The organism is Streptococcus sp. IsoGale022 (genome assembly GCF_031142805.1).
Lineage (GTDB): Bacteria > Bacillota > Bacilli > Lactobacillales > Streptococcaceae > Streptococcus > Streptococcus sanguinis_A.
The window spans coordinates 1-57,671 of record NZ_JAKZJI010000012.1 but is presented as its reverse complement, the minus strand read 5'-3'; the positions used below and the strand labels follow the sequence as shown (position 1 = coordinate 57,671).

54 protein-coding genes, 5 tRNA genes, 1 pseudogene and 1 riboswitch (1 of these 61 running past the window's edge) are annotated in these 57,671 nt (G+C 39.2%); of the genes and pseudogenes, 26 read left to right on the top strand and 34 right to left on the bottom strand.

Features of this window, described 5'->3' with window-relative positions:
* From RG608_RS07510 to mnmA, 16 genes are all read right to left on the bottom strand, one after another.
* On the bottom strand, positions 1–180 hold the 5' end (the start) of the coding sequence (locus RG608_RS07510; RefSeq protein WP_308946791.1) for a 3-oxoacyl-[acyl-carrier-protein] synthase III C-terminal domain-containing protein. 765 nt of this gene lie to the left of the window's left edge; only the first 180 of its 945 coding nucleotides appear in the window; the start codon lies at positions 178–180; its stop codon lies off the left edge, out of view.
* Positions 181–280: 100 nt separating this feature from the next.
* Positions 281–1,540: a F390 synthetase-related protein gene (locus RG608_RS07505; RefSeq protein WP_268687135.1), complete on the bottom strand. Its 1,260-nt coding sequence runs from the start codon at positions 1,538–1,540 to the stop codon at positions 281–283.
* Positions 1,509–2,336 (bottom strand): MBL fold metallo-hydrolase, encoded by an 828-nt coding sequence (locus tag RG608_RS07500; RefSeq protein ID WP_268687134.1) that lies wholly within the window; start codon positions 2,334–2,336, stop codon positions 1,509–1,511. The genes RG608_RS07505 and RG608_RS07500 overlap by 32 nt, the downstream gene beginning before the upstream one ends.
* Entirely contained in the window at positions 2,311–3,342 is a 1,032-nt protein-coding gene (locus RG608_RS07495; RefSeq protein ID WP_268687133.1) for an NAD(P)-dependent oxidoreductase, read from the bottom strand. The genes RG608_RS07500 and RG608_RS07495 overlap by 26 nt, the downstream gene beginning before the upstream one ends.
* Before the next feature lie 200 nt (positions 3,343–3,542).
* The gene (gene rpsD, locus RG608_RS07490; protein ID WP_002899562.1) at positions 3,543–4,154 is read right to left on the bottom strand and encodes a 30S ribosomal protein S4; all 612 of its coding nucleotides are present in this window, start codon (positions 4,152–4,154) and stop codon (positions 3,543–3,545) included.
* A gap of 262 nt (positions 4,155–4,416) precedes the next feature.
* On the bottom strand, positions 4,417–5,139 hold the full coding sequence (locus tag RG608_RS07485) for an ABC transporter ATP-binding protein (protein ID WP_268687132.1): 723 nt from the start codon (positions 5,137–5,139) through the stop codon (positions 4,417–4,419).
* A complete protein-coding gene (locus RG608_RS07480) occupies positions 5,139–6,137 on the bottom strand; it encodes an ABC transporter substrate-binding protein (protein ID WP_268687131.1) in 999 nt (332 codons plus the stop codon). Before RG608_RS07480 ends, RG608_RS07485 begins: the two co-directional genes overlap by 1 nt.
* Before the next feature lie 44 nt (positions 6,138–6,181).
* On the bottom strand, positions 6,182–6,961 hold the full coding sequence (locus RG608_RS07475; RefSeq protein ID WP_268687174.1) for an ABC transporter permease: 780 nt from the start codon (positions 6,959–6,961) through the stop codon (positions 6,182–6,184).
* 91 nt (positions 6,962–7,052) lie between these two features.
* Positions 7,053–7,154: riboswitch (TPP riboswitch) on the bottom strand.
* Positions 7,155–7,238: 84 nt separating this feature from the next.
* Positions 7,239–7,862, bottom strand: coding sequence for an HAD family phosphatase (locus RG608_RS07470; RefSeq protein ID WP_268687130.1), 624 nt, complete (start codon positions 7,860–7,862; stop codon positions 7,239–7,241).
* Positions 7,863–7,958: 96 nt separating this feature from the next.
* Positions 7,959–8,234: a Veg family protein gene (locus RG608_RS07465; protein ID WP_308946790.1), complete on the bottom strand. Its 276-nt coding sequence runs from the start codon at positions 8,232–8,234 to the stop codon at positions 7,959–7,961.
* A gap of 2 nt (positions 8,235–8,236) precedes the next feature.
* Entirely contained in the window at positions 8,237–9,592 is a 1,356-nt protein-coding gene (dnaB, locus tag RG608_RS07460) for a replicative DNA helicase (RefSeq protein ID WP_268687129.1), read from the bottom strand.
* Positions 9,593–9,618: 26 nt separating this feature from the next.
* Positions 9,619–10,071 carry a 50S ribosomal protein L9 gene (gene rplI, locus RG608_RS07455; RefSeq protein WP_002894242.1) on the bottom strand — a complete coding sequence of 151 codons (453 nt, stop codon included), beginning with the start codon at positions 10,069–10,071 and terminating at the stop codon, positions 9,619–9,621.
* Positions 10,068–12,089 (bottom strand): DHH family phosphoesterase, encoded by a 2,022-nt coding sequence (locus tag RG608_RS07450; protein WP_308946789.1) that lies wholly within the window; start codon positions 12,087–12,089, stop codon positions 10,068–10,070. Before RG608_RS07450 ends, rplI begins: the two co-directional genes overlap by 4 nt.
* 157 nt (positions 12,090–12,246) lie before the next feature.
* Complete coding sequence (gene mnmG, locus RG608_RS07445; protein ID WP_268687127.1) at positions 12,247–14,154, bottom strand: tRNA uridine-5-carboxymethylaminomethyl(34) synthesis enzyme MnmG; 1,908 nt, start codon at positions 14,152–14,154, stop codon at positions 12,247–12,249.
* 144 nt (positions 14,155–14,298) lie between these two features.
* Positions 14,299–14,913: a MarC family protein gene (locus RG608_RS07440; RefSeq protein WP_002894248.1), complete on the bottom strand. Its 615-nt coding sequence runs from the start codon at positions 14,911–14,913 to the stop codon at positions 14,299–14,301.
* Between the two features lie 19 nt (positions 14,914–14,932).
* Positions 14,933–16,054, bottom strand: a complete 1,122-nt coding sequence (gene mnmA, locus RG608_RS07435) for a tRNA 2-thiouridine(34) synthase MnmA (RefSeq protein WP_002894250.1) — start codon at positions 16,052–16,054, stop codon at positions 14,933–14,935.
* A gap of 297 nt (positions 16,055–16,351) precedes the next feature.
* Between mnmA and sdaAB the strand changes: the two genes are divergently transcribed.
* The 3 genes from sdaAB to RG608_RS07420 are packed head-to-tail and all read left to right on the top strand — an operon-like array spanning position 16,352 to position 18,603.
* Positions 16,352–17,023 carry an L-serine ammonia-lyase, iron-sulfur-dependent subunit beta gene (gene sdaAB / locus RG608_RS07430; protein ID WP_268687126.1) on the top strand — a complete coding sequence of 224 codons (672 nt, stop codon included), beginning with the start codon at positions 16,352–16,354 and terminating at the stop codon, positions 17,021–17,023.
* A gap of 8 nt (positions 17,024–17,031) precedes the next feature.
* Positions 17,032–17,904, top strand: coding sequence for an L-serine ammonia-lyase, iron-sulfur-dependent, subunit alpha (gene sdaAA, locus RG608_RS07425; RefSeq protein WP_308946788.1), 873 nt, complete (start codon positions 17,032–17,034; stop codon positions 17,902–17,904).
* A gap of 51 nt (positions 17,905–17,955) precedes the next feature.
* The gene (locus tag RG608_RS07420; RefSeq protein WP_268687124.1) at positions 17,956–18,603 is read left to right on the top strand and encodes an HAD family hydrolase; all 648 of its coding nucleotides are present in this window, start codon (positions 17,956–17,958) and stop codon (positions 18,601–18,603) included.
* A gap of 135 nt (positions 18,604–18,738) precedes the next feature.
* On the opposite strand, the gene RG608_RS07415 is transcribed toward RG608_RS07420, so the two are convergent.
* The 8 genes from RG608_RS07415 to yfmF form a co-directional block, all read right to left on the bottom strand.
* Positions 18,739–19,329: a LysM peptidoglycan-binding domain-containing protein gene (locus RG608_RS07415; RefSeq protein ID WP_002894257.1), complete on the bottom strand. Its 591-nt coding sequence runs from the start codon at positions 19,327–19,329 to the stop codon at positions 18,739–18,741.
* Between the two features lie 210 nt (positions 19,330–19,539).
* Positions 19,540–20,334, bottom strand: a complete 795-nt coding sequence (locus tag RG608_RS07410) for an energy-coupling factor transporter transmembrane protein EcfT (protein ID WP_308946787.1) — start codon at positions 20,332–20,334, stop codon at positions 19,540–19,542.
* Positions 20,327–21,166 carry an energy-coupling factor ABC transporter ATP-binding protein gene (locus RG608_RS07405; protein ID WP_268687123.1) on the bottom strand — a complete coding sequence of 280 codons (840 nt, stop codon included), beginning with the start codon at positions 21,164–21,166 and terminating at the stop codon, positions 20,327–20,329. Before RG608_RS07405 ends, RG608_RS07410 begins: the two co-directional genes overlap by 8 nt.
* Entirely contained in the window at positions 21,142–21,978 is an 837-nt protein-coding gene (locus RG608_RS07400; RefSeq protein WP_268687122.1) for an energy-coupling factor ABC transporter ATP-binding protein, read from the bottom strand. Before RG608_RS07400 ends, RG608_RS07405 begins: the two co-directional genes overlap by 25 nt.
* Before the next feature lies 1 nt (position 21,979).
* A complete protein-coding gene (gene pgsA, locus RG608_RS07395; RefSeq protein ID WP_002899412.1) occupies positions 21,980–22,519 on the bottom strand; it encodes a CDP-diacylglycerol--glycerol-3-phosphate 3-phosphatidyltransferase in 540 nt (179 codons plus the stop codon).
* 16 nt (positions 22,520–22,535) lie between these two features.
* The gene (gene rodZ / locus RG608_RS07390; protein WP_268687121.1) at positions 22,536–23,390 is read right to left on the bottom strand and encodes a cytoskeleton protein RodZ; all 855 of its coding nucleotides are present in this window, start codon (positions 23,388–23,390) and stop codon (positions 22,536–22,538) included.
* A 33-nt stretch (positions 23,391–23,423) separates the two neighbouring features.
* Complete coding sequence (gene yfmH, locus RG608_RS07385; protein WP_308946786.1) at positions 23,424–24,719, bottom strand: EF-P 5-aminopentanol modification-associated protein YfmH; 1,296 nt, start codon at positions 24,717–24,719, stop codon at positions 23,424–23,426.
* The gene (gene yfmF, locus RG608_RS07380; protein WP_308946785.1) at positions 24,719–25,966 is read right to left on the bottom strand and encodes an EF-P 5-aminopentanol modification-associated protein YfmF; all 1,248 of its coding nucleotides are present in this window, start codon (positions 25,964–25,966) and stop codon (positions 24,719–24,721) included. Before yfmF ends, yfmH begins: the two co-directional genes overlap by 1 nt.
* Before the next feature lie 187 nt (positions 25,967–26,153).
* Here yfmF and yaaA point away from each other — a divergent pair.
* Positions 26,154–26,552 (top strand): annotated as a pseudogene (gene yaaA / locus RG608_RS07375) (S4 domain-containing protein YaaA).
* A gap of 2 nt (positions 26,553–26,554) precedes the next feature.
* Positions 26,555–27,649 carry a DNA replication/repair protein RecF gene (gene recF / locus RG608_RS07370; RefSeq protein WP_268687117.1) on the top strand — a complete coding sequence of 365 codons (1,095 nt, stop codon included), beginning with the start codon at positions 26,555–26,557 and terminating at the stop codon, positions 27,647–27,649.
* Between the two features lie 180 nt (positions 27,650–27,829).
* Here the strand turns inward: recF and guaB are convergent, their stop codons facing one another.
* Both guaB and trpS read right to left on the bottom strand, forming a co-directional pair.
* Entirely contained in the window at positions 27,830–29,311 is a 1,482-nt protein-coding gene (gene guaB, locus RG608_RS07365; protein ID WP_049553055.1) for an IMP dehydrogenase, read from the bottom strand.
* Positions 29,312–29,515: 204 nt separating this feature from the next.
* On the bottom strand, positions 29,516–30,541 hold the full coding sequence (trpS, locus tag RG608_RS07360) for a tryptophan--tRNA ligase (RefSeq protein ID WP_002928591.1): 1,026 nt from the start codon (positions 30,539–30,541) through the stop codon (positions 29,516–29,518).
* Positions 30,542–30,831: 290 nt separating this feature from the next.
* On the opposite strand from trpS, the gene RG608_RS07355 reads away from it, so the two are divergent.
* Together RG608_RS07355 and RG608_RS07350 are read left to right on the top strand one after the other, a co-directional pair.
* A complete protein-coding gene (locus tag RG608_RS07355) occupies positions 30,832–32,454 on the top strand; it encodes an ATP-binding cassette domain-containing protein (protein WP_268687116.1) in 1,623 nt (540 codons plus the stop codon).
* A gap of 75 nt (positions 32,455–32,529) precedes the next feature.
* Positions 32,530–35,115, top strand: coding sequence for a YfhO family protein (locus RG608_RS07350; RefSeq protein WP_268687115.1), 2,586 nt, complete (start codon positions 32,530–32,532; stop codon positions 35,113–35,115).
* A gap of 112 nt (positions 35,116–35,227) precedes the next feature.
* Here RG608_RS07350 and RG608_RS07345 read toward each other — a convergent pair.
* The 7 genes from RG608_RS07345 to rlmH all read right to left on the bottom strand — a co-directional run bounded on the left by RG608_RS07345 (position 35,228) and on the right by rlmH (position 38,441).
* A tRNA-Asn gene (locus RG608_RS07345) sits at positions 35,228–35,301 on the bottom strand.
* Positions 35,302–35,306: 5 nt separating this feature from the next.
* A tRNA-Glu gene (locus RG608_RS07340) sits at positions 35,307–35,378 on the bottom strand.
* 45 nt (positions 35,379–35,423) lie between these two features.
* Positions 35,424–36,188, bottom strand: a complete 765-nt coding sequence (gene comE, locus RG608_RS07335; RefSeq protein WP_308946784.1) for a competence system response regulator transcription factor ComE — start codon at positions 36,186–36,188, stop codon at positions 35,424–35,426.
* A gap of 5 nt (positions 36,189–36,193) precedes the next feature.
* A complete protein-coding gene (gene comD / locus RG608_RS07330; RefSeq protein WP_268687113.1) occupies positions 36,194–37,528 on the bottom strand; it encodes a competence system sensor histidine kinase ComD in 1,335 nt (444 codons plus the stop codon).
* A 28-nt stretch (positions 37,529–37,556) separates the two neighbouring features.
* A complete protein-coding gene (locus RG608_RS07325) occupies positions 37,557–37,664 on the bottom strand; it encodes a competence protein (protein WP_126436088.1) in 108 nt (35 codons plus the stop codon).
* 181 nt (positions 37,665–37,845) lie between these two features.
* Positions 37,846–37,919: transfer RNA gene (locus RG608_RS07320), tRNA-Arg, on the bottom strand.
* A 42-nt stretch (positions 37,920–37,961) separates the two neighbouring features.
* On the bottom strand, positions 37,962–38,441 hold the full coding sequence (gene rlmH / locus RG608_RS07315) for a 23S rRNA (pseudouridine(1915)-N(3))-methyltransferase RlmH (protein WP_268687112.1): 480 nt from the start codon (positions 38,439–38,441) through the stop codon (positions 37,962–37,964).
* A gap of 203 nt (positions 38,442–38,644) precedes the next feature.
* Between rlmH and RG608_RS07310 the strand changes: the two genes are divergently transcribed.
* The 5 genes from RG608_RS07310 (at position 38,645) to RG608_RS07290 (ending at position 43,821) form a co-directional block, all read left to right on the top strand.
* On the top strand, positions 38,645–39,817 hold the full coding sequence (locus RG608_RS07310) for a S1C family serine protease (protein ID WP_268687111.1): 1,173 nt from the start codon (positions 38,645–38,647) through the stop codon (positions 39,815–39,817).
* A gap of 63 nt (positions 39,818–39,880) precedes the next feature.
* On the top strand, positions 39,881–40,642 hold the full coding sequence (locus RG608_RS07305; protein WP_268687110.1) for a ParB/RepB/Spo0J family partition protein: 762 nt from the start codon (positions 39,881–39,883) through the stop codon (positions 40,640–40,642).
* Between the two features lie 213 nt (positions 40,643–40,855).
* The gene (dnaA, locus tag RG608_RS07300) at positions 40,856–42,208 is read left to right on the top strand and encodes a chromosomal replication initiator protein DnaA (RefSeq protein WP_268687109.1); all 1,353 of its coding nucleotides are present in this window, start codon (positions 40,856–40,858) and stop codon (positions 42,206–42,208) included.
* 154 nt (positions 42,209–42,362) lie between these two features.
* Positions 42,363–43,499: a DNA polymerase III subunit beta gene (dnaN, locus tag RG608_RS07295; protein WP_002908362.1), complete on the top strand. Its 1,137-nt coding sequence runs from the start codon at positions 42,363–42,365 to the stop codon at positions 43,497–43,499.
* A 127-nt stretch (positions 43,500–43,626) separates the two neighbouring features.
* On the top strand, positions 43,627–43,821 hold the full coding sequence (locus RG608_RS07290) for a DUF951 domain-containing protein (protein ID WP_002894296.1): 195 nt from the start codon (positions 43,627–43,629) through the stop codon (positions 43,819–43,821).
* A 127-nt stretch (positions 43,822–43,948) separates the two neighbouring features.
* On the opposite strand, the gene RG608_RS07285 is transcribed toward RG608_RS07290, so the two are convergent.
* Positions 43,949–44,440: a DUF1307 domain-containing protein gene (locus RG608_RS07285; protein ID WP_268687108.1), complete on the bottom strand. Its 492-nt coding sequence runs from the start codon at positions 44,438–44,440 to the stop codon at positions 43,949–43,951.
* 165 nt (positions 44,441–44,605) lie between these two features.
* Here RG608_RS07285 and ychF point away from each other — a divergent pair, with 165 nt between their 5' ends.
* The 14 genes from ychF (at position 44,606) to tnpA (ending at position 57,434) form a co-directional block, all read left to right on the top strand.
* Entirely contained in the window at positions 44,606–45,721 is a 1,116-nt protein-coding gene (gene ychF, locus RG608_RS07280; RefSeq protein WP_268687107.1) for a redox-regulated ATPase YchF, read from the top strand.
* Between the two features lie 72 nt (positions 45,722–45,793).
* Entirely contained in the window at positions 45,794–46,363 is a 570-nt protein-coding gene (gene pth, locus RG608_RS07275; RefSeq protein ID WP_268687106.1) for an aminoacyl-tRNA hydrolase, read from the top strand.
* The gene (gene mfd, locus RG608_RS07270) at positions 46,356–49,859 is read left to right on the top strand and encodes a transcription-repair coupling factor (RefSeq protein WP_268687105.1); all 3,504 of its coding nucleotides are present in this window, start codon (positions 46,356–46,358) and stop codon (positions 49,857–49,859) included. Before pth ends, mfd begins: the two co-directional genes overlap by 8 nt.
* Positions 49,860–49,949: 90 nt before the next feature.
* Positions 49,950–50,216: an RNA-binding S4 domain-containing protein gene (locus tag RG608_RS07265; RefSeq protein WP_002894302.1), complete on the top strand. Its 267-nt coding sequence runs from the start codon at positions 49,950–49,952 to the stop codon at positions 50,214–50,216.
* Positions 50,209–50,577, top strand: a complete 369-nt coding sequence (locus RG608_RS07260) for a septum formation initiator family protein (RefSeq protein WP_004190475.1) — start codon at positions 50,209–50,211, stop codon at positions 50,575–50,577. The genes RG608_RS07265 and RG608_RS07260 overlap by 8 nt, the downstream gene beginning before the upstream one ends.
* A gap of 2 nt (positions 50,578–50,579) precedes the next feature.
* The gene (locus tag RG608_RS07255; RefSeq protein ID WP_004190478.1) at positions 50,580–50,708 is read left to right on the top strand and encodes an SP_0009 family protein; all 129 of its coding nucleotides are present in this window, start codon (positions 50,580–50,582) and stop codon (positions 50,706–50,708) included.
* Complete coding sequence (locus RG608_RS07250; protein ID WP_268687104.1) at positions 50,701–51,984, top strand: serine hydrolase; 1,284 nt, start codon at positions 50,701–50,703, stop codon at positions 51,982–51,984. The genes RG608_RS07255 and RG608_RS07250 overlap by 8 nt, the downstream gene beginning before the upstream one ends.
* The gene (gene tilS / locus RG608_RS07245) at positions 51,981–53,258 is read left to right on the top strand and encodes a tRNA lysidine(34) synthetase TilS (protein ID WP_268687103.1); all 1,278 of its coding nucleotides are present in this window, start codon (positions 51,981–51,983) and stop codon (positions 53,256–53,258) included. Before RG608_RS07250 ends, tilS begins: the two co-directional genes overlap by 4 nt.
* Before the next feature lie 4 nt (positions 53,259–53,262).
* The gene (gene hpt, locus RG608_RS07240; RefSeq protein WP_032908267.1) at positions 53,263–53,805 is read left to right on the top strand and encodes a hypoxanthine phosphoribosyltransferase; all 543 of its coding nucleotides are present in this window, start codon (positions 53,263–53,265) and stop codon (positions 53,803–53,805) included.
* 17 nt (positions 53,806–53,822) lie between these two features.
* Complete coding sequence (gene ftsH / locus RG608_RS07235) at positions 53,823–55,802, top strand: ATP-dependent zinc metalloprotease FtsH (RefSeq protein WP_268687102.1); 1,980 nt, start codon at positions 53,823–53,825, stop codon at positions 55,800–55,802.
* Between the two features lie 105 nt (positions 55,803–55,907).
* Positions 55,908–55,979 (top strand) — tRNA-Glu (locus tag RG608_RS07230).
* A gap of 5 nt (positions 55,980–55,984) precedes the next feature.
* Positions 55,985–56,058, top strand: a tRNA-Asn gene (locus tag RG608_RS07225).
* A gap of 214 nt (positions 56,059–56,272) precedes the next feature.
* Entirely contained in the window at positions 56,273–56,758 is a 486-nt protein-coding gene (locus RG608_RS07220) for a sigma-70 family RNA polymerase sigma factor (RefSeq protein WP_002928633.1), read from the top strand.
* Positions 56,759–56,960: 202 nt separating this feature from the next.
* Positions 56,961–57,434, top strand: a complete 474-nt coding sequence (gene tnpA / locus RG608_RS07215) for an IS200/IS605 family transposase (protein ID WP_268687101.1) — start codon at positions 56,961–56,963, stop codon at positions 57,432–57,434.
* Positions 57,435–57,671 lie beyond the last annotated feature (237 nt).

The window sequence follows — 57,671 nt, the reverse complement described above, 5'->3', positions numbered from 1 at the left end:
GTCTTTGATTGTTAAGCCCGCTTGCTCTAGGGCTTTTTCAATCGCTTTAACAGCCATAGAAAGCTGGGTTTCTTCATTTTCCATCACCCGATAACGGGTCTGATCCTTAAAAGTCACAGTATTTCTAGGTAGATGCGTACCATAACCAACAATCTTTATATGATTCTTTACTGTAGTCATATTAAACTCCTTCTTGTCAGACTTGGGGCTGCTCGCCAGCTGGGTAAACTGCCAAAGCGCTTGAGCCACCAATTCATATGTTTTCCAAATTGGGGCATTCTTAAGCCCGATAGATACGTTTCAACTTACGGCTTCTGTCCCGCTGATAATCTTCAAAAGAAATAGCCGGCATAAGAAATCTTTTATCAGTCGCTAAGTTTTGAAACTGCTGGACAATCTCGTCTTCTCGCTGCTGACTACGATGTTCGATAGCAATGGTCAGCGAATGGTCCTGTTTCTGAGCGACTTGGTATTCTCCAATCCCATCAACTAAGAGCATACAACGGCGAATAAAGTCTGGAAAGACCTCCACCGACTGACCTGTAGCATTTTCAAAAATGAAAATATCATCCGAGCGCCCCTCAATCCTATCAATCCGTGTAAAGACCGAACCGCAGGGGCAAGGTTCAGGATTTTCCACCAAGATATCATTCAGCTCATATTGAAAAATTGGCTGAGAAGTCCGCTCGAAATCCGTAATTATTGGATAAAAGCGCCTATCATCCAAGTAGCGCTTATCTACATGGACAATGTCTTCGTTTAGATGAAGATTCCCGTAGGAACAACTATAGGCTAGGAAGCCCTCGGTCGCTTGGTAGACCTGATCCACCTTTTTCAAACCAAATCCTGCTTGAATCCTCTGCCGATCTGGCTCTTCTAAAATCTCTGCCACCGATACGACTTTGCTAGGGGCAATTTTCAAATTTCCTGCCTGGACTTGTTTAGCCAGCTCCAAGAGCATTGACGCTGGAGCCACCAAAATCGTCGGCTGGTAAGCATTCAAGCGCTCTACATGCTCTTCGGATCTCTGAAAAGTATCAAAATACTCCAAAGAAATCAAGCCTGAATTGACAGTCTGATAGAGCTGGTTGTCTGCCCGAAGAAAGAAGGCGATTTTGTGCCCAAAGAGTTTGCCTGTAGGCAGCATCTTGGCCAAGATGGCCGCCGCCCACATACTGCGCTCCTTTTCAGTTGTGACAAATAAGCCTCGGTGACCAGATGTCCCTGAAGACAGGCCGACAGCAATTTCTCCTATCATGGGACTGAAATCACGTGTCCGCTCGCTCTCAAGTGCCAAGGCTAGCAACTCATCACGATCCAACCCTTGAGTATTGAGATCATTGAAACGCTTCATCATAAAAGCCTTATTCATCTTAAAATCTGCTGGAATACCTGATTTGAAATAAGGCGATTCCTGCTGCAGAAATTCCCGATAGGCTGCTAAAGCCTTGACTTGATAGTGTTCCAGGGCCTGTCGATCTTTAAATTGATGCCCCCAGCGCATGACGCTAAAGGTTTTTAGAAATGTTCCTAGTTTCATACAAAATCTGCTCCGCTCTCTCAGCCGGATCATGACTGACTAGCACCTGATAGCCGACAGCAATCAACTGCCGAAGCAAGGCAACACCAGCCATGTATTCTTCCTTGCTATCCTGGATCAGTGACGGCAAGAAACGCATCTGCTCGGTATAAGGCAACAGATCCACGCCCCAGCACAAATCAGCTCCGATAAACAGATGATAATCTGGCAAAAAGAGACAAGCTTGACCAGCGGCATGGCCATCAACTGAAGCCAGATATAGACTGCCATCCCCAAATAAATCAACCGTCTTGCGATAGAGGAATTCTGCTTGGACCTGCTGAGGCTCCACCACTTTCAGCCGCTTCTCAAAATCCTGTGGAAGAAACTCCTTGAAAACCAAATCCTTAAGCTTACCACGCTGATAAGTTTTGAAAACGGTCTTGGTCAGAATGAAGCGAGCCTTGGGAAAGAAAGCGGCTCCGCCGATGTGATCTGGATGCAAGTGCGACAAGATGACATAAGAAATATCTTCTGGCACAATTCCTTTTTGCTCAAGCAGCCGATCTACACGCTCCTCTTCTGACATATCAACAGGCGTTCCCAGACCATAAAGCCAGTATTTGAAATTGGGCTTCAGAATAGCTGGAGAATAGCCCGTGTCATAGAGAATATAGCCTTTCTCACGATGCTTCAAGAGGAAAACGCCAGCTGGAAAAATTATTTTTTTCTTGGCAACTCCCTTAAACATATGCTGCAAGTGACTGCTGCAGCGCCCAGGCTGAAGATACTCAATTTTCTCGATAATGTTGGACATATTTTGCAATCCCTTCACTGATTGTCAACTTGGGTTGATAGCCCAAATCCCTTACTGCTGCTGATATATCCAGCGTTTGGCTGTAACGCATTAAGTAATAGGTGTAAAGAGTCAGAGGTGGCTCTTTTTCAATGTTAAAAAAGCGATAAAAGCTTTCAAAGCCCTGTGCCAGAAGACCTAGAAAAACAGCAGGCAACTTAACATAACGTTTACGAACCTGTAAACCATCCAAAGCTTCATCCAGCATATCCTTGAAACTACGGGATTCTCCGTTGGTAATGTTGTAAACTTTTCCTTGCGCTTCTGGAATTTCCAAAGCCAGACGAACAGCCAAGGCCACATTTTCCACACAGGTCATGTCCATCATTTGCTGGCCATTTCTGATAAGTGGAATCGCCAGTTTTTGACTTAAGCGCAGAATCCTAGGAAAGATACTGGTATCTCCAATACCAAAAAGCCCTCTAGGGCGCAAGATAACCGATGGAACTTGAGGATAGCTTCGAACAATCCGCTCAGCCATGAGCTTGCTTTTTATATAGAAATTCAGCTCATTTTCCTGAGGAGCAGCCTCTTCTTTGATAGCCAATTGGTCACGCGCCGCAGCATAAACACTCGGAGAGGAAATATAGACCAGTCTTTGCACTCCAAAATGTCGGCAGGCTTCCATAACCAACTTGGTTCCTACTACATTGGTCTGATAAAACTGCTCCCATGGTCCCCAAATCGTTGAGAGGGCACCAGCATGCACCACTGCATCCACTCCTTCGCAGGCTGCAAAAATCTCTTCTTCTCTGGTAAAATCTCCAGCAAAAAACTCTACTAAAGTACCTTCTAACTGCCGACCAGCCTTCAGATTACGGCCAAAAGCCCGCACCTGATAGCCTTGTTCAGCCAGCTCATATACAACATACTTTCCTAGAAAGCCAGTCGCTCCTGTCACTAGAACCTTCATCGCTACTCCTTTCATATAATTTTCTGTTACTGTCTTGTCCCCATTATACACCATTTCAGCAAATCTTCCGTAAAAAAGCTGGAAAAAATCTTTACAGACTGTCTCACCTGATTGGATAGGAGCAGAAAGAAATCAGATAATATCCCAAAACAGCTGTCTCAATCCATTGACATTTTTTAGTTGGAAATAGCTCTAATTAATTCATTGAGAGTATAAAAAAGAAGCCGGGAAACCGACTTCTGAACAAATACAAATTAAAGCATTTTGTTGTAGAATTCAACGATAAGTGCTTCGTTGATTTCTGGGTTGATTTCATCGCGCTCTGGAAGGCGAGTCAATGAACCTTCTAATTTTTCAGCATCGAATGATACGAATGCTGGGCGTCCAAGAGTTGCTTCAACAGCTTCAAGGATTGCTGGAACTTTCAATGATTTCTCACGAACTGAGATCACTTGACCTGGAGTTACGCGGTATGATGGGATATCAACGCGTTTGCCGTCAACAAGGATGTGACCGTGGTTTACGAATTGACGAGCTTGACGACGAGTAGTCGCAAGACCAAGACGGTAAACAACGTTATCCAAGCGACGCTCCAAGAGAAGCATGAAGTTGAAACCAAGGATTCCTTCTTTGATTTTTGAAGCTTGAACAAACAAGTTACGGAATTGCTTTTCACCTACACCGTAAGTGAAACGAAGTTTTTGCTTTTCAGCCAATTGCAAACCGTATTCTGACAATTTGCTGCGGTTGTTTGGTCCATGCTGGCCAGGTACATAGTTACGGCGAGCCAATTCTTTACCTGTACCAGTAAGAGAAAGACCCAAACGACGAGCTTGTTTCCAAGATGGTCCTGTATAACGTGACATAAAAATGTCCTCCTGTAAAATATTTTTGAGGAAATAGTCACTTAGAAAGCCCTGATTCGTGCAGAACATTTTCGCCCAAACAGCTAAGGCTACTTTTATAGCTGATGTTCTGTTGACGAGCTCCATGCTTTCCTGCTGCTATTTCACACAAGGGCTATTGTACCATGAATAAAGTCAAAAGTAAAGGGACTTATGCAAAAAATCAAGCCAAAAGGCTTGATTAAAGTTGTTTCTTGAAAGCAAAGGAATTCAGGCAGTTGCTTCACACTCCCAAAATCTTCAAAATCTCCTGCTTGTATCGCAACTTCTGCAGTTCCTTATCCTTGCTGTCTGACCAGCTTAGCGATAAACTTGCCACGATTTGCCCAGGGCGATTTTTCAGAATATAGATGCGGTCACTGAGAGCCAGAGCTTCCTCGATGCTATGAGTAATGAGGAGAGTCGTCAGACCAAGCCTACGGTGAATATCCAGATACCAAGCGTGTAGCTCCATCTTGGTCAGCTCATCCAAAGCACTAAAGGCCTCGTCTAGAAGAAATAGCTTGTGACCGAACATATAGGTCCGCAGCAGAGCCACGCGCTGCCGCATCCCCCCGCTCAGCTCATGTGGATACTTGCCAGCCACATCAAAGAGCCCGAACTCCTTCAAAATTTGAGTTGCCTGCTCCATCGCTTCCTTTTTGGATACCTTTCGGATTAAGAGGGGCAAGATGACATTGCCCAGCACCGTCTTGTGCTCCAGCAGCAAGTCTTTCTGCAGCATATAACTCACCCGTCCCTTAGGATTTTCCTGTTCGTCTAGGACAATTCTGCCCGACTGAACCTCCAAAATCCCAGCAATCAGATTAAAGAGGGTCGTTTTCCCAACTCCACTAGGTCCCAAAATCGCTACGACCTGACCTGCTTCTACCTGTAGGCTGATATCTTTCAAAATCTGCTGCTCATCATAAGCATAACTTACATTTTCAAGTTTAATTTCTGTCATTATTTTATATAATCGTTGCTGAATCCCTTGTCACTCAAGTCATTGTCCACGATACCCTTATCCTTGGCCCATTTGTAAAAGGCATTCCAGCGGCTAGCCTCAAACTGACCCCACTTGTCCTTATCTGATGCATATTGCTCAGACAGATATTTTTGAGAAGCCAAAACAAAGTCACGTTTGTTTTTCAATTCTGGCGCATTCTTGATTAAAATATCCGCTGCTTCTTCAGGGTGCTCCATGGCATATTGATAGCCCTTCTTGATGGCCTGCAAGACCTTTTTCGCCTCGTCCGGATTCTTCTTCAGATAGTCATTATTAGCAATGATGACTGGAGAATAATAGTCGAACTCCTTGACATAGTCCTTCATATAAAAGAAATTTGTATCAATGCCCTGTGTTTGAGCCATGATGCCGTCCCAGCCATGATAAATCCACGCTGCATCAAACAAGCCATTTTCAATCGGCGTGATGGAGTTGGAATCGTTGTTGGGAACTTTTTCTACCTCATCAAACTGCCCACCCTGGCTTTCAACCAAGGTTTTGAGCATGCCCAGCTCCACCGGGTCATTCCAGGTACCATATTTCTTGCCAGCCAGGTCTTTAGGACTTGTAATCCCTGCAGACTTCTTGGAAATGATGCCCGAAGTATTATGCTCAACGATGGCCGCAACAGCAGTGATTTCCGCGCCCTTATCCAATTTTTTAGCCATAGAGTCTTGGAAATAAATACCAAAAGGTGCCTTGCCGTTGATAATCAAATCCGAACTGCTATCTTCAGGTGGCAACTTGATATCTACATCCACGCCTGCTTCCTTAAAGTAGCCCTTTTCCTGAGCCACATAAAGGCCGGTATGATTGGTGTTGGGTGACCAGTCTAAGATAAAATCAATCTTTTTATCCTTCTTAGCTGACTCCGAGTCTGACTGGCCGCAGGCCGCTAGGCCAATAATTGATACGGCAGCCAAGCCTGCCAGCAACACTTTATAACTTTTTTTCATTATTATCCTCTTTTCTTTCTTTGGAAAATAGCAGAGCTGAGCTCTTATTTCCACTTAATGACATATTTTTCACTGACAGCCACCAGCTTCATTCCCAGAAGGCTGATGACCGAAACCAATATGATAATAGCAAACATGGTGTCATACTGGAAGAGTTTTTTCGACTGAATCATATAAACACCCAAGCCTTCAAAACCGCCCAGCCATTCGGAAACCACGGTCGTGATAAAGGCATAGGAAACACTGACCCTCAGACCTGCATAGAAATAAGGTAAACTAGCTGGAATCTTAAAATGCCAGAGAATCTGCCAGCGATTGGCCTGCATGAGCTTAAAGAGAGTCAAGGTGTCTCTGTCACAATGCCGAAAACCGTCCAGAATACTGACGATAATCGGAAAAGTTGTCGTCAGAATAATGAGCACAATCTTGGGCAAAATCCCATAACCCAGCCAGAGAACCAGAATTGGCGCCAAAGCAATGGTCGGAATAGTCTGCACCACGACCATCATGGGATAAATCAGATCATTAAGCCAGCTCATGCTATCCATAAGCACAGCTAAGATGCAGGCTAAGATCAGGCCCAGCAGTAAACCCAGCAAGGCTACTTTTAAGGTCGCCCAGCTATGACTTGCTAGAAAGCCAGCATCTCTGATAAAGGCCTGACCGATTTCCAGAGGTGTTGGCAGAATAAACTTGGGCAAGAGCTTGAGCCAGCCCATGACCTGCCAGATAACAAGTACACCCAGCATCCCTAAGAGACCGATTTGCTGTCGCATCAGCCTTTGTAGTGCTTTCATTAGAATGCTTTTCCTCCTTTCCTGCATTTTAGCGCCGCAATTCTTCAAGATATCACCATTCGATAATGATGATAAAAGAAAAGGCCTTTTCCATATACGGAAAAGGCGCACAAATACCACATTTTTTCGGTATGTTTCCTACGCTGGCATTACCCAGATCAGGTGCGGTCGAAGCTTACACTTCCTCTCAGACTGTACACAGACTCCCATATATAGAACTATGATAGCGCAATCATCAGCAAATGTCAAGGTTGGAGCTTGGGCTCACTCCTTTTCAACTATAAGTGAAGCAAACTATCATTAATCAGTCAAACTTCCCTTTCGCAGCCAGCAAATCCTCCATAGCCCTGATATTCTCTGTCTCACTTGTGGATAAAATGGTTTCAAAGCCCAGTTCAGCTGCCGTATCTAAGTTAGCCTGAATATCATCAATGAAGACGGATTCCACTGGATTCAGATTATATTTTTTCAAGAGCTTTTGGTAAATCTCTGCTTCCGGCTTGACGACACCGACCTCTGAGGAAAGGGTATAGCCTAATAGCAGTGGATAGATGGGTAACAAACCAGCTTTTTCAATATGGTAAAAAATCTCGCAAGTGGTTGATAAGATATAGATTCGATAGCCTTGCTTAGCCCATAGTTCAATCTTTTCCTGTAAATCACTGTAAACATGCACAACCTCATACCAATGGTAGAAGACATTCTTAACGGCAGAATGATAAGAATCGTCCAACCCAGCTTGCACTTCATTACAAGCTTCTTTCAAACTCAGCTCTCCCTTGTCCGTCTGATGCCAGACACCTGACTCAAAAATAGCCTGTCTAAGCACTTGCTGCCGTCCTTCCTCAGGTTCAAAATAGGATAAGATTTTCTCAGAATTCCATTCAATCAAGACATTGCCCAAATCAAAAACCAAATTTTTAATCATGATGACCACCTGTTTTCTTTGCTTATCATCCTCTATATAAGTCGATTTGACTGAGGAATTGCTTCAAATATAAGTAAAAAGACCCGCTGGGCCTTTCTATTCATCAAAATAACGGATGAGGTTCTTTTCTGTCAAAATGTCAGAATAAGTATAAGACTCAACATAAGTATTGGAGATTTCCCCTGGCTGACCGCCTTCATCGGAATATTCCACGATAAACAAAGACGGATAAACTTCAATCAGACGGCCTTGCTTGCTTTTTTGGCGCTTACGACCGTTTTCCAGCGTCATCTCAACGATTTGTCCTTCATGCGCCTTGATATCTTCTTTGATTTTTTTCATTTTTGCCACATCTGTAAATGCATCACTCATCTTTATTCTTCCTCTCTTTTGGAAATACTTGAGAATTTATTATACTCTTTCTGGAAAATTAACTCTACTGTACCACGCGCTCCACTCCGGTTTTTCTCGATAATGACTTCAACCTTGTTGTTGGGAATGCCTTCTTCCTCCTCACCGGCTCGATCATAATAATCATCTCGGTAAAGGAAGGCAACGATATCCGCATCCTGCTCAATGGAACCTGATTCCCGAATATCAGACAGCACTGGTCGCTTATCCTGCCGCTGCTCCACGCCACGCGAGAGCTGACTCAGCGCAATGACCGGAACCTTGAGCTCCTTCGCCAAGATTTTCAACTGACGGGAAATTTCCGAAACTTCTTGCTGGCGATTTTCACGGCCCGTTCCCGTAATCAGCTGCAGATAGTCAATCAAGACCAGCCCTAGATTACCCGTTTCCTGGGCTAGTTTTCGAGCCCGCGAGCGAATCTCTGTAATCCGAATCCCTGGTGTATCATCGATATAAATACTGGCATTGGCCAGATTAGCTGTCGCAATGGTATATTTCTGCCACTCTTCATCTGTCAGTTGCCCCGTACGAATGGAGTGAGAATTAATCACCCCTTCTGAAGCCAACATCCGGTCCACCAAGCTCTCCGCCCCCATTTCCAGAGAGAAAATGGCTACAGTCTTATCCAGCTTGGTTCCGATATTCTGAGCGATATTAAGGGCAAAGGCCGTCTTTCCGACCGCTGGCCGAGCCGCCAAAATGATTAATTCTTCCTCATGCAGACCAGTCGTCATCTTATCCAGCTCACGATAGCCAGTCGCAATTCCGGTGATATCTGATGTCTGCAGAGACCGAGCCTCCAGATTGCCAAAGTTAAGATTCAACACATCACGGATATTCTTAAAACCGCTACGGTTAGCTGTTTCACTGACATCAATCAGAGCTTTTTCAGCTCCAGCGATAATTTCCTCTGAAAGCCGGTCGCCATCGTAGGCTTGATTGATAGACTCTGTCAGACGCGAAATCAGCCGCCGCAGAATGGCTTTTTCTGCGACGATTTTAGCATAGTATTCAGCATTGGCAGATGTTGGCACAGAATTGACCACTTCCACCAAGTAGCTGAGACCGCCGATATTCTGCAGGTCACCCTGACTGTCCAAAATATTACGAACCGTCGTTGCATCAATGGCATCCCCGCGGTCAGCTAAGTCAATCATAGCCTTGAAAATCAAGCGATTGGCATACTTAAAGAAGTCAGCAGGCTCAATATACTCACGAACAAAGACCAGTTTGCTCTCATCAATGAAAATGGCTCCTAAGACGGACTGCTCCGCTAAAATATCCTGAGGCTGAGCTCGGAGTTCATCAATCTCTGCCATCGGTAAATCCTTCCTTCAAATCACTATTATCCTTCTTTAACCCGCAAACGAATCACCCCAGTTATATCCTGATAAATTTTCACTGGAACATCTATCAGACCAATGGAGCGAATCGGTGAGTCCACCTTAATGTGGCGCTTGTCAATTTTAATGCCAAACTGCTTCTGCAGCTCTTCTGCTATTTTCTTGCTGGTAATAGAGCCAAAGGTGCGGCCGTCTGGACCAACTTTTTCAGTAAATTCAACAAGAGTAGCTTCTTCTGCTAACTTAGCTTTAATAGCCTGAGCTTCTGCCACTAGTTCAGCGTGTGCTTTTTCTTCAGACTTTTGCTTACCGCGCAGCTCACCGATAGCCTGCGCTGTTGCTTCCTTGGCTAAATTTTTCTTAATCAGAAAATTTTGAGCATAGCCAGTCGGCATTTCCTTGATTTCGCCTTTTTTGCCCTTGCCTTTTACATCTGCTAAAAAAATTACTTTCATCCTTTTTTCTCCTCGTCTATTATTACTTCCTCTTTAATGACTTGGTCCATAATTTCTTGATTCAGCGACTGAAGGACCTCAGAAACTGTTTTACCTTCAATTTGAGCTGCTGCCAGATTGAAATGACCGCCACCGCCCAGCTTTTCCATAATTCGCTGAACGTTGATCTTGCTGCGACTGCGAGCTGAAATAGACACATAGCCTTTGGTATTCTTGCTCACGACAAAAGTAGCTTCAATTCCTGACATGGAGAGCATGGTATCAGCTGCCTTACTGATGACAACCGTATCATAAGTGTTCTCCTCTGGGCCAGCTGCTACAATGACATTAGGCAAAATCTTCTTGCCATTTAAAATCAGCTCATTAATCGCACGATATTCCTCAAAATTCGTAGCAGAAATGTCCTGAATCACAACACTGTCACTGCCCCGAGTCCGTAGATAGCTGGCTACATCAAAGGTCCGACTGGTGACTCGAGATGAAAATCCTTTAGTGTCAAGCATGATACCCGCCATGAGAAGGCTGGCTTGCATCTTACTGAGACGGTTCTTTTTAGAATTCTGGAACTGAATCAGCTCCGTCACCAACTCACTGGCACTGCTAGCCCCACTTTCGATATAGGCAATCACAGCATTTTCCGGAAAGTCTTCATCACGTCGATGGTGGTCCACTACGATAATCTGACTGAATTGATCAAAGAAATCCTTAGACAGAGTCAGAGATATCTTGGAGTGGTCAACCATAATCAAGAGCGACCGATTGGTCACCATATTTACTGCTTCAGAAATCGGCACCAGATAATCAGCCCCTTCCTGCTGGAGCTTTGTAATGGAGCGCTCAATGTCAGAAGCCATCTGGGACGGATCATAGACCACATAAGCTTTCTCAATGATATTACTAGCAAAGAGTTGCATACCAAGAGAAGAACCCAAGGCATCCATATCCAGATTTTTATGTCCGACTATAAAGACCTGATCCACACTCTTAATCTTATCAGAGATCGCAGTCATCATAGCCCGAGTTCGGGTGCGCGTGCGCTTAACAGCTGACGCCGTTCCTCCACCAAAGAAGATTGGGTTCATATTGTCATTATTTTCTTTGACAACAGCTTGATCCCCACCGCGAACTTCAGCTAAGTTGAGGTTAAGCAGGGCTACCCGACCGATTTCATCATGATTGCCATCACCATAAGAAAAGCCCATACCGAGTGTCAGTGACAGCTCTCGATTTTTAGCTTCCGTCCGGAATTGATCAATAATAGAAAATTTATTTTCCATCAGCTGTTCCAGCACTGTGTAATCCGTAAAAAGATAGAACCGATCCATGCCAACCCGACGGTAAAACATGTGAAACTGCTCAGAAAATTCTGCTACGAAGTTGGCCACAAAGCTATTGATATGACTGATATCTGTGTCAGAAACGACATCTTCCAAATCATCATAGTTATCCACCGAGATAATCCCGATTACGGGGCGCGTTGTTACCAGACCAACGGTCGCTTCGTATTCATTGGATGCATCAAAAAAATAAAACACACTAGATGCACGGTCCAAGTAAACCGAATATTTCTTGTCTCCAACCGTAGCATAATGACCAGAGTCTGAATAAGCAGCCTTCATGATATTCTTGAGCATATCAGCATCAAAATCACCATCTTCAGTTGTAAAAATCAGTTCTGCATAGGGATTAAACCACTCTACATCACCGTTATCTTCACTGATTTTAATGACACCAACTGGCATCTTATCCAGCAAGGAAGCGAGGCTTCCTTCTGCTTGATGATTGACATAATGAATCTGCTCAATCTCATCTAGCTCTGATACTCTCTGTTGCTGGATAAAAAGCACAATCAAAAGAGCCAGCACAAGCATGAGAGCAGCTAGCATGGCCAAACTATCACCAAAAAGCCTCAGACAGATGGCTAAGATTATAAAGGAAATTAGACCCGCCATCGCCAAGTGAATTGGGGCAAAACGAAATTTTTTCATCATAGACCTCTTATTCCGCCATTTTACCATAAATCCTAGAAAAAAGCGAATTTCTCCCAATAAGTAAAGCATTTAAGAAGGGTAAAGGAAGCGAAAAACAGCCTTTCAAAGTTTACAACGTTGTAAACCTCTTGTAAATTTACACAAAAAGGCTGCTTCCCAAAGGAAACTAAGCCTTTTACAAGAGTTACTTCGCTTGATTTTTAGAAATGCTTCTAGACTTGCCTTCTAAGTAAACCATCAAAATGGAAATATCTGCTGGATTGACACCAGAAATACGACTAGCCTGACCAATCGTTTCTGGATTGATTTTCTTAAACTTCTGTCGTGCTTCAGTTGCAATCGAGTCAATATCATCCCAGTCAATATTTGCTGGAATCCGCTTCTCTTCCATGCGCTTCATCTTTTCAACCTGATCAAGAGCTTTGGAAATATAGCCTTCGTACTTAATCTCTGTCTCAAGCAACTCGATAATCTTTTCATCAAGCTCTTCTGCAGCTGGACCAATGAACTGAACCACATCTTGATAAGACACTTCCGGTCGCCTTATAAATTCTTTGGCAGTTACTGCATCTGTCAGAGGCTTAAAACCAAGTGCTTCTACCTTGGCATTGGTTTCCTTGACAGGCTTTAGCTTGATGGATTCCAAACGCTTTATTTCATTGTCAAATTGATTCTTTTTAATCTCGAAACGAGCCCAGCGCTCATCATCTACCAGACCAATTTCTCGTCCCAGCTCTGTCAAACGCATATCTGCATTGTCATGGCGGAGAATCAAACGGTACTCAGCTCGGCTAGTCAAGAGTCGGTAAGGTTCTACAGTTCCCTTGGTCACCAAATCATCAATCATGACTCCAATGTAACCATCACTGCGCTTCAGAATCAGCTCCGGCTTACCTTGGATTTTCAAGGCCGCATTTATCCCAGCAATAATCCCTTGACCTGCAGCTTCTTCATAACCAGAAGTCCCATTGGTCTGACCTGCTGTAAACAGCCCTGAAATTTTCTTGGTTTCCAAGGTTGCCCGCAACTGGTGGGGCATAATCATATCGTACTCAATGGCATATCCTGTCCGCATCATCTCAGCATTTTCTAGACCCTTGATAGAGTGAACCAAGTCCTTCTGCACATCTTCTGGCAAACTAGTTGACAACCCCTGCACATAAACTTCTTCTGTATCACGACCCTCAGGTTCTAAGAAAAGCTGGTGGCGTTCTTTGTCCGCAAAACGGACGATCTTATCCTCAATAGACGGGCAATAGCGTGGCCCCACTCCCTTGACTACTCCTGAAAACATAGGAGCCCGATGCAAGTTATTTTGGATAATCTCATGACTTTCCGCATTGGTATAAGTCAACCAGCAAGGAACTTGATCTTTCACATAGTCCTCATCACGAGACGTGTAAGAGAAATGATTGGCTTTTTCATCACCTGGCTGAATTTCAGTCACATCATAATTGATAGATGACGCCTTAACACGTGGAGGAGTTCCAGTTTTAAAACGACCAATTTCAAATCCTAGGTCACGCAGATTATCTGCTAAAGGAATGGCTGCTAAGCTATGGTTTGGACCAGATGAATACTTGAGATCACCAATAATAATTTCTCCCCGCAAGGCTGTTCCAGTCGTAACAATAACAGCTTTAGCTGCATACTCCTGATGGGTCGCTGTTTTAACCCCAATGACCTTACCATCTTCTACCAAGATTTCATTAATCATGGTTTGCCGCAGAGTCAGATTTTCTTGATTTTCAACAGTCTTCCGCATTTCTTTGGAGTAAACTTCCTTATCCGCCTGGGCCCGAAGAGCCCGAACAGCGGGTCCTTTACCAGTATTGAGCATCTTCATTTGGATATAGCTCTTGTCAATATTCTTGGCCATCTCCCCACCCAAAGCATCTACTTCACGAACGACAATCCCTTTAGCAGACCCTCCGATAGAAGGATTGCAGGGCATAAAAGCCAGCATCTCAATATTGATGGTTGCTAAAAGAACCTTGCAACCCATTCGACTAGCAGCCAGCGATGCCTCAACCCCAGCATGCCCTGCTCCAATCACGATAATATCATAACTTTCAGTAAAATTGTGTGACATTTCTTTTTCCTTCGTTTTTTTTCACCAAAAAAGGCCAAGTCTCCAGAAGTGCAGGACAAAAAAGCCTGCAACATCCATGAGCTTTGACCATCATGACTATTGTTAAAGCTATTTTATCAAATCAAATCGTTTTGTCAATGCAAATCACTGTTTGAGCAAGGTCTGCACACTGACGATAATCATCTGTATTCCTATCGAGAATAGTAAAAGTCCCATCATTTTCGTTATAATTTTCATCAAATTTTCTCCCAAGAAGCCTGCAATTTGTTTTGCACTTCTTAACAGGAGATAAGTGATGACACATAGTAGAGCAAAAGCAACTACGGTTATCAGTTGATTCTGCAAACCTCCATTAGCCAGACTTAAAGCAGTTGTAATTGTACCTGGTCCCGCAAAAAGTGGCATTGCAAGAGGAGAAATAGCAATAGACATTGGATCTGAATTTACTGCTTGCTGCTCCATTCCTTTATAGCTGGGTGAATGATTACCATTAATCATATGATAACCGATAACGGCCACTAATATTCCACCAGCAATTCTGAAAGAAACAATTGTAATTCCAAATACTTTAAAAATGAAATCTCCTGAAAAGATAAAAACAGTTACAATAACAAAGGCAATCAAAAGACTCCTAAAAGCAATTTTTCGTGAAATTTTTTGACTATCATCTGCTACTAAAGCCATGTAAGCAGGAAGATTTGAAATTGGGTTCATTATAGCGAAAAATGCCATAAATGCATAAAAAAATTGAGAACTCATTGTTTTTATTTAACTCCAGTTAGACATACTGACAAACCTTGCCATCACGGTAGGCATTGTCAATTAAACCGCCACCTAAACACTCTTCGCCATCGTAAAAGACAACTGCCTGTCCTGGTGTAATGGCGCGCTGTGGCTCCGCAAAGATGACCTCTGCCTTGTCTCCTTTGACATGTACTGTCACCTTAGAATCAGGCTGACGGTAGCGGAACTTAGCTGTACATTCCATAGTAAATTCTTCTGGCATTTCTTTTGTGAAATGAACCTGACTAGCGTCAAGACTGGTTGACATTAAGTTGTCATGGTAAAAGCCTTGACCCACATAAAGGATATTTTGGCTGAGGTCTTTTCCAACCACAAACCAAGGCTCATTATCTCCACCGTGCTGACCACCAATTCCAAGACCACCCCGCTGGCCAATAGTATAATACATCAACCCAGCATGCTGGCCCATATCTCGGCCTTCCAAGGTCATCATGCGACCAGGCTGGGCTGGTAAATATTGACTCAGAAATTCTTTAAAATTCTTCTCACCAATGAAGCAAATACCAGTCGAGTCTTTTTTCTTAGCTGTAGCTAAACCAGCTCTTTCAGCAATTGCTCGAACTTCTGGCTTTTCTAAATGCCCCAGAGGAAACATAGTCTTTTGCAGTTGTTCCTGTGACAGTTGGCTTAGGAAGTAAGTCTGATCCTTATTGTTGTCCTTGCCACGCAACATGTGAACCAAGCCATCTTGGTCTCTCTTTATCTGAGCATAGTGACCCGTTGCAACGTAATCTGCACCCAGTGTCAAGGCATAGTCAAGGAAGGCTTTAAACTTGATTTCCTTGTTACACATGACATCTGGATTTGGAGTCCTACCAGCTCGGTATTCCGCCAAGAAGTATTCAAAAACGCGATTCCAGTACTCTTTCTCAAAGTTGACAGAGTAGTAAGGAATGCCAATCTGATCTGCAACAGCAGCTACATCCTTGTAGTCTTCTGTGGCTGTACAGACACCAAATTCGTCTGTGTCGTCCCAGTTTTTCATGAAGATGCCAATCACATCGTAACCTTGCTCTTTCAAGAGCAAAGCAGTTACTGATGAATCGACACCTCCGCTCATACCAACAACGACACGAATCTTAGAGTTATCACTCATTGTGTTCTCCCATCTTTTCGTTATTTCACGATTGAAGGTCGTGCTGTGCTTTCAACGATTGAAGGTCGCTTGAGCAAGGCCTATTATAGCACGAAAGGACTCGGAAAACAAATCAGAAATTTAACTAAATTTATTAACTGTAAATTATGTTTACAACTTTGTAAACTTATTGATTTGCTCGTTTACTTTCCTATCAAACAAATTTTATAATATCCACTTTTAATTCATTTAAAAAATCAGCAGAAAGCCCTTAACTTTGTTATAATGAAAATAATAAATAAGCTGCAAGGAGAAATCATGACTTCACTAAGATTTCAATCTGTTTTTGATATTATCGGACCTGTGATGATAGGTCCATCAAGCAGCCATACGGCAGGTGCCGTCCGTATTGGAAAAATTGTCTCCTCCATTTTTAACGATGAGCCAACAGAGGTAGAGTTCCAGCTCTTTAACTCTTTTGCTAAAACTTACCGAGGTCACGGAACTGACTTGGCTCTTGTCGCAGGGATTCTGGGAATGGAGACAGATGACCCTGAGATTCCTAACAGCCTTGAAATTGCTCATAAACGTGGTATCAAGATTGTCTGGACGATTCAAAAGGATAGCAATGCTCCCCACCCCAATACGACAAAGATTACAGTCAAAAATGACCGTAAAACAATCAGTGTGACTGGAGTCTCTATCGGTGGCGGCAACATTCAAGTAACAGAGTTGAATGGCTTTTCAGTATCTCTGAGCATGAATACTCCGACCATCATTATTGTCCACCAGGATGTTCCAGGTATGATTGCCCATGTCACCGAAGCTCTGTCACGCTACAATATAAATATAGCTCAGATGAATGTTACACGTGAGAAGGCTGGAGAAAAAGCGATTATGATTATTGAAGTTGACAGCCGCAGCTGTGAAGAAGCTGTCGAAGAAATTCGAAACATTCCTCATCTGCATAATGTAAATTTCTTTAAGTAGGAGAAAATATGTTTTATTCCATCAAAGAATTGGTAGAGCAAGCTGACTTGGATTACCAAGGAAATGTTGCTGAATTGATGATTGCTACCGAGTATGAATTAACTGGTCGTGAAAGAGATGAAGTCCTGCGACTGATGGGTCGCAATCTGGAAGTCATGAAAGCCTCTGTCCTTCTTGGACTTGACGAGAGCAAGTCTCGGAGTGGCTTGACTGGCGGAGACGCAGCTAAACTTGATCACTATATTCAGTCAGGAAAGGCTTTGTCAGACCACACTGTGCTGACTGCTGCAAAAAATGCTATTGCTGTCAATGAGCATAATGCTAAAATGGGTTTAGTTTGTGCAACACCTACTGCCGGCAGCGCTGGCTGTCTGCCAGCTGTTCTTACATCTGCCATTGAAAAATTAGGACTCTCAGAAGAAGAACAGCTAAACTTTCTATTAGCTGCAGGCGCTTTTGGCCTAGTTATTGCCAATAACGCCTCAATTTCGGGTGCTGAAGGTGGCTGTCAAGCTGAGGTTGGCTCCGCTTCTGCTATGAGTGCAGCTGCTTTAGTTCTGGCTGCTGGAGGTTCACCTTTTCAAGCCAGTCAAGCTATTTGTTTTGTCATTAAAAACATGCTGGGCTTGATTTGTGATCCAGTAGCTGGTCTGGTGGAGGTGCCTTGTGTCAAGCGAAATGCTATGGGAGCCAGTTACGCCTTTATTGCAGCTGATATGGCTCTTGCGGGAATCGAATCTAAAATTCCTGTTGACGAAGTCATTGACGCCATGTATCAAGTCGGGTCAAGTCTGCCTACTGCTTTCAGAGAAACAGCTGAAGGTGGTCTAGCTAAAACACCTACAGGCCGCAGACTTTCAAAAGAAATCTTTGGAGAATAACCTTGACAAATTTGTCAAGTAGATTTACTAGATAGTAAACAAGGAGACAAGATGAGTCATTTGAAATATATCTTCTTTGATTTGGATGGAACCCTAGTTGACAGTTCAAAGGGCATCCAAGAATCCTTTGAATACAGCTTCAAACAACTTGGAAAAGAGTGCCCTGAAGAAAGTATCATCAAAAGTTTTATGGGGCCGCCTCTGGAAGTAAGCTTCGCCTCTGTTCTTGAAGAAAACCAAGTTCCAGAAGCAATTAACTATTACCGCAGCTTCTATAAGGAAAAAGGCATCTGGGGCGTCCGCCTCTATGAGGGGATACCAGAATTGCTAACACAGTTAAAAGAAGCTGGTTATCAGATTTATGTAACAACGAGTAAGAATCAACCCACAGCACAAGATTTATTAGCAAATCTAGCTATCTCTGAGCAATTTGATGATATTTTTGGCTCACTGCCAGATTCATTTCACAAAGCAGATGTTCTGCTCCGAGCTCTGCGAACACTAGATGCAAATCCAGAAGAAACCATAATTATAGGCGATACAAAGTTTGATATAATTGGCGGTAAAGAAGTAGGAATCTCAACTCTAGGAGTCCTTTGGGGCTTTGGCAGCCAAAAAGAGTTACTAGAAAATGGAGCAGATTTCCTGGCTCATTCTCCCAAACACATTTTAAAAATATTAAACGAACACTTTTCATAACTTTACATAGCTGTCAATCTAGATAAGATTGTTATCTTTAAATCTTTATCTACACTACCATTTTCTGCTTATAAATTGTCAATTTTATGTAAACTAAAAAAACCACAGGGATTCTGTGGTTTTTTTAGTTTTATCTTAGTAACCCCAAGCTGAAAGTCCTTGAGCACTATAGGCGCTATATGCTGATTGGATTTGATCATCAACAGTAGCTGTTGAACCCCAACCTGGCATTGTTTGGAAAAGACCACTAGCACCTGAAGGGTTGTAAGCATCTACTTGACCATTTGATTCACGGGCAATGATAGCTTCCCAAGTTGATGCAGGAACACCAGTCATTTCTGCCATACGTGATGCTGCATAAGAACCAGTTGCACCAGCGGTATTACCATTGCTAAGTACAAGGCCTCCTGAAGTTGCTGCTGAATTAGCTGTTGCTGCAGGTGCTGCATAATTATTTACGGGAGTTGCAGTTGCTGCTACGCTTGTTTCAGACGTTTTGGCACTATTTCCAAGTTCCAAGATTTGACCAACACGGATGTGATTTGGATCTGCAATCTTGTTTAACTCTACTAATTTCTCAAGAGTTGTATTTTTTTCGTTAGCAATAGCTGATAAAGTATCACCGGCTTCAACTGTATAGGTCTCAGCATTTGCAATACCTGAAACCAAGAAAGCCGCTGCAGCGACTGCACCTGTTAAAGTCCATTTTGCTGTTTTTTTGTTCATTAAAATGTAATTCTCCTTTCGGTGATAATACTATCTTACACATAAAATATTACCAAAAAGTTACATTACCAAGTCAAACGTTACAAGAACATTTAGTTTAGACGTTAAAAACAGACTTTTAGAGCTTTTTTGCCAAATATTTTCTTTGACCAAGCAAAAAATAGACAAGTTTAACTTATACTATTCTCTAAAAACACTTTAAACAATAGGTCAGTTTTTCAATATATAAAGCAGAACACCTAATATAAGTAAGCTAATAATAGCCAAGCTGTCATTTCTTTTCCATACCAAGCGGCGAAAACGTGTCCGGCCTTCACCTCCATTATAACCGCGCGCTTCCATGGCAATTGCTAGAGCATCTGCCCTTTTAAAACTAGAAGCAAACAAAGGGATTAGAATGGGAATAATAGATTTAACCTTTTGAACAAGCTTTCCCTCGCCAAAGTCAACACCACGCGCCCTCTGGGCGTTCATAATCCGAGTAGTATCATCCATCAACGTTGGAACGAAGCGCAGGCTCATAGAGAGCATCAGACCAATCTCATGTGCTGGCACTTTGAAAACCTTCAGTGGTTTCAACAAAGACTCAACCGCATCGGACAAGCTTAAGGGCGTCGTTGTCAGAGTCAGAAGAGTAGAAAAGAAAATAATCAGAATAAAGCGGCTAAAAATAATTCCAGCCTGTGACAGTCCTAGTTCTGTAATTCTGATAAAAGCGAATCGAAAGATTGTGGCCCCTCCAGAGGTTAAAAACAGCTGGAACAAGGTGGTAAAAGCTATGATAAAAACCATGGACTGGATACCCTTTAAAAAGAACTTCAAAGGAACCTTGGACAGCAAGACCAAACTAAAAACGAAAACAAACAACAGCAGATTGGTCACAAGATTATTAGCCCAGAAAATTAATAGAATAAAAAGAAACATCGCCAGCAACTTGCTCCGCGGATCCAAACGATGGATGATTGAATTTCCGGGAATATAGCGACCTAAAATCAACTTATCCATGCAAGATCTCCTTGAATTCTTCAATTGTAATAGGATAGTGCGAGAAATTCATCCCTTTCTCCGCCAATTCGTGAGCAAATTTTGTAATCTTGGGAACACCCAATTGAATACTCTCCATAAAATCAAGATCCTGAAAGACCTGAGCAGGCTGACCGCTCTTGACGACTCTGCCCTTATCTAAAACATAGACTGTATCAGCAAAGTTGGCTACATCATCCATTAGGTGAGTTACCAAAACAATGGTCATACCGGCTTGATGCAGCTCTTCAAAGAGCCTCATCAGTTCTTTTCGACCGGACGGATCAAGTCCTGCTGTCGGCTCATCCAAAACCAAAATATCAGGTTCCATGGCTAATATACCAGCGATGGCCACCCTGCGCATCTGGCCACCAGAAAGTTCGAAAGGACTGCGATTGAACAAATCCTCAGAAATTCCGACCAAGTGCAGCTTTTCACGCGCCAACGCTTCCGCTTCTTCCTTAGAAACACCAAAATTCTGAGGGCCAAAAGCCACATCTTTCAAAACTGTTTCATCAAAAACTTGACTTTCCGGAAATTGAAAGACCAGACCGACCTTCTTGCGCACCTGTTTAAAGTCTTTATTGACGGAATCAGCCGTGATGACTGTACTGCCTACTTCAACACTACCCTGATTGGGAACCAGCAAGCCATTTAAAAGCTGGAGAATTGTTGACTTACCGCTACCAGTATGACCGATAAGAGCGGTGTAGCTGCCGGATTTTATCTCCAAATCCACTCCAAAAAGCGCTGGTCCCTCAAAAGGGGTGCCAGCTTGATAAGTATAACTTACATTTTTGAGAGTAATGCCCATAGTTGATCCTGCAATTCTTTTTCTGTTAAGTAAGAGTCTGCCAGAGAAAAGCCTGACTGACGTAAAGTCGCTTTTACCTGATTGACAAATGGCTGATCCAATCCTAGCTCTTCTAAATCTTCTCGAGAAAAGAGTTCTCTCGGAGTAGCGGTAGACTCAACCTGCCCTTCTTTCATGACCAAAACACGGTCGCTTAAGGCTATTTCATCCAGGTCATGAGTGATGGAAATGACGGTCAGCTGATTGCTATCTTTAATTTTTTTCACGATCTGGATAAGATCCAAACGTCCCTCTGGATCTAGCATGCTAGTTGCTTCATCCAAAATAATAATATCCGGTCTCAGAGCTACCACACCTGCAACAGCTACCCGCTGTTTTTGCCCTCCGGAAAGACGAGCTGGTTCACGCTCCTTAAAATCCTGCATGCCGACAAGCTCTAATGCCTGCTGGACTCGCTCTACCATCAGATCATAGTCCAGCCCTTGATTTTCCAAACCAAAGGCTACATCGTCTTCTACAGTTGCACCGACAAACTGATTATCTGGATTTTGGAATACCATGCCAATCTGTCGACGCTTTTCCCAGACGTTTTCAGCTATTAGCTTATCGCCTGAGATAATAATATCTCCGCTTTCCGCTTCTAAAAGACCGTCAATTAAACGAACTGTGGTTGATTTTCCGCTGCCATTATGACCGACAATAGACAGCCATTCCCCTTTTTTTACTTGAAAGGAGACATCATTTAAAGTGTAATTCTCAGACTCACTATCGTATTTGTACTTAAGATTTTTTACTTCGATGATATTTTCCATATTATTTAAAGGTATCTTTAAAGAGATAGGCACTTCCCTTGAAGTAGTCATATCCAGAATAAATCGTAAAGATTAAAGCGATATACAGAAGGATTTGTCCTAAGAGAGTCCAATGAATCAGAAGAAAAATTATAGCAAACATCTGCGTGAAGGTCTTGATTTTACCTGGCATGGCAGCTGCTAATACTGTCCCTCCTGTTTCCACTAAAAGCAAGCGCAGACCTGTTACTGCCAATTCCCGGCAAATAATAATAGCTACAACCCAAGCAGGAGCCATTTTCATCTCAATCAACATGATAAAAGCAGACATCACTAAAAGCTTATCAGCCATGGGATCAGCAAATTTACCAAAATTTGTTACTACTTCCCACTTTCGAGCCAAATAGCCATCTAGATAATCAGTTATACTGGCAAAAGCAAATATAAAAGCTGCCAAGATATGCATGGTGTAAGAATGACCGAATGTTAAAATCACAACAAATACAGGGATTAACGCAATTCTAACAAGAGTTAAGGCATTTGGAATATTTTCTTTTTTCATGGGATTCCCTTCGTTTTTATCCTTTCGTAATGTTCAAACTAATGGTTCCACTATCACTAGTCAAAGCCGAAGTATCTAGTTTTTGTCCCTCTATCGTCACAGTTGCTCCTTTAACAGGTGCTAACGTAATAAGATACTTATTGCCTGGCTCAAGAGAAACCGTCTGGCTTGATTTTTCAGGAGATAAGGTGATGCCTTCGGCTAGTTCTGAATCGCTTATGCTTACCAAATTGGTTGTTTGCTCCACAGAAACGGTCACTTTAACAGGCTGACTTGCTCCGCTATACTCAGCAATCAAATTCTCTCCGCTTCCACTAACTGTCAATTTGCTAGCTGAGGAAGAAACTGACTTAGAATCAGCCGAAGAAAAGGAACTCTTCTGACTGTTAGTGCTTGTAGAAGATACCAGACTATAATTGCTGTCAGATGCTTTGAAACTTACCGAATTAGTATGAGCATAGCTCCAGATATAATAAGCTACGAAAGCAGCAATAGCTGAAGCCAACAAGAGAAAATAGAATAAGGGCAGAAAAGAGCTTTTATTTTTATTTTTTCTGCTCCTGAATTCCTCATCTGCTGCCAGTGCCACTTCATCAAAGACAATCATCTCACCAGCTTCGTAAGCCTCCAGAATAATAGACTCATCCAAATCTACAGCCCAAGCATATTTCCGCAAGAAGCTACGGGCATAGAAAGGACTAGGAAGCAAATCATAGTCATTTCGTTCCAGCGCTTCCAGCAAATCCTGCTGGATATCTGTCTTTTTTGACAATTCCTCTAAGCTCAGCCCTTGATTGGTCCGGGCAAGCTTCAACACTTCTCCTATCGTTTTTTTTCTCATACGTACTTTTCCCTTATTTCTATTCTTCACTATTTTAACAAAATTTTAAAAACGATTCTGGAATTATTTTGGAAAAATAGTAAAATCTGTCATATCACACTGATCGATAAAACGATGACCTAGTTTTATCACATCATTCAGGTTGATGTCCTGTAAAATTTTCGGCAAATCAAACAGATTCTCACCCGTCAAATGCGGTTCATACTGGGTTGCAATATACTCAAGCGAGTTTAAACCATGCAGAAAATCACCAAACATCTCACTTTTAATCGTATCCAAATGCTCTTCTGTCACATCCGGATCCTTGTCAAAATTCTTGATGGCTGAGCGAAATTGATGAGAAAGTCCCACCGGTTCCTGAGTATCCATCGTCAGCATGACAAAGTGAAAATCTTTTTCTACTTCCACTTCCAACGTTAAAGAATTATCCATTTTCCCACTCTCATAGAGGGACTGAAAACGCTTGGAAGTCCAGCCAAACATCATGGCAAATAAGAGTTTCAAAGTGATTTTATAGCGATACAACTCCGATTCATCAACAAAGTCTGTCCCTCGAATCCCAACTGCCAGTTTTGGACTAGCCACCTCCATTCGGTAGGTGTCTGTTGACACCACTGGGTGAAGGCTAACAGGAATTTTTTCAATAGATTCCAAACTCCCAGCAAAAACTAGTTTTTTCTGCTGTTCAGCAATCTCTGCAGCTATCTGTTCCAAATCAAAATTACCAATCACAAACAAAGTCATATTAGAAGGATGATAAAAGTTACTGAAATTTTCCTTCAATTTTTCAACAGTAATTTCAGAGATAGACTCTTTCGTTCCTGCAATATCTTCTGCCAGAGGTGTTTGAGGATAGAGATTGGCCAAGGCTCCAAAAAAGAGACGATAATCTGGATTATCCTGATACATCTCAATTTCTTGGCCGATAATATCCTGTTCCCGCAAAATAGATTCTTTTGTGAAATCAACCCGATGGACCAGTTCTTGCAAAAGATGTAGGTTTTCTGAAATATTATCCGTTGCTGAAAATAAATAGCTAGTCCGAGTAAAGCTTGTAAAGGCATTGCTCTCAGCCCCTAGCTTCGTAAATTCCAGCAGCAGATCCTTTCCCTGCGGGCCTTCAAAAAGCTTATGTTCCAAAAAATGAGCTATTCCCGCCGGATACTGAGTGACCTGCTTGGTTTCACGTGAAACAATCCCTGTATCCACTGAACCAAAATTAGTTGAGATAATCCCATAAGTTTCATTAAAATCATTTTTAGGCAGAAGAAAAACACGCAAACCATTTGCCAAGACTGTCTGATAAACAGTTTCTCCCACTGCTGAATAATTGATTATTTCTAGCACTTCTCCCTGCATTATTTTCCTTCCATAAAGTAAATAGCTTGTAATTTTAAGAGACCAGCTGCTTTGACAATATCATCTTTATGAACCTGTTCCAAAGCTTCCAGCCAAGCTTCAAGAGATAAGAATTTTTTCCCTAAAACAGAAGACATATAAGCTCTCTCTAAGATTGTATTCTGTCGATCCTGAGCTAACAATACCGAATTTCTCAGCATTTTCTTGGTTTGATTCAGTTCTTCCAGACTAAAATTCCCACGCTTCAAATCAACAATTTGCCGGTTGATTAAAGCAACTGTTCTGGTCCGATTGATGCGGTCAATACCAGCGTAAATTCGCATCATTCCTGAAAAAATATCAAAATTGCTAGAAATTGTATAAGCCAGCCCTTCCTTTTCACGAAGATTGACAAATAATTTCGAATGGGCAAAGCCACCTAGCAAAGCATTTAAAACGACCAAAGGCAGGTGTTCACTCTCTCCGTACTGAATAGGGAAGTGATAGCCCAACTCAATAATTGACTGATGCACATCCTTCTGCTCCAGTCCTTCTCGCAAAACATTGGAATATTCTTGCTGATAAACTAACTGAAGTTCTTGCTGGCGAGGCGCAAAATTGAAAGATTGAATTTTCTCCCGAACAGCCACTTCATTAAAGTCCCCAATAAAGAAAAAGTCAATCTGATTTTCCTGAAGCATCTGCTGAAAAGCAGCAAAACTGCTTGCAGCTGTCTCTTTCTGAATTAATTCAATCGTCCCAACACGAGGCATCTGCATTTCCTCTTCTTCATAAAAGAGTTTATCTAATTCTCGATGAGCATGATAAAAATGATTCTCAATTTCAGCTTCCAAATCATTCAAGATATTTTTCTTCTCAATTTCAAAAGCAGATTCATCAAAAGCGTCCTGACTTACCAATGGAGAAAACAAGCTGGCTTTCAAAAAATCAAGCATGGCATCTGTTAGGACATTTTTACGACTCAAAAATTTATCCCGCACAAAAGAAAGATTGATATCTAAATAATGGACCAATCCTCTCCTTGAAAGACTCGTAGAATAATCAGCACCATACAAATTGGCCAAACGTTCTCTGAAGGCTTGCGAAGTAGGATAAACCGCATTGACAGTTTCTAGCATACTGGCTGTTAAAACCCGACCAGCTACTGTTTCTTTGGACATAGGCGCTGAAAAACGAACCCTAATTTTATTTGTTTTAAATTTTTCTGATTGAATAAAATGGAGACGAACTCCTTTAGTGATTTCCATGACGCCCCTCATACTGAATAATATAGACTACTATTATATCATGAAATGCCTCTGATTTGTTTGTTCTACCAAGCTTTTTGCTGATTAAAACGTTTTCTTATAACAGGAGAAAATTTCCGATTTTATCCAAAGCACCTCAGCACTTTTTACTAACAAATATGGTATAATGACAGGGTTGAGGTGAAATATGGAATACAAATTATTTGATGACTACATCACGCTACAAGCACTTTTAAAAGAAACAGGAATTATCCAAAGCGGCGGAGCAATTAAAACATTTCTAAGTGAATATCCAGTCCTTTTTAATGGCGAACCAGAAAACCGCCGGGGGAAAAAACTCCGTGTCAATGATAGGATCTCCCTTCCTGAGCAAGGAATTGAAATTAACCTGACAGCTCCTAGTCAAGAAGAAATTCTGCAACACCAAGAGGAAATGGCAGAAAAAAAAACGAGTTGCTGAACTTGTCAAAGCTATGAATAGGGATTTTAAAAAAATCAGACTTCTAAAAAAGAAAAGCTTAAGAATACAGGGCTACCTAAAAAGCAGAAAACTACTAAAAGCCCTGTTCGCTTCCCTGGTATCTAATCATGTGGCTGCAATCATTAAAAATCAAGCATTTCCGAAATTATCAGGAAGCTGATATTGACTTCCATCCTGGCTTAAATGTCTTTCTAGGCCAGAACGCACAAGGTAAAACCAATATTTTAGAAGCTGTTTATTTCCTAGCCTTGACAAGAAGCCACCGCACACGCTCAGATAAGGATCTGATTCATTTTACAGAAAATGAACTCCTTGTCTCTGGTATCTTAGAAAAAAAGACTGGTAAAGTTCCCCTTGACATTAACTTGACACCAAAAGGTCGGATCACAAAAGTCAACCACTTGAAGCAAAGTAAACTATCAGACTACATTGGAACTATGAATGTTGTTATTTTTGCTCCTGAAGATTTACAGTTGATTAAAGGTTCCCCCAGTCTACGTCGTAAATTTATAGACATTGAGCTTGGACAAATCAAGCCTGTCTATCTATCAGATTTATCCAATTACAACCATGTCCTCAAACAACGCAATACCTATCTGAAAGCTAATGACAAAGTTGATGAAACCTTCTTGACTGTTCTTGATGAGCAGCTGGTTGACTATGGCTGTCGTGTCATAAGGCATCGGTTGGATTTTTTGCAAAAATTAGAAAGCTTTGCTCAAGACAAGTACTGGGACATTTCTCAAAATTTGGAAGAATTGACTGTCAAGTATCTGTCATCTATTCCTTTACACCAAATTGACAATTTAGAAGAAACCTACTGCTCTTCCTTATTAAGCAGCCGTAAACGTGACCTATTCAAAAAAAATACAGGTGTTGGTCCCCATCGTGATGATATTGCTTTTTTTATCAACCAGATGGATGCCAACTTTGGTAGTCAAGGTCAGCATCGCAGTCTTGTTTTATCACTGAAACTAGCCGAAATCAAGTTAATAGAAAGCATTACAAAGGAAACACCTATTTTATTGCTTGACGATGTAATGAGCGAACTTGACAATAACCGTCAACTAAAATTATTAGAAACTATCTCTCAGGATATTCAAACTTTCATCACTACAACAACTTTAGAACATTTAAAAAATCTTCCACAAGATATAAAAATTTTCACCATCCAACAAGGACAAATTATATCTCAATCCTAGCATTACATGAGATTTACGTTTTTGTAAATTTAATTTACAAAAACTTGCTTATGCTGTAAATGAATTATATCGAATTGTTGTTAGAACAGCTTTTATAGCCTTTTGAATTGTAAAAATATGTCAATTTAAATCGTAAATTTAAAAAGAGGTTGGGAAAAATTCCCGACCTCGTTTTATTTTTTATTGAACTGAATAGTTAGGGGCTTCATTTGTAATTTGCACATCATGAGGGTGGCTTTCCTTCAATCCAGCACCACTCATTTCAATAAACTGAGCATTATCGTGAAGTTCTTGCAGATTTGCAGCACCAACATAACCCATACCAGATCGGATACCACCCAGCATCTGGAAGACAATATCTGCAGCAGCTCCCTTGTATGCCACACGACCTTCAATTCCTTCTGGAACTAGCTTATTCGCTTCATTGACAGAACCTTGGAAGTAACGGTCACTAGAGCCCTTCTTCATAGCGGCGATAGATCCCATTCCACGGTAAGTCTTAAATTTCCGACCTTGGAAGATTTCTGTCTCACCTGGCGCTTCGTCTGTTCCTGCAAACATTGAACCCAGCATAACAGCATTTCCACCAGCAGCCAAGGCTTTGACAATATCTCCGGAATACTTGATTCCACCATCAGCAATGATGGTTTTTCCATATTCACGCGCTACAGCAGCTGCATCATAAATAGCCGTTACTTGAGGAACACCAACACCAGCAATGACACGGGTTGTGCAGATAGAACCTGGGCCAATTCCGACCTTAACAACATCCACACCTGCTTCATAGAGAGCGCGTGCACCTTCAGCAGTTGCAATATTTCCAGCAATCAAGGTGCGATCAGGGAAATGAGCACGAATCTCTGCAATCTTACGCAAAACTCCAGCTGAGTGGCCATGTGCAGTATCAATAACAATCGCATCTGCACCCGCTTCAAAGAGAGCTTCCGCACGTTCGAAAGTATCTGAAGTAACACCGACAGCACCAGCTACCAAGAGACGGCCAAACTCATCTTTAGCAGCATTTGGAAACTCAATAACCTTTTCAATATCTTTAATGGTAATCAAACCTGAAAGGCAGCCTTTTTCATCAACCAAAGGCAATTTTTCAATCCGGTGCTCCTGCAAAATGCGCTCTGCAGTTCCCAAATCTGTTCCAACAGGCGCCGTTACAAGATTCTCACTAGTCATATGACGAGAAATAGGCTGGTCATAGTCAGAAATAAAACGCAAATCACGATTGGTCAAAATCCCTACTAACTTACGATTTTCAAGAGTTTCTACAACAGGAACACCACTGATACGGTAGCGTCCCATCAACTCATCCGCTTCAGCAATGGTATGCTCAGGTGTTAGGAAAAAAGGATCAATAATAACGCCATTCTCAGAACGTTTAACCTTTCGAACTTCATCAGCCTGTTGCTCAATAGACATATTTTTGTGGATAACTCCAAGACCGCCGGCACGGGCAATAGCGATAGCCATCTGACTCTCTGTAACAGTGTCCATGGCAGCAGTAATGATTGGGATATTTAAAGTCAGATTCTCAGCAAGCTTGGTACTCAAATCAGCATCGTTGGGCAGTACATGGCTTTCAGCTGGAATCAGCAGTACATCATCAAAGGTAAAACCTTTTTTCAAAAATTTAGTGTCCCAGTTAGACATCCACAGTTTCCTCTTTTCCTTTTTATTAAACTAATACCCAAAGAGAATCGAAGTTCAGTTTTCTTTGAATAAGAGCTGGTTTTTTTGTTGTTAATATCATACCATTCTATAGGAAATTGTCAATCATTATTACACAAAAAATAAAAACCATCATTTTTGAAACTAAAAACGATAGTTTTTGTGATTTATAATCAATAATGTTCGTTATTTAAAATAATTAATCCCCATCGCAGACTTCACTTCTGAAAGAGTCTGAGCGGCAGTCTGACGGGCCTTATCGCATCCTTCTTGCAGCATCTGATAGACCTGTCCCATGTCTTTAGCGAACTCGACACGACGCTCACGAATAGGACCTAACTCTCGCTCTAAAATTTCTAACAGATAGCGTTTGGTTTTGACATCTCCCAGACCACCTCTTTGATAATGCTCTTTCATTGCAGCAATATCAGCAGCATCTTCTGGGCGGCCAAAAACATCCAAATAATGAAAGACCATATTTCCCTCAATTTTTCCAGGATCTTCCACTCTGATATGATTAGGATCTGTATACATGCTCATGACTTTCTTTTGCAGAATATCCATATCATCAGCCAAATAAATGCCGTTATTGAGAGACTTAGACATCTTAGCATTGCCATCCAATCCAGGCAAACGTCCAGCTGCTTCGTTTTCAGGATAAATCCCTTCCGGTTCTACCAAAACATCTGTCTGATAAGCGTGGTTAAAGGAACGAACAATTTCCCGAGTCTGCTCAATCATAGGCTTTTGATCATGTCCTACCGGTACAAAATTAGCCTTGAAAGCAGTAATATCAGCTGCCTGAGAAATTGGATAAACTAAAAATCCAGTCGGCAAACTTTCACCAAATCCTTTTTGTGCAATCTCAGTCTTGACAGTAGGATTACGCTCAAGACGAGCCAATGACACCAAATTCATGTAATACATTGACAACTCTGCCAACTCAGGAATCTGACTTTGAATAAAAATAGTCACCTTTTCAGGATCCAATCCAGCCGCTAGATAATCCAAAGCTACATTCCCAATGGACTCAACAATTGTCTGAGGGTCCTTTGCATGATCTGTCAAAGCTTGCTGATCAGCCAAAAATACAAACATCTCATATTTACCCTGATCCTGCAAAAGCACGCGGTTCCGTAAACTTCCTACATAATGACCAATATGCAATTTTCCTGTTGGACGATCTCCTGTTAAAATAATTGGTTTAGTCATTTATTACTCCTCAATGTATAATGAGTTCATTATATCATTTTCAATGAAAATGAGAAAGAAGTTTCTAGAAAAAAGCTAAAATTCCAGTTTTTACAGCTTGATTGACATCCCTTTACAATATTTGTAAACTTAATTGACAAACTATTCTATCTATAAAACCTAAAAATATTAGTTCATTCTATTCTCCTTTTTTCTTTCTGCTTTGATTTTTTCTTTTTATCTCAGAATTATTTGAAAAAAGTTCTGTTTTCTAGTAAAATGAAGAAGATTATATATATAGGAGAAAGACATTGCTTACAGTATCAGATGTATCACTGCGTTTCAGTGACCGAAAATTGTTTGATGAAGTCAACATCAAATTTACAGAAGGAAATACTTATGGATTGATTGGAGCTAACGGCGCTGGAAAATCAACCTTTTTAAAAATTTTAGCTGGCGATATTGAGCCAACAACAGGCCACATTTCTCTAGGACCAAATGAACGTCTTTCAGTCCTTCGCCAGAACCACTTTGACTATGAAGAAGAACGGGTTATTGATGTTGTAATCATGGGAAATGAGCATCTCTACAACATCATGAAAGAAAAAGATGCTATTTATATGAAGCCTGATTTTTCTGATGAAGATGGTGTACGTGCGGCCGAGCTTGAGGGAGAGTTTGCTGAACTAGGTGGCTGGGAAGCTGAAAGTGAAGCCTCTCAATTATTGCAAAATCTCAATATTCCGGAAGATCTTCACTACCAAAATATGAGCGAGCTTTCTAACGGAGACAAGGTCAAAGTACTCTTAGCCAAAGCCCTTTTTGGTAAACCTGATGTCTTACTTCTGGACGAACCAACTAACGGTTTAGATATTCAGTCTATTACTTGGTTGGAAGACTTTCTTATCGATTTTGATAATACAGTTATTGTTGTATCCCACGACCGTCACTTTTTGAATAAAGTCTGCACTCATATGGCCGACCTTGACTTTGGAAAAATCAAACTCTATGTCGGAAACTATGATTTCTGGAAAGAATCAAGCGAACTAGCGGCTAAGCTTCTAGCTGACCGAAATGCCAAAGCAGAAGAAAAAATCAAGCAACTTCAAGAATTTGTTGCTCGCTTTTCTGCCAATGCTTCGAAATCAAAACAAGCAACTTCTCGTAAAAAGATGCTTGACAAGATTGAATTAGAAGAAATTGTTCCATCTAGCCGTAAATACCCATTTATCAGCTTTAAAGCAGAACGTGAAATTGGTAATGATCTCTTGACAGTGGAAAACCTTTCTGTCAAGATAGACGGAGAAACTATTCTTGATAATATTAACTTCATTTTACGTCCTGGCGATAAAACAGCTTTGATTGGCCAAAACGATATCCAAACAACAGCTTTGGTTCGTGCCTTGATGGGTGATATTGAGTATGAAGGAACTGTCAAGTGGGGTGTCACAACCAGTCAATCTTACCTACCAAAAGATAATTCTCGTGACTTTGCTAGTGGTGAATCAATCCTTGACTGGCTGCGTCAATTTGCTAGCAAAGAAGAGGATGACAACACCTTCCTTCGAGGATTCCTTGGGCGCATGCTTTTCTCTGGAGATGAGGTTAACAAGTCTGTCAATGTCTTGTCAGGAGGAGAAAAAGTCCGGGTTATGTTATCTAAGTTGATGTTGCTTAAATCCAACGTTTTAGTCTTGGACGATCCAACCAATCACTTAGATTTGGAATCAATCTCCAGCTTAAATGATGGCTTGAAAAATTTCAAAGGATCCATTATTTTTGCCAGTCATGACCATGAATTTATTCAAACCTTGGCTAACCACATCATTGTTCTGTCTAAAAATGGTGTCATTGACCGTATTGACGAAACCTATGATGAATTCTTGGAAAATCAGGAAGTTCAGGCAAAAGTCAAAGAACTTTGGAAAGATTAATCCCTTGTCAATTTACGTTTACAAAGCTTTACAGAGGCATGAAACAACGTTTCTGCCTCTTTCTATATAAGAAATATGAATCACATTAAAGAATATTTTAAAAAAAATTGGCCTTATTTTTGTGCCTTCTTTCTTCCATTTTTCATCATGTTCTTTGTCTACTTGATGTACGGAATTTACTGGAATAGCGAAACGTCTCCCTTGCTTGGTGACGGCTTTCATCAGTATGTCATTTTTGACACCAACCTAAGAAATATCCTTCATGGCACAGATAGTATTTTCTATACTTTCTCTAGTGGACTTGGGCAGAATTTCTATGCTTTATCCAGTTATTATTTAGGTAGCTTCTTATCTCCCTTGGTTTATTTCTTTGATTTGAAATCAATGCCAGATGCCGTCTATCTATTTACCTTAATCAAGTTTGGATTAATTGGACTCTCTACCTTTATCAGTATCAAAGGAATATTCAAAAAGATTCCAGCTTTACTCATCATCACTCTTTCAACTTCATTTTCTTTAATGAGTTTTTCGGTCAGTCAATTGGAAATTAAAACCTGGTTGGATGTGTTTATCCTTGCACCTTTGATTGTGCTAGGTTTACATAGATTGATAACTGGAAAAGGCAGAGTACTATACTTTACAACACTGTCAATCCTCTTCATCCAAAATTATTATTTTGGTTATATGATGGCGATCTTTTTGGTCTTTTGGTACCTTCTTCAATTATCTTGGGATTTCAAAAATAGAATTAAAAGTTTACTTGACTTTACAGTCGTATCTGCTTTAGCAGGTCTGACTAGCCTAATCATGATCCTGCCAACTTACCTAGACATAAGCACTCATGGTGAAACATTAACAAAAGTTTCTTCTTTGTTGACAGAAAAAAGTTGGTTCTTAGATGTATTTGCTAAAAATTTTATTGGCAGTTTTGATACAACCAAGTATGGTTCCATCCCTATGATTTATGTCGGCACCTTCCCCTTGATTCTGGCTATCTTATTTTTCACCTTAAAATCTGTTAAGTTTCACGTGAAACTTTGCTACTTTTTACTCATTTCAATTTTCATAGCTAGTTTTTATCTTCAATATTTAGACTTACTTTGGCAGGGAATGCATGCACCGAACATGTTTCTTCACCGTTATTCTTGGCTATTTTCTCTGGTAGTTATCTATATGGCTGCTGAGACTTTAAATCGTTGGAAAGACGTGAAATTAATAAATGTTGCCATTAGTTTCATTTTGCTCAGCCTTGGATTCATTCTTACTTTTATTCAGAGAAAACATTATGACTTTTTAGGTCCTGAGAATTATATTCTAACATTAGAATTTCTGCTGGCTTATCTCTTGATTAGTTTTGTCTTAGCAAAATCTTCTATTCAACCAAAAATCATTCTCCCTGTCTTGCTCTTCTTTGTTACTTTTGAATTGTCACTTAATTCCTACTATCAAGTTGGAGGAATTGCTAAAGAATGGGTATTTGCCACTCGTTCATCTTATGCTAGCCACCTTGACGAGATTGACAAGCTTGTCAATTATTCCAAAAAGGAAAATATTGACTTTTTTAGAACTGAAAGATTGAATCCACAAACGGGAAATGACAGTATGAAATTCAACTACAATGGAATTTCCCAGTTCTCATCTGTTCGAAATACTCAGGCAAGTTCTACTTTAGATAAACTTGGTTTTAAATCAGCAGGAACAAATCTGAATCTCCGTTATCAAAACAACAGTATTTTAATGGACAGTATTTTTGGTGTTCGCTACAATCTATCTGAAACAGATCCTCAAAAATTTGGTTTTCTTCCTGAGAAAACTGAAAAAGAAATGTCCCTCTACCAAAATGATGCTGCACTTGGTTTAGCTTTTCTGACCAATGATATTTACCATGATGTAAAGTTTACAAACTTGACTTTAGATAATCAGACAGAATTTTTGAATCAATTGACTGGCTTTGATTTTAAATATTATGATAAAGTAGATGCTATAACTACTAATGAAAATGTCAAGCAAATTGGTAACAGAGTGACTGTGGATGTTGACAGAGAGCATAATACAAGCTTTGCTAGTGTAATCTATACTGTCAATGTACCTGCTAACAGCCAACTATATGTCAATGTAGCTGGGATTGATTTTAGTAATGATGATCAGACAGATGTTGACATTACTGTCAATAACTTTACAGAACGTTATACAACTAATAATGTTTTTCCTTTCTTTAATGCTGGCCATTTCAGTCAAAGTCAAACAGTATCTATTCGCTTTACATTCCCAGACAATTCAACAGTTTCATTTGATACGCCAGAATTTTTTGTCGTTAATACTGAGCAATATCAAAATGTCATTCAAAAATTAAAAGAGCAGCCCGTTTCCACAACTACTGATTTAAACACAGTAAAAACAAACTATAGAGCGGAAAGGGATACTTCATTATTCTTTACCATTCCTTATGATAAGGGATGGTCAGCCACTCTTAACGGGAAGCCTGTCACACTAAAACGAGCTCAAAATGGCTTTATGAAATTAGATGTGAAAAAAGGAGAAGGAAATGTTGTCCTCACTTTCATTCCTAATGGACTGAAAGAAGGTGGCATTGCCTTTATATCTGGCATAATCTTATTTGTTTACTATAATTTTCTACGTAGGAAACGACAGAGAATATAAATATATCAAAAATCAGATCTTTACCAATATAAAAAATAAGGCTCTTCATTAAAATGCTAGTGAAGGCCTTTTCTTGAACAATAAAAAAAACACCCACTAGGAGTGTCTCTAGCTCCGGCAGTAGGACTCGAACCTACGACATCATGATTAACAGTCATGCGCTACTACCAACTGAGCTATGCCGGATAATATAGTCCGTACGGGATTCGAACCCGTGTTACCGCCGTGAAAAGGCGGTGTCTTAACCCCTTGACCAACGGACCATATGGTATGCTCTCTTTCAGAACATATTCCATTATATCAGGTTTTTAAGCTTTGTCAACTCTTTTCCCTTTATTTTCGAAAATATCTTTCAGATATTTCACTCTTAAACGAGTGACCGGACAGCGATGATTTTCGTAAAAAATAATTTCTCGATTTTTCTTGTCATAATCAACAATGTTGCCAATATTAACTAGATAAGATTTATGTGGTGAAAAAAATCGTTTAGATTGCTGATCTTTTGCTTGAATATCTGTTATCGTTCCATAAAACTCCTTGAGAAAATTTTTACCAACAATCCGAAGTTTATGAGAGCTCCCTGTCGTTTCGATATACAAAATATCGTTATAAGGCATTCGAACATCATTGCCACGATAACTATATTCAAAATAATCTACCATATTGGTATTTTCAATTAGTGTACTCTTAGTGTAAAGAATACTGTCTTTGATTCTATTTTTAAAAGCATCATTGTTGATATCTTTATCGATAAAATCAAGTGCTGATACTTTATATTTAAAAGTCATAGTAGCAAATTCAGATTTTGAGGTTACAAAAACTATAATGGCATAAGGATTATGATGACGGATAAATTGGGATACTTCCAGCCCTTTTGTTTCCTCCCCCTTAATGTCAATATCCAAAAAATAAAGCTGGTTAACGTCTCCATTTTCAATATATTTTTTGAATTCTTTGATTTTTCCTGTAACCTGAACCTGGATGTCAATTCCAAGTTCCTCAGCAATTTCTGCTAATGTCGTTTCCATCCTGACTTGATGAGATACGGTATCCTCTAAAACTAACACTTTCATGAATTCTATCTCCTAATTGTTAAAATCTGTGTAAAATTTCTTGGCTCAATTTGTGTATCAAGAGTGATAAATTCATACCTATCTAAAATTTCCTTGATGTTATTCAATCCATAGCCTCTATTTTCTCCTTTAGTTGAAAATTCCGGCTGATAGAGTTCTTCCAAATCCAATTTTCCTTCTTTACGAGAATTTTGAACAACAAAAATGGTTCTATCATCCAGTTGAACCAGAGAAACATGGACATTTTTTTCCAGACTGTCAATGGCACTCTCAATAGCATTATTTAATAAAATACTAGCAATTCTCACCAGATCTAACAACTTGATTGGAAGACGTTCCACTTTATCCTTAACTTCAAAAGTCAGCTGAATCTGATGTTCACGCGCTTGAAAGATTGTCTCAGTCATGACACTCCTTAAAGCTGAATCTCCCACATTATTCAAATCAAAAACTGTATATTTATCTGAACGCAGGTTCAAATTTGCATCAGCCAAGACCTCTTGATAAATATGCTCAATTTCCTTGATATCTCCAGTTTGAATAGCCACTTGCATACTTGTCAGCATGCTAGCATAATCATGACGAAATCCTTTAATTTCATAGTACAATCTCACAATTTCATCAGTATATTCCTGAAGTCGAAGCTGTTCAGATTCTTTTTGACGCAAACGCTCTTCTTTCTCGTATTTCTCACGGCTGTCCTTGAATGTCACCAAGGTAGAAAGAAAGGCCAAGAAACAAATAGTAGCAATCATACTGCTAAAACTGTTGAAATGCTTTATATTACTAATCCAGTGAGAGAGGTTTAAAATCAGCCAATTCATTGCATATAAACTACTAATCATCAGAATCTGAGATTTAAAGAAACTTCTTTTAAGATAATCTATTCTGAAATCAAAAATATCAATAACCTTTACCATAAAGAACAAGGATATTAAGTTGATACATGTCAGAAACAAACCCATGTACTGAGCTACAAAATCATCTCCTAAAACAGATGAAATAATAACTGAAAAGAAAGTAGTAGAGCTATCAATTGACAAACATAAAAAGAAGGAAAGTAAGAAAGATTGATATTTTTTAATTTTTTCAACTCTACAAAAATACCAAACTATAAATAGAGGGAGAAAAAATGACAGCGTATAAGATGGAAATGAGATTTCAAATGAAAACACATGCCCTAAAAAAGCAATTATAAACGGAATTATAATCTCAAGACCAAAGCAAACAGCTACAAAAAAACAAGGATGCTTAATTTTAGTGATTTTTGATAAAATCACTAAAAATGCAGCTACATTAATAAAAGGATGAACAATTAATCCGATTATTTCAAGTGACATAAATTTCTCCCCTAAACTTTTAAAATTCTTATCTTCCAAAAATCCAATCCCATGGATTTGGAACACCTCTTAAATCCCAAAAGATTTGAACAAGTGAATTGCTATTTGCAGCAATTTGAAAAGAATAGATTTTCATAACTATCTCCTATCTTTTTTTCTTGTAAGTCACCTTACATTTATCATTATAGAAAAATAGAAAGAGTTAGTGACAATTTTCCCTGAAATGTCATTTTTTATCCCCAAAATGACATTATACCAAAAAAAATAGAAGAAAAAACACGAAATATTGTAAAATACTTCGCATTTTTTTACCTTTCTGATCTCAGCAGGATTTGAACCTGCGACCGTTCGCTTAGAAGGCGAATGCTCTATCCAGCTGAGCTATGAGACCAATACCATCTTATTCTATCAGAAAATAGGGTTGCCGTCAAGATTACTTATGATAAGGACTGCCCTGCTGAATCATAAAAGCTCGGTAAATCTGCTCTATTAAAACAAGGCGCATCAGTTGATGGGGTAGAGTTAATTTTCCAAAACTCATGAGAAGATTTGCTCGTTTTTTTACTGCAGGAGACAGACCTAAACTTCCTCCGATAACAAAAGTGATATCAGAAAAGCCACGCACTGTCGCATCCATCATGACCTGACTAAACTTTTCTGACGGAAATTGCTTTCCTTCAATTGCCAAAGCAATAACAAATTCACGCTCATTGATTTTAGCCAGAATTTTATTTCCTTCTTTTTCAAGAATCTGCTGATTTTCTAAATCACTAGCTTTATCAGGTGTTTTTTCATCCGCTAGCTCAATCATTTCCACCTTGCAGAATCGATTGAGACGCTTCACGTATTCAGCAATTCCATCCTTTAAATATTTTTCTTTCAGTTTTCCAACTGTTACAAGTTTTATTTTCATAAGTTTATTCTATCATATTCATCTATACTTCACACTTTATTAACAAGTAAAATTTATCTGGGAATCAGCTAATCTGTGTATTTTCTAATGCCTATCAACACTTTTTCTAAGTTTTCCACAAGGTGTGGAAAACTTAGAGGATTTAAGTTATAATTAAGTTTGTCTAAATATAATTTCATCAATTGTAATTCAAGGAGGAAAACATGAAAAACTCTTCAAATGCCATCAAAAGGGCTTTATTGCTTTTTGCAGTGTTAATTATAGGTTTTATCGGTGGAAGTTTAGGAAATTATGTTACTACATTATTAACTTCACGTGTAAAAATGAATGGAAATTCAACAACCAGTGTAACTACTTCATATAAAAACTCTACTGACATTTCAGAAGCTGTGAAAAAGGTTCAAAATGCCGTTGTTTCAGTAATTACTTATGCTGAAGCTTCCAGCAGCGTTATCAATGATGAATCTTCCAACGATGAATCACAAATCTCCAGTGAAGGTTCTGGCGTAATTTATAAAAAAGACGGAAAATCAGCCTATCTGGTAACCAACACCCACGTTCTGAACGGATCAACCAATGTAGATATCTTGTTAGCTGATGGAAACAAGGTTCCAGGTGAAGTAGTTGGATCAGATGTTTATTCAGATATCTCTGTTGTTAAAATTAGCTCTGAAAAAGTAACTGATGTCGCAGAATTTGGAGATTCTGGTTCTCTGACAGTTGGTGAAACAGCTATCGCTATCGGAAGTCCTCTTGGAACAGAATACGCTAACTCTGTCACACAAGGAATTATTTCTAGTTTAGGCAGAAACGTTACCTTACAATCTGAAAATGGAGAAAATATTTCAACAACTGCACTACAAACAGATGCTGCAATTAATCCTGGTAACTCTGGCGGCCCATTGATTAACATCCAAGGACAAGTTATTGGGATTACTTCAAGTAAAATTTCAACAAATGGTCAAACCTCTGTTGAAGGGATGGGATTTGCGATTCCATCTAATGATGTCGTAAATATTATCAATCAACTTGAGAAAAATGGAACAGTCACACGTCCTGCTTTAGGAATTCAAATGATGGATTTATCTAATCTGACAACTTCTGATTTTTCTAAATTAAATCTTCCTGCTTCAGTGAAATCAGGTATTCTTGTTCGCTCTGTTCAGCAAGGGATGCCTGCTGATGGCAAGCTTCAAAAAAATGATGTCATTACAAAAGTAGATAACACAGATGTGGAATCCACTAGTGACTTACAATCTGCTCTCTACAAGCATAATATTGGAGATGAGGTAGAGATTACTTATTATCGAGACGGTAAATCTCAAACAGTCAAAATCAAACTCACTAAATCAACAAAAGAGCTAAGCTCAAATTAATCTATTTACAAGATTGTCAACACACCTTTACACAATCGTAAAGGTGTGTTATTCTATATACAAATGGAAAACTTTCAATATATTGCACTTAAAGATATTCGAACCAACCCTTATCAGCCTCGTAAAGAGTTCTCACAAAAAAAGATTGAGGAATTGGCGTCATCAATCAAAGAAAATGGTCTCATTCAGCCAATCATTCTTCGGAAATCTTCACTTTTTGGTTATGAAATTTTAGCAGGAGAACGGAGATTTAGAGCTGCCTCTTTTCTTGGCCTAGAAACGATCCCTGCTGTCGTCAAAGAATTATCTGATGATGAAATGCTGAAACAGGCTATTATCGAAAATCTTCAAAGAGAAGACTTGAATCCTATAGAAGAGGCTGAGTCTTATCAAAATTTGATTGACAAAGGCTTGACACATGATGAAATTGCTAAAATCATGGGAAAATCTAGACCCTATATTAGCAATATTGTCAGACTTTTACAGCTGGCTAAAGAAGTTCGTCAAGCTATTAAGGAAGAAGAGATTTCTCAAGGACATGCTCGCCTACTGGTCCCCTTAAAAGAAGAAGAACAGTTACTATGGCTGGAAAAAATCTGTCGAGAAGATTTATCGGTTCGAGCAGTTGAAAAGCTTCTCCAGCAAAAAAAGAGTCTCAAAAAGAAACCTAATAAGGAACTGTTTGCTAAATCTGAAGAGGAAAAAATTAAAAAAATTCTCGGTCTGAAAGTTTCTATTCAGTTAAAAAGCCAGAGTAAAGGAAAGCTGATTATTCCTTTTGAAAGCGAAGAAGAATATCAAAGAATTATAAACAGTTTTAAATAAAACTGTTATTTTCTTTTTTAAAAATAACAAGATTATCCACTGTTAAATCAATTAGGAAGCCTATTAAAATAAGAAATTTTCACTTTATTCACATTCTGTGGATAACTTCGGCTAACAATGTGAATTCTTTTCCAGTTCTTGTGGAAAACTTTGAACCTTTATGATAAAATAAGATGCGTATGAATCAGAAATTTATAGAAAAGGAGGGAAGTTATGACCAAAGAACAGGACTTTTGGAATCGTATTTTAGAATTAGCTCATGCTCAGCTAAAACAGACAACTTATGATTTCTTTGTTGCTGAAGCCAAGCTTGTCAAAGTTGAAGAAAAACAAGCTGTTATTTTCCTGGATAGTCCAGTAAAACAACTATTTTGGGAGCAAAACTTAGTAGGAGTTATTCTTACTGCAGGATTTGAGATTTTTAATGATCAGATTGCTGGAAAATATATTTTTGAAGAAGCAACTAACACTGAAACTCCGAAATCTGTAGTAACCAGTCCTCAAATCAGCACTGTTCAGCCAAGCTTGCCACCTATTGATACTGGCTTAAAGTCAAAATATACCTTTGATAATTTTGTTCAGGGAGACGGAAATATCTGGGCTAAAGCTGCTGCCTTAGCGGTATCTGAGAATCTGGCCACAACCTATAATCCTCTTTTTATCTACGGAGGACCTGGCCTGGGCAAAACTCATTTATTAAATGCTATTGGCAATCAAATTTTAGAAAATATTCCAGATGCGCGTGTCAAGTATATACCGGCTGAAACCTTTATTAACGACTTCCTCGAACATTTAAGATTGGGAGAGATGGATAGCTTTAAAAAAATCTATCGTAGTCTGGATCTTCTGCTGATTGATGACATTCAATCTTTGGGAGGAAAAAAAGTTTCAACTCAGGAAGAATTTTTCAACACTTTCAATGCTCTTCATGGTGAAAATAAACAGATTGTTTTAACCAGCGACCGCAGTCCTGATCATTTGGACAATTTGGAAGAACGCTTGGTAACACGTTTCAAATGGGGATTAACTCAGAATATTACACCGCCAGATTTTGAAACACGAATTGCAATTCTGCGAAACAAAATTGAAGACTTGGATTATATTTTCCCGAATGATACCTTGGAATATCTTGCGGGACAGTTCGACTCCAATGTCCGCGACTTGGAAGGTGCTTTGAATGACATCAGTCTCATCGCTAGAGTTCGTCATCTGAAGGAAATCACTATTGATATCGCTGCAGAGGCCATTCGAGCACGCAAGCAGGATTCAAGCCAGGTGACAGTTATCCCGATTGATAAGATTCAGTCTGAAGTTGGGAAATTCTATGGTGTTAGTGTCAAAGAGATGAAAGGAAGCCGTCGAGTACAAAATATTGTTTTAGCTAGACAGGTAGCTATGTATCTGACTCGTGAGCTGACTGACAACAGTCTGCCTAAAATTGGTCGTGAATTTGGCGGAAAAGATCATACGACCGTTATCCATGCACATGGAAAAATCAAAACCATGATTGAATCAGACGACAATTTGCGTTTAGAAATTGAAAGCATCAAAAATAAAATTAAATAGCGTGTGGAAAACTACAGAATTTTTTCAAAACTTATCCACACTTTGTGAACAAGTCTCAAAACTTGTTAGAATAAGGACCAAGCTATTTTTCCACAGAATTCACATAAACTACTATTACTATTAATCTTATAATCATAAATAAAAAGGAGATCCTATGATTCATTTTTCTATTAATAAAAATCTCTTCTTACAAGCGTTAAATACCACTAAAAGGGCTATCAGTCATAAAAATGCAATTCCTATTCTTTCTACTGTGAAAATTGATGTTACCAAAGAAGGAATCACTTTAATTGGCTCGAATGGCCAAGTGTCGATTGAAAACTTTATTTCTACTCAAAATGAAAATGCAGGCTTGCTTGTCAACTCAACAGGTTCAATTTTATTAGAAGCGACTTTCTTTATTAATGTTGTTTCCAGCCTGCCAGATATTATTTTGGATTTTAAAGAAATTGAACAAAAACAAATCGTTTTGACTAGCGGCAAATCAGAGATTACTCTGAAAGGAAAAGACGCTGACCAGTATCCACGAATCCAGGAAATTTCTGCCAGCAATCCCTTGGTTCTTGAAACAAAAATTCTTAAAGATGTTATTAACGAAACAGCTTTTGCAGCTAGTGTTCAGGAAAGCCGTCCAATTTTAACTGGTGTTCACTTTGTTTTGACAGATAACCGTTCTTTGAAGACTGTTGCGACAGACTCCCACAGAATGAGTCAAAAGAAAATTACTCTGGAGAAAAACGGAGATAATTTCGACGTAGTTATTCCAAGTCGCTCTTTACGGGAATTTACGGCTGTTTTTACCGATGAAATTGAAACGGTAGAGGTTTTCTTTGCTAACAATCAAATTCTTTTCAGAAGCGAAAATATCAGCTTCTACACCCGCCTATTAGAAGGAAATTATCCAGATACAGATCGTTTGATTCCGACTGAATTTACAAGTGTCCTTACTTTTAATACATCTGATTTGCGTGCAGCTATGGAACGCGCTCGTCTCTTGTCTAATGCGACACAGAATGGAACAGTTAAACTGGAGATTGCAGGCGGCATTGTCAGTGCCCATGTAAATTCACCAGAGGTCGGCCGTGTTAACGAAGAAATTGATACAGAAAGTGTCACTGGGGAAGATTTGACCATTAGCTTCAATCCAACTTATTTGATTGATGCTTTGAAGGCTATTGACAGTGAAAAAGTAACGATTAGCTTTATCTCATCTGTCCGCCCGTTCACCTTGGTACCGAGTGAAGACACAGAAAACTTTATTCAGCTGATTACACCTGTCAGAACTAATTAAGATGAAAAGCAGTGGGCCAAGTTACAGATTTTTAATTCTTGATCCTAAGCTCTTTTCATTTACAAAGTATGATAGATGCTTAATATTTCTTCCTGGACTATGATAGTTCCTTGAAAGGAGAAAGAAAATGTATGAAATTGGTCATTTTGTAGAAATGAAAAAGCCCCATGCCTGCACCATAAAAGCGACTGGGAAAAAGGCGAATCGCTGGGAAATCACAAGGGTTGGTGCAGATATCAAAATCCGTTGCACCAATTGTGAACATCTTGTGATGATGAGTCGTCACGATTTTGAAAGAAAAATGAAGAAAATAATTGATTAGACGAAAACTCATTGTAAATGCTATTGTGGAAAACTGATTTGCATTGCTGAAGATCAGATTTAGATTTTATTTTCTTATTTTTAAATCAAAAATGGATAGGACTTAAAAAGTCCTATCCATTTTACTTTTATTTAAGATCTTCAAATTTACCGTCTTTAACTTCTTTATAACCTGCTTTTTCGAGTAATTTAGCAGTTTCTTTGTAACTGATATAATCTGCTTTTTGATTACCAGATGTTTGAAGAAGCTGTTTACTTTGTAGTTCTTCAATATCAGCTTTGCTAAAATCGATTGTCAGTTTTTCAGTTAAATAATCATCTTTGTACTCAATTTTATGAGTTAATCCTTTGATACCCTCAATAGATTTAGCATAGGCTTCTGTTTGCTCTTTAGCAGTGTCTTTTGTCAAGCCAACTGGTTTATAGTAGAATGTATTGTTTGTTTCGTTTTTAAGCATCTCATCACCTTTGTATTCAACAGTGATGCGACTATCTTGTTTAGTATTTTGGTCAATCAACTGGAAATAAGCTTTTTTAGGACTGCTGCAGGCAGCTAAAACAAACAAAGCGGAAACCGCAAGGAAAGAAAGAAAAAGTGTTTTGAAAGTATTCTTTTTCATTAGGGACTCCTTTAATAAGAATATTAGCTATATTATACCATTTTTTTCTTCAATTTATTTTACATTTCTGTAAAGAAAGCTAGAAAAATAACTCAAATCCGCTGTTTAGGATAAAGATTTATGGTATAATGGTTTGGATTGAAAAGATGAATGGAGAAGATAAGAATGGCTTTGACAGCAGGAATCGTTGGTTTACCCAATGTTGGTAAGTCAACTTTATTTAATGCAATTACAAAGGCAGGTGCAGAAGCAGCTAATTACCCTTTTGCGACAATTGATCCAAATGTCGGTCGGGTAGAAGTTCCGGATGCACGTTTGGATAAATTAACAGAACTCATCAAACCACAAAAGAAAGTTCCAACAACCTTCGAATTTATTGACATTGCTGGAATTGTGAAAGGTGCTTCAAAAGGAGAAGGGCTAGGGAATAAATTTTTGGCCAATATCCGTGAAGTAGATGCGATCGTCCATGTAGTACGTGCCTTTGATGATGAAAATGTCATGCGGGAACAGGGCCGCGAGTCTGAATTTGTAGATCCAATGGCAGATATTGAGACCATTAATCTAGAATTGATTTTAGCAGACTTAGAAAGTATTAACAAACGTTATGCGCGTGTAGAGAAGATGGCTCGTACCCAAAAAGATAAGGATTCAGTGGCAGAATTTAATGTTTTACAGAAAATTAAGCCTGTCCTGGAAGATGGTCTGTCAGCTCGTACAATTGAATTCACAGAAGAAGAGCAAAAAATTGTCAAAGGGCTCTTTCTCTTAACGACTAAGCCAGTTCTCTATGTGGCCAATGTCAGTGAAGATGAGGTGGCTGATCCAGATAATATTGACTATGTGAAGCAGATTCGTAAATTTGCAGCTACAGAAAATGCTGAGGTTGTTGTCATTTCAGCGCGTGCAGAGGAAGAAATTTCTGAATTGGACGATGAAGATAAGTCAGAATTTCTGGAAGCTATCGGCTTGACAGAATCAGGTGTGGATAAACTGACCAGAGCAGCTTATCATCTGTTGGGACTTGGAACCTACTTTACAGCTGGTGAAAAGGAAGTGCGTGCTTGGACCTTTAAGCGTGGAATGAAAGCTCCGCAAGCAGCTGGCATTATTCACTCAGACTTTGAAAAAGGCTTTATTCGAGCAGTCACTATGTCTTATGATGACCTAGTGCACTATGGCAGCGAAAAAGCAGTTAAAGAGGCTGGACGTTTGCGCGAAGAAGGAAAAGAATATATCGTTCAAGATGGCGATATTATGGAATTTAGATTTAATGTGTAAAGTATTTGTAAAGTCTAAAAATTCTAGGTTGGAAATTTTTTCCAGCCCTTTTGGCTTTTATAAAGGAGAAAAATGGTAAAGTTAATAGTCGGTCTGGGAAATCCAGGAGAAAAATATATTGAAACCAAACATAATGTTGGTTTTATGTTAGTTGACAAGATCTGTAAAGATCTTGATTTAAAATTTACAACTGATAAAATCTTTCAAGCAGATATTGCCTCTACTTTTCTGAATGGTGAAAAAGTCTATTTTGTAAAACCAACTACATTTATGAATGAGAGCGGAAAGGCTGTTCAAGCTTTACTGGCATACTATGGTTTAGATATAGAGGATTTATTGGTCATCTATGATGATTTAGATCTGGAAGTTGGTAAGATTCGTTTACGTAGCAAAGGTTCAGCTGGTGGCCATAACGGCATCAAATCTATTATCAAACACATTGGAAGTCAAGAATTTAAACGGATAAAGATAGGTATCGGCCGTCCAAAAGAAGGCATGACAGTGGTCCACCACGTTCTAGGAAAATTTGATAAAGATGATTATATAATGATTCTGAATACTCTTGATAAGGTTGACAATGCTGTAAATTATTACTTACAGTCAGACAATTTTGAACAAACAATGCAGAAATACAATGGATAATAAAATGAACCTGATTGACTTATTTTGTCAAAACCAGCAAATTTCAGATTGGAAGAAAAATCTCCATAAAAGCAGCAGACAGTTGATAATGGGATTGTCTGCATCAACAAAAGCGATTACTATAGCGGCTGGATTAGAAGAATCGGATAAAATCCTTGTGCTGACTTCTAGTCAAAATGAAGCAGATCGTTTGGCTAGTGATTTGATTTCTTTGTTGGGAGAAGACAAGGTCTATACTTTCTTAGCAGATGATACTCCTATAGCAGAATTTGTTTTTGCATCACAGGAAAAAATATTTTCGAGATTAGATGCTCTAAACTTTTTAATAGACCATCAAAAGTCTGGAATTCTAGTTACTAATGTCGCAGCTAGCAAATTACTCTTGCCTGATCCCATTGATTTTAAAACAAGCAACATAAATTTGAAAGTTGGACAAGAATATGATCTAAATAATCTTGTAAAGATATTGTCAAGATCAGGATACAAGAGGGTATCTCAAGTTTTAAGTCAGGGAGAATTTAGTCTAAGAGGAGATATCTTAGACATTTTTGAGCGCTCAGCAGAGTTCCCTTATCGACTGGAGTTTTTTGGAGATGAAATTGACGGTATTCGGATTTTCAATCCAGAAAATCAAACTTCAATTGAGAACATAGAAAGTATTTTGATTAAACCTGCTTCTGATATCCTGCTTTCTGAGAAAGATTATGCTAGAGGACGAGAAAATCTTGAAGTAATTTTAGAAAAAGCTGTTGATCCTGCTTTGAAATCTTACTTAGAAGAGTTACTAATCAGTGCCAAAGAGGAGTTTCAACATGCAGATATTCGTAAATTCCTTTCTTATTTTTATCAGAAAGAATGGACTATTTTAGACTATTTGCCTGTTCATAGTCCTGTATTTTTTGATGATTTTCAAAAAATTGTGGATCGACATGCTCAATTTGAACTGGAAACAGCTGAATTATTGACAGATGATTTACAAAATTGTAAAGCTTTATCAAGTCAGAAATATTTTGCAGATAAGTACCAAGATTATCGTCAATATAAACCAGCAACCTTCTTTTCAAGCTTTCAAAAAGGTTTGGGAAATTTGAAATTTGATGCTTTGTATCAATTCAATCAGTATCCAATGCAAGAATTTTTCAGTCAGTTTCTCTTGCTCAAGGAAGAAATTAATCGTTATAAAAAATCTGGCTATACAATAATATTACAAGCAAATTCTTCGGCTGGTTTACAAAGTTTACATAAAAATTTACAGGAATATGATATTCATTTAGACTATATAAAAGAGGCTGATATTCACAAAAATTCAGTTCAGCTTATTGAAGGAAATCTTGTCCAAGGATTTAATTTCGTAGATGAGAAAATTGTTCTTATTACAGAGTACGAAATTATTCACAAGAAAATAAAAAGAAAAATCCGGCGTCAGAATATCTCCAATGCTGAACGACTGAAAGATTATAATGAGCTAGAAAAAGGGGATTATGTTGTCCATAATATTCACGGGATAGGACGTTATCTGGGGATAGAAACGATTGAAATATCTGGTGTCCACCGTGATTATCTGACGATTCAATATCAAAATTCTGATCGTATTTCGATTCCAGTTGACCAGATTGATCTCCTATCAAAGTATGTTGCTAGCGATGGAAAAACACCTAAAGTAAATAAGCTAAATGATGGTCGTTTCCAGAAGAGTAAGCAAAAAGTTCAGCATCAGGTTCAGGATATTGCGGATGATTTGATTAAACTATATGCTGAACGCAGCCAGCTAAAAGGCTTTGCTTTCTCAGCGGATGATTCCAATCAAGAGGAATTTGATAATGATTTTCCTTATGTTGAAACAGAGGACCAGCTAAGAAGTATTCAGGAAGTGAAGAAGGATATGGAAAGCAGCCGTCCGATGGACCGCCTCTTAGTTGGTGATGTAGGCTTTGGGAAAACAGAAGTAGCTATGCGGGCTGCTTTTAAGGCTGTCAACGATCATAAACAAGTAGCCGTATTAGTGCCAACAACAGTTTTAGCCCAGCAGCACTATACTAACTTTAAAGAGCGATTCAATGATTTCGCGGTCAATGTTGAGGTACTCAGCCGTTTCAGGAGTAAGGTAGAACAAAAACAGACTCTGGAGAAGCTGCAGAAGGGACAAGTTGACATTATCATTGGAACCCACCGACTCTTATCCAAAGATGTAGAATTTGCAGATTTAGGTTTAATCATCATTGATGAAGAGCAGCGTTTTGGAGTTAAGCACAAGGAAACATTAAAGGAATTGAAAAAGAAAGTTGATGTCCTAACCTTGACAGCAACTCCTATTCCTCGAACTCTTCATATGTCTATGCTAGGGATTCGCGATTTATCAGTCATTGAGACCCCGCCAACCAATCGCTATCCTGTTCAGACCTATGTTTTAGAAAGTAATCCTACAGTGATTCGAGAAGCTGTCTTACGTGAAATAGACCGAGGTGGACAGGTTTACTACCTTTACAATAAGGTTGACACAATTGAACAGAAAGTTTCAGAGTTAAGAGAGTTAATCCCAGAAGCTTCTATAGGCTATGTTCATGGCCAAATGAGTGAGATTCGTTTAGAAAATACTTTACTGGATTTCATCAATGGAGAATACGATATTTTGGTGACCACTACCATTATTGAAACTGGAGTTGATATCCCAAATGCCAATACTTTGTTTGTAGAAAATGCTGACCATATGGGGCTGTCAACCTTGTATCAACTTCGTGGACGGGTTGGCCGCAGCAATCGGATTGCCTACGCTTATCTAATGTACAGACCAGATAAAATTCTGACAGAAGTTTCTGAAAAGCGTCTAGAGGCTATTAAAGGATTTACAGAGTTAGGTTCTGGATTTAAGATTGCCATGCGAGATTTGTCTATTCGGGGTGCTGGCAATATCCTAGGAAGTATGCAATCTGGCTTTATTGATTCTGTTGGTTTTGAAATGTATTCACAACTTTTAGAAGAAGCTATTGCTAAAAAGCAGGGCAGAGAAAACAAGCGTCAAAAAAGCAATGCAGAACTTAATCTGCAGATTGATGCCTATCTGCCTAGTGACTATATTTCTGATGAAAGACAGAAGATTGAAATTTACAAGAGAATTCGTGAGATTGACAGCCGCGTAAACTATGAAAATCTACAGGATGAATTGATTGACCGCTTTGGGGAATACCCTGATGTTGTAGCCTATCTGTTGGATATTGGACTTGCTAAGTCTTATTTAGATCAGGCATTTGTAAAGTCAGTGGAACGCCAGCAGAATGCAGTAATTATTCATTTTGAGAAAATTTCGCAGCAGCTTTATCTGACGCAGGACTATTTTGAAGCACTTTCGATGACGAATTTAAAGGCTCGAATTGGCGAAAAAAATGGCTTGATTGAAGTGATTTTTGATGTGAAGAACAAAAAAGATTATGAGATTTTAGAAAGTCTGGTTAATTTTGGAGAAAAGATGCTAGAAATTAAACAGCGCAAGGCAGAATAAAGATTACAATTCAGTGAAGTTTGGCTTTTTAAGCTCTATTTTTCTCAAAAAATGGTAGAATAATAAATTAAGAGAAAATGAGGTAATAGGATGAGATTAGATAAATATTTGAAAGTGTCACGGATTATCAAGCGACGTCCAGTGGCTAAAGAAGTAGCTGACAAGGGTCGGATAAAGGTGAATGGTATCTTGGCCAAGAGCTCAACAGATTTGAAAGTGGATGACTTGGTTGAAGTACGCTTTGGTAATAAACTCTTGACTGTAAAGGTTTTAGAGATGAAAGATAGTACTAAAAAAGAAGATGCAGCTAAAATGTACGAAATTGTTAGCGAAACAAGGATAGAAGAAGATGCCTAAAAATATCGTCCAACTCAATAATCGTTTTATTCAAGATGAAAATCAACGCCGCAGATATGTGGATCAGGAACGGCGGAAACGCAACCGTTTTATGGGCTGGGTTCTGATTTTGGTTATCCTCTTATTTATTCTACCTACTTATAATTTGTACCAGAGTTATCAAACCTTGCTGCAGCGTCGTGAACAGTATGCTAAACTCCAGGAGAAATATCAGACGCTCAGTGAAGAAAAGGTCTATCAATCTGATATAGCAGCCAAATTAAAAGATGATAGCTATGCGGCTAAGTATGCACGCGCTAAATACTCTTTTTCAAAAGAGGGTGAGTATATTTATACTATCCCAGATTTATTACCACAGTAGTTATGGAAGATTTATTAAAAACAATTGAGCAGTTTTTGGAATTTTCTGATGAAAAATTAGAAGAACTGGCTGAAAAAAATCAAGCTTTGAAACTTCAAGAAAATCAAGAGGAAAGGGGAAAACATGCGTAAGTTTTTGTTACTGATATTTTTGCTGCCAGCTTTATTTAGCAGTATCACAGTTATTAGTACCGAAAAAGATTTCGTATTAGATGAGGAAGAAAAATATCATTTTACAAGCACTACGTATGGACGCTATTATGACAGCATCCCGACAAATCCTAATGCTTATGAAGAAACTCCTACATTTACAGATTCTACTCTGAGTAAGACTGCTGGAAAGCTAGTTCCAGACCAGCCAATTCAGATAACAGGATTTTATGTAAATGAAGAAGGAGTCCCGATTTTCAAGCTGAAAAACAGTCAGTTTGTGATAGCAGACAAAAATACAATTTACGAAGATACTGTCCAGTCAATCGAAGATGTTCATCAGGAAATGTGGCTGAAACCTGGCTTCATTCTCTATGATAAAGCCAATATCAACGGAGCTAAAAAAATCAATACAACATTAGCTCCATATACAAAAGTAAACATTGTTCAAATTGTCCAGACTGTCAAAGGAACTTATGGCCAGATTGAAGGACAGGGCTGGGTTTCTATGGAATTTCTGGATGAGACTGATAATCGAATAGACAAGGTTCAAGAAATTCTGAGCAGTAAGTATAACAAGGCGGACTACTCTATCTATGTCAAACAGCTGGACACTGGCAAAGAAGCAGGTATCAATCAAGATCAAGAGATGTATTCGGCCAGTGTGACAAAACTGCCTTATCTTTACTATGTGCAGGAACAGCTGGATCAGAAAAAACTTTCGTTAGATCAGAAGTTCAAGTATATTGGAGCAGTCAATGATTTTGCAGGTGCTTACGAACCAGAAGGAAGTGGTAGCATTGCTAAGTCAGCTGATGACAAGGAATATTCAGTTCAGGATTTGATAAATCGAGTGGCCAAAGAATCGGATAATGTCGCTCACAATATTTTAGGCTATTATGCGACCAATCAATCTGATAAACATTTTCAGCAAACTATCAACAAAATAGCTGGAAAGAAATGGGATGTGGAAGAAAGACAAGCATCTTCACGTATGACTGGAAATGTTTTGGAAGCGATCTATGAGCAAAATGGTATGATTATCGATGCCTTGTCTCAGACAAATTATGATAATCAACGGATTTCTAAAAATATTGATGCTAAAGTAGCTCATAAAATTGGCGACGCCTATGATTTCAAGCATGATGCTGCGATTGTCTATGCAGATTCCCCTTTTATCATTGTCATTTTTACTAATAATTCAAACTATGATAACATTTCCCAGATAGCAGACGATGTCTATGGAGTCCTGAAATGATTAAGCAAGAATTTCTTAAAAAAATGCAGGAGAAAAAGTATTTCCAAGACCATCGAAAAGTTTTGGTTGCTGTATCAGGTGGACTGGATTCTATGACGCTGCTGCAGCTGTTGGTTGATTATCAAAAAGAACTGGCTATCGAGCTTGCGATTGTTCATGTCAATCACAAACAGCGGCCAGAGTCAGATCAAGAAGAAAAGGCATTAGTAAAGATTGCGGAACAGCTTGGTGTAAAGATTTTTACATCAAGTTTTTCTGGTAATTTTTCAGAAAATGCTGCTCGGCAGTTCCGTTATGATTTTTTCGGGAAAGTGATGCAGGAGGGGCACTATACAGCTTTGGTAACTGCCCACCACGCAGATGACCAAGCTGAGACTGTTTTTATGCGGCTGCTGCGTGGAGCTAGACTTCGTCATCTGTCCGGCATGAAAGCTGTCCAGTCTTTTGCTTGCGGGGAGCTGATTCGTCCTTTGCTTACTTTTCATAAGTCAGATTTTCCATATATTCAGCATTTTGAAGATAGCAGTAATTTTCAAAATGACTATCTCAGAAATCGAATTCGCAATCTTTATCTGCCGGATCTAGAAAAAGAAAATCCACAATTTAAGGATTCTTTGCGGTATCTAGGAAAGGAAATTGAAGATTGGCAGATCGCTTTGTCTCACTTGACCAGGGATTTAGATATAGAAAATATCCAAGTCTTTCATCAGCAAATCCCCCAGGTTCAACGTTTTCTATTGCAGAACTATCTCGAAAACTTTCCTGGTCTGAATCTGAGCAAGCAGCAGTTTGAGGAGGTTTTAAACATCCTGCGGACTAAGACCAATTATCAGCACACTTTGAAAAAAGACTATGAGCTTGTTAAAGATTACCAGCGTTTTGAAATTAAAAAAATCAGTCGTAAGCCCGATTTAAAAATGGATTCAATTTTGTTAGAATTTGAGAATCTGATTGAGTTTGGGCATTATCGATTTTCATTCGGGATTCCTTTGAGTGGTGAAAATATCCAGAAAATTTTTGTTTCGCGTGAAACTTCGCTGACACTCCGTTTCCGAAAAGAGGGAGACAGTATTTTGCTGAATGATCATCACAAGAAACTTCGTCGTCTTTTTATTGATAAGAAGGTTTCTTTTGAAGAACGGAATTCATCTGTAGTAGTTGAACAAAATCATCAAATTTTAGCAATCTTAGATATTGCTATCAGTGATTTGAGTAAGGCATTAAAAAGTGATATAATGGGTACTGTACTTTATATTCAGAAAATAGATGGGTAAAATTATGCTAGAACAAGATATCAAAAAAATATTGATTTCCCATGATGAAATCGTGGATGCTGCAAAAAAGCTTGGTCAGCAATTAACCAAAGACTACCAAGGTAAGAATCCAATTTTTGTTGGAATTTTAAAAGGTTCTGTGCCTTTTATGGCTGAGTTAATCAAGCATATTGATACACATATTGAGCTTGATTTTATGTTGGTTTCTAGCTACCATGGTGGTACTGCTAGCTCAGGTGTCATTAATGTTATTAAGGACATTGATCAAGACATCACAGGACGTGATATCCTATTTGTTGAGGATATTATTGATACTGGTCAGACTTTGAAAAATCTGTGCAATTTGTTTAAGGAAAGAAATGCTGCATCAGTAAAAATTGCTACACTTTTGGATAAGCCAGAAGGCCGTGTTGTTGAAATCGATGCAGATTATACATGTTTCACAATTCCAAATGAATTTGTTGTTGGATATGGATTAGATTACAATGAGAACTATCGTAATATTCCATATATTGGTATTTTGAAAGAAGAAGTTTATACAAAATAAAGGTTTACTATTAATAGATGAAAAATAAGCAAAATAATGGTTTTATAAAAAATCCATTTCTCTATATTCTGATTATTGTTGTCCTAGTGACAGGATTTCAGTATTTCTTTTCAGGAGATACTGGCGGTCGCAGTCAGCAAATCAATTACACAGAATTAGTGAAGGAAATTAAGGAAAATAATGTCACAGAGATGAGCTACCAGCCAAATGGCAGCGTCGTTGAGATTTCAGGTACTTACAAAACACCTCAGGAATCGAAAGAAGATACAGGGATTTTATTTTTCACTCCAAACATTTCTAAAGTAGAGAGATTTACAAGTATTATTTTACCGTCAGATATTACAATTTCTGATTTACAAAAATTAGCTTCTGAGCATAACACTGAAATCAGCATAAAGCGCGAAAGTTCAAGCGGAATGTGGATTACAATCCTCACTTCCATCGTTCCTTTTGTGATTGTCATCTTCTTCTTTATGTCCATGATGAATCAAGGTGGCGGCGGTGGTGCTCGCGGTGCCATGAATTTCGGCCGCAATAAGGCGCGTGCTGCTAACAAAGAAGATATTAAGGTTCGTTTCTCGGATGTAGCTGGTGCCGAGGAAGAAAAACAAGAACTTGTAGAAGTCGTTGAGTTTTTGAAAGATCGGAAACGCTACACCAAGTTAGGTGCTCGTATTCCTGCCGGTGTCCTTCTAGAAGGCCCTCCAGGAACTGGTAAAACCTTGCTTGCCAAGGCTGTTGCTGGAGAAGCAGGAGTTCCTTTCTTCAGTATCTCAGGTTCTGATTTTGTAGAAATGTTTGTTGGGGTCGGAGCAAGCCGTGTCCGTTCTTTGTTTGAGGATGCGAAAAAAGCAGCCCCTGCCATTATCTTCATTGATGAAATCGATGCAGTCGGTCGTCAGCGTGGAGTTGGACTTGGCGGTGGTAACGATGAGCGTGAGCAAACCCTTAATCAGCTCTTGATTGAAATGGATGGTTTCGAAGGCAATGAAGGAATCATTATCATTGCGGCTACTAACCGTTCAGATGTATTGGATCCAGCCTTGCTGCGTGCTGGCCGTTTTGACAGAAAAGTCTTGGTCGGCCGTCCTGATGTTAAAGGTCGGGAAGCTATTCTTCGTGTTCATGCTAAGAATAAGCCGCTGGCTAAAAATGTTGATTTGAAACTAGTTGCTCAGCAGACACCAGGTTTTGTTGGTGCTGATTTGGAAAATGTTTTGAATGAAGCAGCTTTGGTTGCTGCTCGTCGTAACAAGAAAGTTATTGATGCTGATGATATTGATGAAGCAGAAGACAGAGTAATCGCAGGACCTTCTAAGAAAGATAAGATGGTGTCTGAACGTGATCGTCAAATGGTTGCTTATCATGAAGCCGGACATACTATTGTTGGTTTGGTATTGTCAAATGCGCGTGTCGTACATAAGGTAACCATCGTACCTCGTGGACGCGCTGGTGGTTATATGATTGCCCTGCCTAAGGAAGACCAAATGCTTCTATCTAAAGAAGATATGAAAGAGCAATTAGCTGGTCTTATGGGTGGTCGTGTAGCTGAAGAGATTATCTTTAATGTTCAGACAACGGGTGCTTCTAATGACTTTGAACAGGCAACTCAGATGGCCCGCAGTATGGTAACAGAATATGGAATGAGTGAAAAACTTGGTCCAGTTCAATATGAAGGAAACCATGCCATGTTTGGTGCAGCCAGTCCTCAAAAATCAATATCAGAACAGACTGCATATGAGATTGACGAAGAAGTAAGAGAACTTCTCAATGAAGCTCGTAACAAAGCTGCAGAGATTATCCAGTCTCATCGCGAAACTCATAAATTGATTGCTGAAGCGCTTCTTAAATATGAAACTTTGGATAGCAATCAGATTAAATCATTGTATGAAACTGGTAAAATGCCAGAAGAGTCTGAACTTGAATTAGACAAAGAAGCTCATGCACTTTCTTATGATGAAATTAAAACGAAAATGGAAGAAAAAAGTTCCGAGTAGAAGAAGTTGGAGAAACTCCAACTTTTTTCTCTTTTTCTGAAATAATTATTGACAAAGGAAGAAAAGCTGATATAATGGAATATGTTCTGCAGAAGGACAAGAAATGGTCCGTTGGTCAAGGGGTTAAGACACCGCCTTTTCACGGCGGTAACACGGGTTCGAATCCCGTACGGACTATATAATCCGCCATAGCTCAGTTGGTAGTAGCGCATGACTGTTAATCATGATGTCGTAGGTTCGAGTCCTACTGGCGGAGCTAGGTTTAAAAAATCAAATGTGTAAGCATTTGATTTTTTTCTTGCCTTTTATACTTCGCACAATCCTCCCAAATGACTAAATATGTGCCTGAAATGACTTAAAAACAATTATTAGAGTCAGAAGAGCTCCTGAAAGATGCTTTTTAGAAGAAAGAGCCCACCTTACTTTCTATTTACAGTAGAATTAAGTCAAGTAAATTTTAAGGAGGAACCATGGATTTTAGAGCTACTTATGAGAAGGTAAAATGGATAGTTTGGAAGTGTAAGAAAGATTATTATATACACTTGTGGGAACATAGCGATTGGGAGCAAGAAGGAATGTTAGTTTTATACGAACTTCTGCTTAAAGAAAAAGGAATTGAAAACGATGAGGAAAAACTCTATCGTTATTTCAAAACAAAATTCAGAAATCATATACATGATAAAATTCGTAAACAAGAAAGCCAAAAACGCAAATTGGACCGCCAGCCTTATGAAGAAGTGAGTGAGATTGGACATCGACTAAAATCAAAAGAGCTGTTTCTAGATGAGTTAGTTGCCTTCAGAGAAGCGATTGACAATTATAAAAGAACTCTAGATGATGTTGGATTGGATAATTATCAGAGGTTAATGAGCAACGAGCGCTTTAAAGGAAGAAGAGCTATGCTTAAAGATTTGAAAAATCATTTAAAAGATTTTCAAGACAATACGATTTTATAATGAACAAACTTGATGACTCTCAATCTGTTTTATTAGAACAGGTTCGAGCATCAAGTTTTTGATTTTGGCTTCAAGCCAGTTTTTCTCGCAGAGAAAAACAAGAAAACCACCAGCTTAGCTGGTGGCTGCCAAGGCTTTGAGCTTTCATTTCTTTTTCCTGGTATAATCTACTTGTTCAGGTAAGACAAAGGAGGAAAAAGAAATGGCTAAAACCAGTTACAGTTTATCACATACCAAATGGATGTGCAAATATCATATCATCTTTACCCCCAAGTACCGCAGAAAAACCATTTACTACAAAATAAGACGAGACCTCATTGAGATTTTTCGTCATCTATGTCAATACAAAGGTGTGGAAATTATTGAGGGACATATGATGCCAGATCATGTTCACATGCTTGTTTTGATTCCTCCAAAACTTTCGATTTCCGATTTCATGGGATATTTGAAAAGCAAGAGTGCTTTGATGATATTTGATAAACATGCCAACTTAAAATATAAGTATGGTAATCGAAAGTTTTGGGCGAGAGGGTACTATGTAAGTACCGTCGGCCTCAATGAAAAGACAGTTGCCAAATATATTCGCGAGCAAGAGAAAAATGACATTGCTCTGGATAAGTTAAGTGTCAAAAAGTACGAGGATCCGTTCTCAGATGGTAGTTTTAGAACAAGATAAAAGCCCGTTTTTACGGGCATTAGTCAAGTAATCATAGCATTAACCTGAACGAAGTTCAGCGAACGTCTTTAGACGTCGCTGGAGGGAAACGGCTTATAGCCGATGTACAAGCCACCCGTTTTCACGGGTGGTTATGACTTTATAGAAAGTTATACTGTCAGATGACATGGCACAAGCACCTACGTACAAAGAAATTAACTTTATACTTAGAGTTTAAAGATAAACCTCAAAAAAATG

Coding starts and splice junctions, on each gene's coding strand:
- RG608_RS07325 (WP_126436088.1), bottom strand. CDS start 37,664: ATGAAAATCTATTCTTTTCAAATTGCTGCAAATAGCAATTCACTTGTT.
- RG608_RS07290 (WP_002894296.1), top strand. CDS start 43,627: ATGTATGAAATTGGTCATTTTGTAGAAATGAAAAAGCCCCATGCCTGC.
- RG608_RS07265 (WP_002894302.1), top strand. CDS start 49,950: ATGAGATTAGATAAATATTTGAAAGTGTCACGGATTATCAAGCGACGT.
- dnaN (WP_002908362.1), top strand. CDS start 42,363: ATGATTCATTTTTCTATTAATAAAAATCTCTTCTTACAAGCGTTAAAT.
- RG608_RS07285 (WP_268687108.1), bottom strand. CDS start 44,440: ATGAAAAAGAATACTTTCAAAACACTTTTTCTTTCTTTCCTTGCGGTT.
- RG608_RS07450 (WP_308946789.1), bottom strand. CDS start 12,089: ATGGTAAAATGGCGGAATAAGAGGTCTATGATGAAAAAATTTCGTTTT.
- pth (WP_268687106.1), top strand. CDS start 45,794: ATGGTAAAGTTAATAGTCGGTCTGGGAAATCCAGGAGAAAAATATATT.
- yfmF (WP_308946785.1), bottom strand. CDS start 25,966: ATGGAAATCACTAAAGGAGTTCGTCTCCATTTTATTCAATCAGAAAAA.
- RG608_RS07255 (WP_004190478.1), top strand. CDS start 50,580: ATGGAAGATTTATTAAAAACAATTGAGCAGTTTTTGGAATTTTCTGAT.
- RG608_RS07505 (WP_268687135.1), bottom strand. CDS start 1,540: ATGAAACTAGGAACATTTCTAAAAACCTTTAGCGTCATGCGCTGGGGG.
- yfmH (WP_308946786.1), bottom strand. CDS start 24,719: ATGCAGGGAGAAGTGCTAGAAATAATCAATTATTCAGCAGTGGGAGAA.
- sdaAB (WP_268687126.1), top strand. CDS start 16,352: ATGACTTCACTAAGATTTCAATCTGTTTTTGATATTATCGGACCTGTG.
- mfd (WP_268687105.1), top strand. CDS start 46,356: ATGGATAATAAAATGAACCTGATTGACTTATTTTGTCAAAACCAGCAA.
- comE (WP_308946784.1), bottom strand. CDS start 36,188: ATGAAAGTGTTAGTTTTAGAGGATACCGTATCTCATCAAGTCAGGATG.
- RG608_RS07405 (WP_268687123.1), bottom strand. CDS start 21,166: ATGGGCATTACTCTCAAAAATGTAAGTTATACTTATCAAGCTGGCACC.
- RG608_RS07310 (WP_268687111.1), top strand. CDS start 38,645: ATGAAAAACTCTTCAAATGCCATCAAAAGGGCTTTATTGCTTTTTGCA.
- mnmG (WP_268687127.1), bottom strand. CDS start 14,154: ATGTCACACAATTTTACTGAAAGTTATGATATTATCGTGATTGGAGCA.
- RG608_RS07350 (WP_268687115.1), top strand. CDS start 32,530: ATGAATCACATTAAAGAATATTTTAAAAAAAATTGGCCTTATTTTTGT.
- comD (WP_268687113.1), bottom strand. CDS start 37,528: ATGTCACTTGAAATAATCGGATTAATTGTTCATCCTTTTATTAATGTA.
- RG608_RS07485 (WP_268687132.1), bottom strand. CDS start 5,139: ATGACAGAAATTAAACTTGAAAATGTAAGTTATGCTTATGATGAGCAG.
- hpt (WP_032908267.1), top strand. CDS start 53,263: ATGCTAGAACAAGATATCAAAAAAATATTGATTTCCCATGATGAAATC.
- pgsA (WP_002899412.1), bottom strand. CDS start 22,519: ATGAAAAAAGAAAATATTCCAAATGCCTTAACTCTTGTTAGAATTGCG.
- trpS (WP_002928591.1), bottom strand. CDS start 30,541: ATGACTAAACCAATTATTTTAACAGGAGATCGTCCAACAGGAAAATTG.
- tnpA (WP_268687101.1), top strand. CDS start 56,961: ATGGCTAAAACCAGTTACAGTTTATCACATACCAAATGGATGTGCAAA.
- ychF (WP_268687107.1), top strand. CDS start 44,606: ATGGCTTTGACAGCAGGAATCGTTGGTTTACCCAATGTTGGTAAGTCA.
- RG608_RS07475 (WP_268687174.1), bottom strand. CDS start 6,961: ATGCAGGAAAGGAGGAAAAGCATTCTAATGAAAGCACTACAAAGGCTG.
- tilS (WP_268687103.1), top strand. CDS start 51,981: ATGATTAAGCAAGAATTTCTTAAAAAAATGCAGGAGAAAAAGTATTTC.
- mnmA (WP_002894250.1), bottom strand. CDS start 16,054: ATGAGTGATAACTCTAAGATTCGTGTCGTTGTTGGTATGAGCGGAGGT.
- RG608_RS07440 (WP_002894248.1), bottom strand. CDS start 14,913: ATGAGTTCTCAATTTTTTTATGCATTTATGGCATTTTTCGCTATAATG.
- sdaAA (WP_308946788.1), top strand. CDS start 17,032: ATGTTTTATTCCATCAAAGAATTGGTAGAGCAAGCTGACTTGGATTAC.
- RG608_RS07400 (WP_268687122.1), bottom strand. CDS start 21,978: ATGGAAAATATCATCGAAGTAAAAAATCTTAAGTACAAATACGATAGT.
- RG608_RS07495 (WP_268687133.1), bottom strand. CDS start 3,342: ATGGTGTATAATGGGGACAAGACAGTAACAGAAAATTATATGAAAGGA.
- RG608_RS07410 (WP_308946787.1), bottom strand. CDS start 20,334: ATGGATAAGTTGATTTTAGGTCGCTATATTCCCGGAAATTCAATCATC.
- recF (WP_268687117.1), top strand. CDS start 26,555: ATGTGGCTGCAATCATTAAAAATCAAGCATTTCCGAAATTATCAGGAA.
- RG608_RS07250 (WP_268687104.1), top strand. CDS start 50,701: ATGCGTAAGTTTTTGTTACTGATATTTTTGCTGCCAGCTTTATTTAGC.
- RG608_RS07465 (WP_308946790.1), bottom strand. CDS start 8,234: ATGAGTGATGCATTTACAGATGTGGCAAAAATGAAAAAAATCAAAGAA.
- RG608_RS07500 (WP_268687134.1), bottom strand. CDS start 2,336: ATGTCCAACATTATCGAGAAAATTGAGTATCTTCAGCCTGGGCGCTGC.
- RG608_RS07415 (WP_002894257.1), bottom strand. CDS start 19,329: ATGAACAAAAAAACAGCAAAATGGACTTTAACAGGTGCAGTCGCTGCA.
- rpsD (WP_002899562.1), bottom strand. CDS start 4,154: ATGTCACGTTATACAGGACCATCTTGGAAACAAGCTCGTCGTTTGGGT.
- ftsH (WP_268687102.1), top strand. CDS start 53,823: ATGAAAAATAAGCAAAATAATGGTTTTATAAAAAATCCATTTCTCTAT.
- RG608_RS07305 (WP_268687110.1), top strand. CDS start 39,881: ATGGAAAACTTTCAATATATTGCACTTAAAGATATTCGAACCAACCCT.
- rplI (WP_002894242.1), bottom strand. CDS start 10,071: ATGAAAGTAATTTTTTTAGCAGATGTAAAAGGCAAGGGCAAAAAAGGC.
- RG608_RS07470 (WP_268687130.1), bottom strand. CDS start 7,862: ATGATTAAAAATTTGGTTTTTGATTTGGGCAATGTCTTGATTGAATGG.
- RG608_RS07260 (WP_004190475.1), top strand. CDS start 50,209: ATGCCTAAAAATATCGTCCAACTCAATAATCGTTTTATTCAAGATGAA.
- RG608_RS07480 (WP_268687131.1), bottom strand. CDS start 6,137: ATGAAAAAAAGTTATAAAGTGTTGCTGGCAGGCTTGGCTGCCGTATCA.
- rlmH (WP_268687112.1), bottom strand. CDS start 38,441: ATGAAAATAAAACTTGTAACAGTTGGAAAACTGAAAGAAAAATATTTA.
- RG608_RS07420 (WP_268687124.1), top strand. CDS start 17,956: ATGAGTCATTTGAAATATATCTTCTTTGATTTGGATGGAACCCTAGTT.
- RG608_RS07220 (WP_002928633.1), top strand. CDS start 56,273: ATGGATTTTAGAGCTACTTATGAGAAGGTAAAATGGATAGTTTGGAAG.
- dnaA (WP_268687109.1), top strand. CDS start 40,856: ATGACCAAAGAACAGGACTTTTGGAATCGTATTTTAGAATTAGCTCAT.
- guaB (WP_049553055.1), bottom strand. CDS start 29,311: ATGTCTAACTGGGACACTAAATTTTTGAAAAAAGGTTTTACCTTTGAT.
- dnaB (WP_268687129.1), bottom strand. CDS start 9,592: ATGGCAGAGATTGATGAACTCCGAGCTCAGCCTCAGGATATTTTAGCG.